The sequence below is a fragment of the Actinokineospora globicatena genome, assembly GCF_024171945.1.
GTDB classification, from domain to species: Bacteria; Actinomycetota; Actinomycetes; order Mycobacteriales; family Pseudonocardiaceae; genus Actinokineospora; species Actinokineospora globicatena.
Genome location: NZ_JAMTCR010000003.1, coordinates 653,673 through 711,343, shown reverse-complemented (window position 1 = coordinate 711,343; position 57,671 = coordinate 653,673). Strand labels below are relative to the sequence as shown.

The following is a 57,671-nucleotide window of genomic DNA, read 5'->3' as shown; positions in this document are numbered from 1 at the left end:
TGGATCGGCAGCGCCAGCAGCGCCCACTCGGCGCCGAACTCCAGTGTCCACAGCAGAGCGACGGCGGCCTGGGTGACCAGGCTGTGCATCGAGTTGTAGAGGACGTAGAACACCTTGGAGATCTGCTTGGTCCGGCTGCGGTGGAACGCGATCGCGCCCGGGATGTAGCCGATGAGGTCGATGTAGAGGAACAGCCCGGCGAACACCCACCAGTTGATGGCGCCGATGTTGTCCACCAGCAGGTACAGGCTCAGCCCGAGTGCGGCGAGGTACTCCAGCCGGATCAGCCGGTAGGTGGTCTTGGAGTCGAACAGGTTGGCCGCGTCCACGGTCTCTCCTCAGCGGGTCAGGTCGGGCTGGGCACCGGCGGCGACGGGGTCGAGGTCGGCGAGCGCCGCACCGCCTTCGAGCACCTCGGCGGCACCGAAGAGCCCGCCGAGCACCTGGACGATGGCGCGCTTGATCACCCGCTCGGCGATGGGGTCCATCAGCCCGGACAGGCTCTCGATGCCGAAGTCGTAGGTCACCTCGAAGCGGACCTCGGCCCGCCCGTCGTCGGTCGCGCCGACCGACCAGGAGCCGCGGAAGTCGTCGAAGTCGCCGTCGGTCTGGGTGAACTCGATGCGCAGCGCGTCGGCGTCGAACACCTCGGTCTCGTGCCAGCGCATCAGCCCGCGCCGGAAGTTGACCTCCCAGGACGTCCCGGTCGGGCCGACGGCGACCTGGCGGACGTCGTCGGCGAACTCGGCGTAGCGCTCGAACGCGGCGATGCCGGAGTAGGCGGTCGCGGGGTCGGTCGGCACCCGGACCAGCAGGTGGATGCTGCGCATCGCGGCCTTTCGGTTCAGCGGGCGGCCGCGCGGGCGGCCGTCTCGTAGGCGTCGAACAGGACGAGCAGGTCGGTGTCGGTGAGCACCGCCGGTGGGGTCAGCCGCAGCACGCTGGGGGAGTTGAGCGAGTGGTTGGCGATCACGCCCGCGGACAGCAGTTCGATGAGCAGGTCACCCGCCATACCCGGCACGGTGAACTCCACACCGATGAGCAGGCCGGGCCCGCGCACCGGCAACACCCGGCCGCCGAACACGGACGCGTTGATCTCGGTCAGCCGCGAGGTGATCAGCTCACCGAGTTCAGCCGCGCGAGCGATCAGGCCGTCCTCGGTGATCGCCGTGATCGCGCCCTGAGCGGCGGCCATCGCCAGCGGGTTGCCGGAGAAGGTGGACGTGTGGATGAACGGGTCCTTGTCGAACGGCGCGAACGCCGCCGGGGTCGCCACCAGCGCCGACACCGGGACCACGCCACCGGAGAGCCCCTTGCCGACCAGCAGCACGTCCGGGGTCACCCCGACCAGGTCGGCGCCCCACCAGCGGCCCAGCCTGCCCATCCCGGTCTGGATCTCGTCGAGCACGAACAACGCGCCGTGCTCGTCGCACAACCGCCGCACCTCGGGCAGGTAACTCGCGGGCGGCACGACCACCCCGGCCTCGCCCTGCACCGGCTCCACCACGACGCACGCCTCGCCCGGTCGCGCCCGCAACGCGATCTCCAGGGCGTCGGTGTCGCCGAACGGCACGTGCGTGACGTCGGGCAGCAGCGGGCGGAACGGCGCCTGGAACAGGTCGCGGGCGGTGAGGCTGAGCGCGCCGGTGGTCTTGCCGTGGTAGCCGTTGACCATCGAGATCAGGTGCCGTTTGCCCTGCGCCCTGGCCAGCTTGATGGCGGCTTCCACGACCTCCGCGCCCGATCCGGCGAAGAACACCCGCTCCAGCCCGGCCGGGGCGATCCCGACCAGCGCCTCGGCGGCCTTGGCCTGCTCCGGTTCGAGCAACAGCCGCGACGCGATGGGGTTGGTGTTGAGCTGGCGGGTGACCTCGGCGACCACGCGCGGGTGCCGGGCGCCCATCAGGAACACGCCGTAGCCGCCGCAGTTGAGCAGCGACCGGCCGGACGCGGTCCGCAGCCACGCGCCCTCGGCGGAGACCTCCACGTCGCCGCCGAACATCTCACCGAGCGCGGCCCGGCCCTTGCTCAGGTAGCGCCGGTACTTGTCCGCCAGGTCCGGCGGCGCGGTCGGTCCGTTGAGGACGGTCACTGGACCACCAGCGGCTCACCGGCGTAGTAGCCGAGCAGGCCGTCGATCATGCTGGTGCGTGACGGCGGGTGGAACGCGACGGCCTGGGCGGCCGCGGACAGGTAGGCCACGTCCGAGGACCCCACGAAAGCCATGCCGCCCAGCAGCTCCACCGCCTCGCCGACGGTCGTGCGCACCAGCTCCTGCACGGTGAACCGGGTCGCGAGCGAGGTGGCCAGGGTGTCGTTGTCGACCTCGCCGTCCATCACCCGCCGCGCCAAGCCCTCGACCAGCGCCGCCGCCGACTCGATCCGCACCGCCAACGCCGCCCGGTCCGCCGCCGCACCGCGCTTGGCGTCGAGCACCCGCTGCACCAGCGCGCTGGCGATCCCCGTGTACGTCGCGCACACGGTCATCTCGAACCAGATCAGCCCCACCTGCTGCAGCTCGCTCAGCTCGGCGAGCAGGTCGGCCGGGGGTTGCAGGATCTGCGCGTCGGTGACCTCGACGTCGGTCAGCCGCACCTCGTCGCTCTGCGCCCCGGCCAGCGCGAAGCTGCCCCAGAACGGAACGACCTCGATGCCGGGGGTGGTGGCGGGCAGCATCAGGAAGCCCATCTCCACCGAGCCGTCCTCCCGGCGCATGCCGACGCTGCCGGTGAACAGGTCCATCGACCGCGACAGGCTGCACGGCTTCTTCGACCCCGACACCAGGTAGCCGCCCGCCGTGGGCCGCGCCTCCATGGTCGGCGACAGGATGCCCTGCTCGGTGCGCCCTTCGGCGAACCCGGACGCCACCAGCCAGCGGTTGCGGGCGATCTGGCGCAGCAACGCGTCGTCGAGGTCGGTGCCCGCCCCGAACGTCTCGGCGACGCCGAACAGGGTGCCGACGGAGAAGTGGTGCATCGCGGTCGCCACCGCCATCGACGGCGCCACCGCGGCCAGCGCGCGCACGACCCTCGCCGCCTGCAACGCGGTGGCGTCCAGGCCACCGTAGGCCGCGGGGACGACCAGGTTGGTGCCGCCGTGCTCGCGGAACAGCTCGATCGCGGGGTTCTTCTCGCTCTCCAGCTCGGCCAGCGGGATCTCGGCGAGGGCGTCGAGCAGTCCGGGCAGCAGCTCCTCGCAGGTGAGCCGGTCAGCCTCCATGAACCGCATGGGTTTGCCTTCCTGTGCGGAATCGGGTGTACGCGTCGAAGACCGCCGCGCGGGGGTGGACACCGACGGCCACGCTCACCCCTTGGAGCCGGGTGGTGCGCAGCATCGGGTAGTTGGCCTCGCCGAACGCGCCGCCGGTGCGACCGGGGCCGCCGTGGGTGGGCAGGAACGGCAGGAAGCCGATGTGCGAGTCGTTGACCTTGAGCAGGCCGCACCGGGTGACGCTGGTGAGGAACCGCTCGATGACGTCGGGGTCGCGCGCCCACAGCGAGTTGCGCAGCCCGTAGGGGTTCGCGGTGACGTGCGCCAGCATCGCCGCCAGCACCTCGGCGTCGGTGCCCGGCTCGCACACCACCACCGGCAGCAGCGGGAAGAACGTCTCGTGCCGGACGGCGTCGATCTCGTCCGCCCGGTCGAGCCCGTCGATCCGCAGCACGGTGGGTTCAAGGAACAGGCCGGTGTCGGACGGTGTCCCGTCGGTCTCCAACCTGCGCGCGCCGTGCACCACGGTCGCGCCCTTGGCTAGAGCGTCGCGGACGAAGGTGAAGAACCGCTCCCCGCGCAGCACCGGGGAGAGCAGCACGCCCTCGTCCTCCGGCGCGCCGGGGCGGATCTCGGCGGCGGCGACCCGCAGCCGGTCGAACAGCTCGTCGGCCACGTCGGGGTGGACGAGGACCTGGTTGGGCACCATGCAGATCTGCCCGGACCCGAAGAAGCACTCGGCGAGCGCCTCGGTCGCCAGGGCCAGGTCGGCGTCGCGCCAGACCACCACGCAGTCGTTGCCCGCCAGCTCCAGGATGACCTTGGTGCCGTGCCGGGCGGCGTCCTGTTCGAGCTGGAACCCGGTCTCGACGCTCCCGGTGTAGAAGATGGTGTCGACGTCCGGGCTGGCCAGCCAGTGCTTGATCACCGGACTCGGCCGCGCGCACAGCACGTTCAGCGTGCCGGGGGGCGCGCCGAGCTCGTCGAGTACCGGCACGACCAGCTCCCGCAGTGCGTACATCACCCCGAGCGGGGCGCTGCGCGGTGCCCGGACGATGACGGCGTTGCCGGAGAGCAGGGCGGTGACACCGAACAGTGCACTGGCGGCCGGGGCGTTCTGGGGCGGATTGACCGCGACGACGCCGTCCGGGACGCGGCGCAGGGTGAGGGTGCGCGGACCGAGCTGGGTGGTGTGTTCCAGTTGGCTGGCGCAGAAGTTGACGGTGATCTCGCCGAACGCGTCGAACAGGCCCGCGACCTGCCACTCGGCCAGCGCCCGGGGCGTGCCCTCGGCGATGAGGACGTCGACGAACTCCTCGTGCCGGTCCTCCAGCCGCGCGCGGATGCCCGCCGCCAGCGCCAACCGGGTCGACAGTGGTGTCGCGGCCCAGATCGGGGCGGCGGCCGCGGCGGCTGCTGTCGCGGCGTGGACGGTCGCCTCGTCGGCGCCCGCGACCCGACCGACGACCACGTCGGTCGCCTCCGTCGGGTCCACCGCGCCCTGGTCGAGTCGGCGCTTGAGGGTCAGTGCCGAGAACACGTCGGCCAGCACCGCCGACGTCGACACCGTGTGGACGTAGCGGTCCGACGGCACCGCCGTGCCCGCGACATACGAGTCGTACGTCGTCACCGGTCGCACCATTCCCCCTTGGGTCAAACTCGGCGAATCGAGTGAATCGGGACGAAAAATAACAGCGCTCACCGATAAGTCGCTGACGTGACCCTGATTGCTGACCGGCGGCTGACACTAGCCCTTTCGCTGCTTTTCGCCGGATCGCCGCCGTGCCTAGCATGGGTCGCGGCCCGCCAGGGTCGACGGCGATTCCGCCACCGAATCCTTTCCGCGAGGGGAGCGGCCCATGACGTCCGCGATCACCATCGCCGACCTGACCGACCTCCCGGCCGTGGAACGCGGGGAGGCGCTGGAGGAGGTGCTCGCGCCCCGGTTCCGCGCCGCGCTGCTGATGACCGAGGACGACGACCTCCCGCCGGACCGCAGCTTCTTCGACCTCGGGCTGACCTCCCTGGGCCTGACGGACCTCAAGCAGGACATCGAAGGCCTGCTGGGCTGCGAGATCGACGCGACCGTCCTGTTCAACAGCCCGACGCTGGAGAGCCTCATCGGCTACCTCGCCGACCTCGCCGAGCGGGTGGCGGCCCAGTGACGACCCAGGACCTGGCCGACGTGGTGCGCCGCCAACAGGCGCTGATCGAGCGGTTGCGGCGGGAGCGGCACGAGCCGATCGCCATCGTGGGAATGGGACTCCGGTTCCCCGGCGACAACGACACCCCGGCCGCGCTCGCGGACTTCCTGGACGTCGGCGGAGTCGGCACCGGGCCATTCCCGACCGACCGCTGGAACGCTTCCGCTTTCGGCGTCGACGGCACCGAGAAAGGGAAGATCCATTCGGCCGGTGGCGGTTTCCTGACCGGCATCGACGAATTCGACGCCACCTTCTTCGCGATCTCGCCGAAAGAGGCGCGGTGTCTCGACCCCCAGCAGCGGCTCGTGCTGGAGACCGCGTGGACCGCGCTGGAGCACGCCAACATCGACCCGACCCGGCTGCGCCACGGCACGGGCGGCGTCTACTTCGGCGTCAGCTCGCTGGACTACGCGTTGGAGCTGTCCTCGGTCGCGGACGAGGACATGGACGGCTACCTCGCCGCTGGTGTCCTGCACGCCAGCGTGTCCGGCAGGCTTTCCTACACCCTGGGCCTGCGCGGTCCGTCCATCACGCTCGACACCGCGTGCTCCGCGTCCCTGGTCGCGTTGCACCTCGCGGTACAAGCGCTGCGCGGCGGCGAGTGCGAGATAGCCCTGGCTGGCGGAGTCAACGCCATTCACCACCCCCTCAGCACAGCGCTGCTCTCGGACATGCAGGCTCTAGCTGCCGACGGCCGGTGCAAGACGTTCGACGAGTCCGCCGACGGCTACGCGCGCAGCGAGGGCTGCGGTGTCCTGGTCCTCAAGAGACTCTCCGACGCCGAGCGTGACGGCGACAAGATCCTGGCTCTAGTACGGGGGAGTGCCGTCCGGCAAGACGGCGAGAGCGCCGGTCTTACCGCTCCCAACGGCACCGCGCAGGTAGCCCTGATCCGCGCCGCGCTCGCCAACGCGACCCTCACCCCCGCCGACATCTCTTACGTGGAGGCTCACGGCACCGGTACACCCTTGGGCGACCCGATCGAGCTGGCCGCCCTCGCGGAGGTCTTCAGCGACCACACGCGGGAGAACCCGCTGCGGGTCGCCTCGGTGAAGACCAACCTCGGCCACATGGAGACGGCGGCGGGCGTCGGCGGCGTGATCAAGACCGTCCTCCAGTTGCAGCGGGCCACGATCTACCCGCACCTCAACCTGGACCGCCCGTCGGGCCGGATCCCGTGGGACAGCTACCCGATCGAGATCCCGGCGAAGTCGGGCCCGTGGGAGGCGCCGGTCCGACGCGCGGTGGTCAACTCCTTCGGCTTCGCGGGCACCATCGCCTCCGTCGTGCTTGAGCAGGCACCAGTTCACGAGCCTGAACAGCGCGACCCCGGCACCGGCGGCGTGTTCACCCTCTCCGCGAAGTCGGCGACCGCCCTGGCCGACCAGATCACCCGCTACCGGGCCCTGCTCGACCAACGACCCGATCTCGCCGACCTCTGCTACACCACCAACGTCGGCCGCGCCCACTTCCGGCACCGCGTCTCGGGCGTCGTGCGCGACCACGCTGACCTCGCCGCCCTGTTGGACCGGGCCGCCACCACCGAGTCGGTCGCCGTCACCAACCGCAAGGTCGGGTTTCTGTTCACCGGTCAAGGCGCTCAGTACCCCGGCATGGCCGCCGCGCCCTACCGCGACCACCCTGCGTTCGCCGCCGCGCTGGACGAGTGCGACGCCGCGCTCACCCCGCTGGTCGGCCGCTCCATCAAGGACCTGGTCCTCGACGAGACCGCCACGGGACTGGACGAGACCCGCTTCACCCAGCCCGCGCTGTTCGCCGTCGAGTACGCCATGGCCCGGCTGTGGCTGTCGTGGGGCGTGCGGCCGACCATCCTTGTCGGCCACAGCGTGGGCGAGGTCGTCGCGGCCGCCATCGCGGGCCTGTTCGACTTGGCCGACGCCGCCAAACTCGTCGCGGCCAGGGGACGGCTCATGGGCGCGGTCAGTACCCCCGGCGGCATGGTGTCTGTGCCTCTACCCGCCGACGAACTCGCCGAACTCATCGCCGGTTACCCCGACCTCGCCGTGGCCGCGATCAACGCACCTGGCCAGTCAGTGCTATCCGGTGGTGAAGCTGCTCTTACCGCCGTCACCGCCGCCCTGGTCGAACGTGGCGTGGATGCCAAGAGGCTCACCGTCTCCCACGCGTTCCACTCACCGCTCATGACCGAGGTGGTCGACGAGTTCCGCGCCGCGATCGCCGACATCACCTTCCAGCGCCCCGAACTCACCCTGGTCTCCACCGTCACCGGCCAGGTCGCGAAGTGGCGGGATCTGGCGCAGGTCGACTACTGGGTGCGCCAGATCGGTGCCCCCGTCGACTACCTCGCCGCCATGCGCGCGGTCCACAAGCGCGGCAAGCACGTGTTCATCGAGGTCGGCCCCGGGTCGACCCTCACCTCGCTGGGCAAGCGCTGCGTCGAGCCCAAGGACCACGCCTGGCTCACCACCCTGCGCCGCACCGACCCCACAGCCGTCACCGCCGCCCTGGCCAAGGCCTACACCGCGGGTCTCACCCCGGCCTGGGCGCAGGTCCACGCGGGCACCCGCCGCGCGCTGGTCGACCTGCCCACCTACCCGTTCGAACGCAAGTCCCACTGGCTCCCCACCGGCACCCGCCACCCCGTCGAGCAGGCCCCCGCCGCCGCTCGCGCCGCCAAGGTCGAAGCCCCGTTCGACCCCACCCCGCTGGCCGACCCGGACACCCGGCAACCCGCCATCGAGGGCCTGATCCGCCGCGTCCTCGCGAGCGCCATGGACTTCACCCACCCCGACGAGATCAGCCCGGACGCCGAGTTCACCGACCTGGGCATCGACTCGCTGGTCGCCGCCGAACTGCGCGCCGCGCTCACCGCCGCCCTCCCGGTCCCGTGCCCGGCGGCCGCCGTGTTCGACCACCCCACCGCCCGCGGGCTGGCCAGGTTCCTCGCCGACCAGTTCACCCCGCCCGAGCAGAACGGATAGCGCCATGCAGCGGCCGGACCTGATCACCGAGATCACCGGGTACCAGGCGGCGACCCGACCCGACCAGGTGGCGATCACCTGCGCGGGCACCGACGTCACCTACCGGGACCTGCACCTGGGCAGCAACCGCACCGCCAACGCGCTGCGCGCCGCGAACCTCGCCCCCGGGGCCAGAGTGGCCTACCTGGGCAAGGAGTCCGTGCACTACTACGACATCGCGTTCGGCACCGCCAAGAGCGAGGCCGTCCTCGTTCCGGTCAACTGGCGGCTCACCCCGGCCGAGGTCGAGCACATCCTGCGCGACGCCCAGGTCGAACTCGTCTTCGCCGAACGCGAACTCGTCGAGATCGTCGAGCGGCTGCGCGCCGGGCTGCCCAAGCTCGCCACGATCGTCGAACTCGACACCGCGACCGAGCGCGGCGCCGGGTTCGAGCGGTGGCGCGGCGGCCAGTCCACGGTGTGCGCACTGCCCGACATCACCCCGGACACCCCGTTCGCGCAGGTCTACACGAGCGGCACCACCGGCCTGCCCAAGGGCGTCGTCCTGCCGCACCGCAGCTTCTTCACCCTGCGCGACGTGCTGGAGACCCACGCCGTCGACTGGTTCGACCTGCGCCCCGACGACGTCAGCCTCATCGGGCTGCCCGGCCTCAACACCGCGGGCCTGTCGTGGTCGATGCAGGGCTTCACCGCCGGGGTCACCAACGTCGCGATGCGGATGTTCGTCAGCCAGGAGGCCGTCGACCTGGTGCACCGGCTCGGCGTGACCACCACCTTCGTCGCGCCCACCATGCTCGCGATGATGTTCGCCGAGCCCAACGCCTCCCGGGCCGCGTTCGGGTCGCTGCGCCGCGTCGTCTACGGCGGCTCCCCGATCTCCGAGACCCTGCTGCTGCAGTGCCTGGACATGATCCCCGGCGAGCTGCTGCAGGCCTACTCGTCCACCGAGGCGGGCAACGTCGTCACTGTCCTGCCCGCCGTGGACCACGTCGTCGGCAGCCGGTTGCTCGCGTCGGCGGGCAAGCCGTCACCGGACGTCGAGGTGCGCGTGGTCGACGCCGACGGGAACCCGCTGCCCGACGGCGAACAGGGCCAGGTCTGCGTGCGCTCGCCCGCGCTGATGCTCGGCTACTTCAACCAACCCGAGGCCACCACCAAGGTGCTGCGCGACGGCTGGCTGCGCATGGGCGACGTCGGCTACCTCGACCGAGGCTACCTCTACCTGCTCGACCGGGTCGACGACACGATCATCGTGGCTGGCCAGAACGTGTACCCGGTGGAGGTCGAGAACGTCCTCGCCGCGCACCCCGCCGTCGCCGACGTGGCCGTGGTCGGTGTCCCGCACCCCCGGTGGGGCGAGTCGGTCCAGGCCTTCGTGGTGGTGCGACCGGGGGAGCGGGTGACCGCGCGGGACCTGCTGCTGTTCGTGCGCGGCAGCCTCGCCGACTTCAAGGTCCCCACCGGCTACGAGTTCGTCGACAGCCTCCCGCGCAACCCCATGGGCAAGGTCCTGCGGCGGTCCCTGCGCACGGCCCTCACCCCGGAGCGATCATGACCACGAGCACCGACGTCCCCGCGCTCGCCGCCATCCAGACCCACACCCAGGCCGAGAACCCGGCCGCGTTCCTCGCGCTCAACGACGGGACCGCCTACTTCACCGCGCCCGGGCTCGACGGCGTCATCGCGTACCGCCCGGTCGGCCGCTACCACGTCCAGTTCGGTGGCCCGTTCGCCGCCGACGCGGACTACCTGCCGCTGCTGCGGGCGTTCAGCGAGTACACCCACGCCGCGGGTGCCAAGGTCGTGGCCGTCCAACTCCAGCGCCACGACGCCGAGCGCTACGCCGCCGACGGGTACACCGTCAACCAGGTCGGCGCCTCCTACTCGGTCGACCTCGCCGAGTTCACCATGGCGGGCACCCGGTTCATGCGGCTGCGCAACAAGATCGCCCGGTCCGCGCGCGCCGGGCTCACCGTCCAAGAGGTCGACTTCGACCAGTGGGCTGACCGCGTCGCCGAGTTGGACCGCACCTGGCTGCGCGGCAAGGGCGAGGACACCAGGGAACTCGGGTTCCTCGTCGGCCAACGCGGCGGCCACCTCCAGCCCCACCGCCGCCTGTTCGCCGGAGTGCTCGACGGTGAACTCGCGGGCTACATCTCCTACTCCCCGGTCTACGGCACCCGCTCCGGCTGGCTGCACGACCTGAGCCGCCGCGTCCCCGGCGAGCTGCCCGGCATCATGGAGTCGATCAACGCCGCCGCCATCGACACCTTCCGCGGCGAGGGCGCGGGCTGGCTGCACTTCGGCTTCACCCCGTTCACCGGACTGGCCGACGCGCTCGAGCTGCCCACAGTCCACTTCGGATTCGCGCAGATCGTCAAGGTGCTCTTCGAGCACGGCGAGGCGCTCTACCCGGCGCGCACCCAGCTGGCCTACAAGCAGAAGTGGTACCCGCACCTGGTCACCCCCGAGTACCTCGCCTTTGACGGCGAGGCCGACCTCGCCGCCTTCGCCCACGTCTTCCGCGCCGCGGGCGCGTTCTAGAGGAGCCACGCAGATGACCGAAGAGGAAGTCGTCGCCCGGATCGGCGCCGCCTGCCAGAACGTGATGGGCGGGTTCATGGCGATCGCGGGCGCGCCGGACGACGTGGCCGTCGCCGAGCAGGCCAACGGCGCGCTGCGCGAGTTGGACGCCTTGATGCGGGCGGTGGCCGGTGTCTGAGCCGCTGGTCCGCCCGCGCTGGTTCACCCCCGGCCGCGAGGACGCCGAGACGCGGTTGTTCCTGTTCGCGCACGCGGGAAGCGGCGCCGCGGCCTTCCGCGGGTACGAGGACCTGGTGCCCGCCGGGGTCGCCGCGCAGGCGGTCACCCTCCCGGGGCGGCAGGGCAGGCGCGCGGAGGCACTGCCCACGGACTGGGCGGCCACTGTGGATGAGCTGCACGAGGCGGTGGTGGCCGAGCTCGACGGGCGGCCGTACGCGCTGTTCGGGCACTGCCTCGGCGCACAGCTGGCCTACCGGCTCGCGGTGCGCCTCGCTGAGGCGGGCGACGAGGAACCGGTGCTGCTAGGGGTGTCCGGGTGGGCGCCGACCGGCTTCTTCCGCGCCCCCGCCAACCACGCCGAGATCCCCAAGGCCGACATGGTCGCCTGGATCCGCGACCTCGGGGCCATCCCGGACGCCGTCGCCGCCGACCCGGACCTGCTCGACCTGGTGCTGCCGCCGGTGATCGCCGACTTCCGGCTCGCCGCCGACCACGTCGACGACGGCGCGGTGGTGGACGTCCCCCTGGTCACCTACGTCGGCAGGCAGGACACGCTGATGCTCGACCCGGACGCGATGCGCTGCTGGGCCGACCGCGCCGCGCACTACCTCGGCCACCGCGACTACGGCGGCGGCCACTTCTACCTCGACGCCCACAAGGCGGCGGTGATGTCGGACTTCACCGCCCACCTCGCCCGGCTCACCTGATCACTCGCGTAGCGCCATGTGGTTGGCCCGGGTGTGCAGCGCGGGGTGGTGGTTGAGGATCGCGCGCTCGTGGTCGCGCAGCGTCTGGGTGGGGAGCACGCCCAGCTCCTCGTCGAGCCGGTGGCGCATCGCCCGGTAGGTGGCCAGCGCCTCGGCCTGCCTGCCCGACCGGTACAGCGCCACCATCAGCTGCTCGCAGAACCGCTCGTTGAGCTGCGGGGACTCCACCAGCTCGCGCAGCGCGGGGATGATGTCGGCGTGCCTGCCGATGCGCAGTTCCACGTCGAAGAGCACCTCGAGCGCGACGGTCCTGGCCGCCTCCAAGTGGTGCGCCGCGGCCCGGGCCATCGGACCACCGGTGATCATCCCGAACGCGGTCCCGCGCCACAGCGACAGCGCCGAGCGCAGCAACTCCGCCGCCTCCGACGGGGCTATCGCGGCGATCGCGCGCGCCCTGGCCACCTGCCGGGTGAACGACAGCGAGTCCAGGTCGGTCTCGGTGACCACCAACCGATACCCGGTGGCCAGGCCAATGAGCCGCGGGGAACCCCCCGGCTCGGCGGTGGCCCGGTCCGAGCACCCGGTGATCCGCCTGCGCAACCGGCTCACGTGCGCGTGCAGGGCGTTCTCCCACTGCGCCGGTGGCGCGTCCCCCCACAACTCGGTCACCAGGGCCCGCACGGAGACCGGCTTGGCCTCCGCGGCCAGCAGCGCGCCGAGCAGACTGCGCTGCAACGAGCCGCGGATCTCCACCTGCTGCGGCCCCGACCAGCATTCCAGCGGCCCGAGTACGGCGAATCTCGTCATGGCTTCTTCCTTGTCAGCGACTGTGTCCGTGCTCTCCTAGGTGTAGTCGCGGCTATTGGGTGGCGTATGCGTGCCACACACCCGACTTCGCTGCGGATACCCCACCGCTGGGTAGGTCCACCGGACCTGCGACGAGCGGTCCACAGTCCGCTCACTGCCCGTGGAATGGCCGTTGCCACCAGCGGGAACGGTCCACCTGCCCGCTCGCGGCCGGGTGCGCCGCCGCGACACCGGCCGGGGAAACTGGGTGGAACCTACCGTTGTCAGAATTGCCGCGCATTCGGCCCGCGCGCGACGCGCATTTCCACGATCAGATTCGCGTCAGCGCTGGGTCAGCCCGCCCTGCGACGATCTCGCTCGACTTCCAGCGCCGACATTCCGGAGCGTATTCGTGAGCACCGCATTCACCGACAGCGGGTCGGACAATCCGTTCGAGCGGCCGGACGCCGACTACCTGGTCCTGGTCAACGCCGCTGGTCAGCACTCGCTGTGGCCCGCCGCGATCGCGGTGCCCGGTGGCTGGGACACCACCTTCGGGCCCGGTCCACGCGCGGCCTGCCTCGACCACGTCGAGGCGAACTGGACCGACCTGCGGCCGACCAGCCTCACCTGATCCGCGCACCCGGGGAGGACCGCGAGATGACCAGCACCACGACCACCGAGGACGTCCTGCCGCTCACACCGGTGCAGGAGGGCCTGCTGTTCCACGCGCGGTTCGACGAGACCGGGCCGGACGTCTACACGATGCAGCTCTCCGCGCGGCTCGACGGCCCACTCGACGTGGCGGTGCTGCGCGCGTCCTGCGCGGCGTTGCTGGCCAGGCACCAGAGCCTGCGGGCGTGCTTCCGGCAGGACCGCGAGGGCCGCACGGTGCAGGTCGTGCGCCGCCAGGTCGCGCTGCCGTGGCGCCAGGTGGACCTGTCGGACCTCACCGAGGACGACCAGCGGCGCAGGCTCGCGGAGTTGGCGGACGCGGCGCAGGGGGAGCGGTTCGACCTGGCCAAGGCGCCGCTGCTGCGGTTCCTGGTGGTGCGCCTGGCGCCCGAGTCGCACCGGTTCGTCGTGACCAACCACCACCTGGTCGTCGACGGTTGGTCGACCTCGGTCCTGCTGCGGGAGCTGTTCCACCTCTACTCGCACGGCGGCGACGGCTCGGCCCTGCCCACGCCGACCCCGTACCGCGAGTTCTACGGGTGGCTGGCGAGCCAGGACAAGGCCGCCGCCGAACAGGCCTGGGCGTCGGCGTTGCGCGACCTCCCCGGCCCGACCCTGTTGGCGCCCCCGGATTCGACGCGCAAGCCGCTGGTGGCCGACGAGATCGTCATCGACGTGCCCGGTGAGCTGCGCGATCGGCTCCGCGCGTTCGCGGGCAGCCGCGGCCTGACCGTCAACACCGTGTTCCAGTGCGCCGTGGGGATGGTGCTCGCGGGCGCCACCGGCCGCACGGGCGCGGTGTTCGGCGCGACCGTCTCCGGCCGACCGGCGCGGTTGCCGGGGATCGAGTCCATGGTGGGGCTGTTCATCAACACGGTCCCGGTCCGCGTCGCGCCGGGCCTCGGTGAGACGGTCGCCGAGCTGCTGGCGCGGGTGCAGGCCGAGCAGGCGTCGCTGGTCGCGCACCAGCACCTGGGGCTGGTCGACATCCAGCGCGTCGCGGGGCTGTCCGACCTGTTCGACACCCACCTGGTGTTCCAGAACGTGCCGACCGCCGAGGTCAGCGGGCTGCCGATGTCGGACGTCGCGGTGCGCGGCGGCACGAACTACGCGCTGAGCCTCACCGTGCGGACCGTGGGTGCGGCGATGGACCTGGAGGTCGAGTACCGGCCGGACCTGCTGGACGCGGGATACGCCGAGTCGCTCGCCCGACGCGTGGTGCGGGTGGTGGCCGCGCTGGTGGAGGCCCCGGACCAGCCGGTGCGGCTGGTCGACACGCTGTTGCCGGGGGAGCGGGAGCGGCTCGACTCGTGGCACGGTCCGGTGGCCTCCTCGGAGACGCTGCCGCTGGAGCTGTTCGCCCAGCACGTGACGGCGACCCCGGACGCCACGGCGGTCGTGTTCGGGGCTGAGCGGGTGGGGTTCGCGGAGCTGGACGCGCGAGCGGACCGGCTGGCGCGGCTGCTGGTGGAACGTGGTGTCGGGCGGGATGACCTGGTGGCGCTGCTGCTCCCGCGCTCGGTCGACCTGCTGGCCGGTGTGTTGGCCGCGTGGAAAGCCGGTGCCGCGTACTTGCCGGTCGACCCGACTTACCCGGCTGGGCGCGTGGCGGCGATGATCGAGGCGGCCGAGCCCGCGGCGGTGCTCACGTTGTCCTCTGAGGACAGAGTGCCCGACGCGATCGCGGTCGACTCGGACGCCACCGCTGATGTCCCGTTGCCGCAGCCGCCATCCGCCGATGACCTCGCGTACGTGCTCTACACCTCGGGTTCGACCGGCAGGCCGAAGGGCGTGGCGGTCTCCCAAGGCAGCCTCGCCAACCTCCTCGCCCACCACCACGCCGAGACGGTGACCGGCCACGGCAGGCGAGTGGGGCTGATCCAGTCGCTGTCGTTCGACGGGTCGTGGGACACCCTCGCCTGGCTGTTCGCCGGGCACGAGCTGCACGTCTTCGACGACGACCTGCGCCGCGACGTGGTCGGCCTGGTCGCCTACGCCCGCGAGCACGCCATCGACGTGCTGGAAGCGACCCCCGGCTACACCGACGAACTGCTCAACCAGGGCCTGCTCGACGGCGTCACCCGCCCCAGCGTCCTCTACGTCGGCGGCGAGGCGTTCCCGCCCGCGCTGTGGGAGCGGATGCGCGGCCAGGACATCGCGGTCCACAACATGTATGGCCCGACCGAGTGCACCGACATCTCCACCGTCGGCCGACCCGTGGACAGCGCGACACCCGTGATCGGCAGGCCGGTCCGCAACGCCCGCGTGTACGTGCTCGACTCGACCCTCAGACTGGTGCCGCCGGGGATGCCGGGGGAGCTGTATGTCGCTGGTCCGCTGCTGGCTCGCGGATACCACCGGGCATCGGCGTTGACGGCCGAGCGGTTCGTCGCCGACCCGTTCGGTGCCGGGACGCGGATGTACCGAACCGGCGACCGGGTGCGCTGGACCGCCGACGGGCAGCTGGAGTACCTGGGGCGCGTCGACCACCAGGTGAAGGTCCGCGGGTTCCGGGTCGAGCCCGGTGAGGTCGAGGCCGCGCTGCTCGACCACCCTGCTGTCGAGCGGGCCCTGGTCGTCCTGCGCGAGGACCGGCTGGTCGCGTACGTGACCGGTGACGCTGACTCCTTGCGCGCGTTCCTCGAACGCCGGTTGCCGGACTATCTCGTGCCCCAGGCGTTCGTGGTGCTGGACTCGTTCCCGCTCAACGCCAACGGCAAGGTCGACCGGGCCGCGCTCCCGGAGCCGGGCGGCACGGCGAGTTCGACGCCACGGTCCGCGCGCCAGGAGATCCTGTGCGGCCTGTTCGCCGACGTCCTCGGCCGTGACTCGGTCGGCGTGGACGACGACTTCTTCGCCATCGGCGGGCACTCGCTGCTGGCCACCCGGCTGGTCAGCCGGACGCGCGCGGTGTTCGGGGTCGAGCTGTCGCTGCGCACGCTGTTCAGCGCGCCGACGGTCCGGGCGCTCGACGGGTGCCTGGACCAGGCTGGGGGAGCCCGCGCGCCGCTGGTCCCGGCGGTGCGGCCGGAGCGGGCGCCGCTGTCGTTCGCGCAGAGCAGGCTGTGGTTCCTCAACCGGCTCGAAGGCCCGAGTGCCACCTACAACGTCTCCGGCGCGCTGCGGTTGCGTGGACTGCTCGACATCGACGCGCTGCGGGCGGCGTTCCGCGACCTCGTCGACCGGCACGAGGTCCTGCGCACTGTCTTCGCTGAGGTCGATGGGGAGCCCCACCAGCGGGTTCTTGACGAGGTGACCCTCGACTTGCCGGTGGTCCGTTGTCCGGCGGCTCGGGTCTCGGAAGTGTTACGGGCCGCCGCGGCTACGCCGTTCGACCTGGGTGCGGAGGAGGTGCCGATCCGGGTCGAGCTGTTCGAGACCGGGACGCGTGAGCACGTGCTGCTGGTCGTGGTGCACCACATCGCGTCCGACGGGTGGTCGCTGGCGCCGCTGCTGGCCGACCTGGGCGCGGCGTACAGCGCTCGGGCCACTGGGCGCGGGCCGGACTGGGCGCCGCTGCCGGTCGGGTACGTGGACTACGCGCTGTGGCAGACCGACCTGTTCGGGTCCGCCGACGACCCGGACAGCCTGCTCGCCCGTCAGCTCGCGTACTGGGGGCAGCGGCTCGCTGGGCTTCCGGACGTGATCGAGCTGCCTGTCGACCGGCCGCGGCCTGCGGTGGCGACCTATAGCGGCGACACGGTCCGGTTCCACGTTAACGCGGACTTGCACGCCAGGCTGGCGGAGGTCGCGCGGGCCAGTGGGGTCACCCTCTACATGGTGCTGCACGCCGCCGTTGTCGCCTTGCTGCACCGGATGGGGGCGGGCACCGATATCGCCATCGGCTCGCCGGTCGCGGGCCGCACAGACGAGGCACTGGACGACCTGGTCGGATTCTTCGTGAACACATTGGTGCTGCGGACCGACCTGTCCGGCGACCCGACGTTCACCGAGCTGCTGGCGCGGGTGCGGGAGACCGACTTGGCCGCGTACGCCAACCAGGACGTGTCGTTCGAGCGGGTTGTCGAGCACGTCAACCCGGCCCGGTCGTTGTCGCGGAACCCGCTGTTCCAGGTGTTGCTGATGCTGTCGAACACGCCGCCCGCCGCTGGGTTGCTGCACGGGCTGGCTGTCGAGGTCGAGCCGGTCGACACCGGGACGGCGAAGTTCGACATCACGTTGCGGGTCAACGAGTCCTTCGCGGAGGACGGGTCGGCGGGCGGGCTCGACTGGGACCTGGAGTTCGCGCTCGACTTGTTCGACCGGGAAACCGCTTCCGCACTGGCCCAACGGCTGGTGCAGGTTCTGTCCACTGTGGCCGCTGAGCCTGGGACGGTTCTCGGGGACATCGACGTGGTGTTGCCTGTCGAGCGTGATGTCGCGCCGTGGCGGGTGGTGGAGGCGTCTGGGGTTGCGCCGCTGGACGTCTTTGGCGAGCGGGTGGCTGCTACTCCGGATGCTGTGGCCGTGGTGTTCGGGGACGAGTCGGCGACGTTCGCTGAGGTCGACGCGCGGGCGAACCGGTTGGCGCGGCTGCTGATCGCGCGTGGGGTCGGGCCTGAGACGTTGGTCGGGCTGGCGGTGCCTCGGTCGGTCGACGCGGTGATCGCCTTGCTGGCGGTGTGGAAGGTGGGCGGCGGGTATGTGCCGATCGACCCGTCTTACCCGGCCGAGCGTGTGCGGTACTTGCTCGACGATTCGCGGCCGGTTGTTGTGCTGACTGCGGGGACTGCGCTCGATGGCGTGGCGTCGATCGGCCTGGATCACCCGTCGACCTTGGCCGAACTGGCTGGCTACGACGATTCCCCGGTGGCTCTCGTCGACCTCGACGCTCCGGCCTATGTGATCCACACGTCTGGGTCCACCGGTCGGCCGAAGGGGGTCGTGGTCACGCACGCGAGCCTGGCCAACCTGTTCGACCACCACTGCGCTGAGTTCATGCCCGCGGAGCGGCAGCGGGTCGCGTTGATCGCCTCGCTGTCGTTCGACGCGTCGTGGAACCTGGTGCTGTGGTTGTTGGCAGGACACGAACTGCACATCCTCAACGATGAGGTCCGGCGGGACTCCCTTGCTCTGGTGGGGTATGTGCGGTCCCGCGCGATTGACGTGCTGGAACTGACTCCGACGCATGCCGCGCAGGTGCTCGCGGATGGGTTGCTGGACGGGGATGTTCGGCCCTCGTTGTTGTTCTTGGGCGGGGAGGCGTCGCCGCAGAAGCTGTGGGACGACGTTCGTGCGTCCGGGGTTTCGGCGTACAACCTCTATGGGCCAACTGAGTGCACGGTGGTGACGGCGGTCGGCGCGTTGGCCGACCACTCGCGGCCGGTGATCGGTAGTCCACTGTGGAACACTCGGGCCTACGTGCTCGACGGACGGTTGCGCCCTGTGCCGCCTGGTGTGCCGGGGGAGTTGTACCTCGCTGGCACACCTCTGGGGCGCGGGTATCACGGACGTCCCGCGCTGACTGCCGAGCGGTTCGTGGCCGACCCGTTTGCTGCGGGCACTCGGATGTACCGCACCGGCGACTTGGCTCGGTGGACCCGAGCGGGCGCGCTGGAGTTCCTGGGCCGGGTCGACGACCAGGTCAAGATCCGCGGCTTCCGAGTCGAGCCCGCTGAGGTCGCCGCCGTGCTGACCGAGCATCCGCTGGTCTCACGGGCCGTGGTCGTCGAACACTTCTCCCGGCTCATCGCGTACACCGTCGGCACCGCTTCCCCCGCCGACCTGCTCGCGTACGCCACCGCCACCCTCCCCGACTACCTGGTCCCCGCCGCCTACATCCCCATTTCCGAACTCCCCCTAACCCCCAACGGCAAACTCGACCGCCGTGCCCTGCCCGCCCCCGACATCACCCCCACCCGCGCCCCCGCGACCCCACGCCAAACCACCCTCTGCGCCCTGGTAGCCGAAGTCCTCAACCTCCCCACCGTGGGCCTGGACGACAACTTCTTCACCCTCGGCGGCCACTCCCTCCTCGCCACCCGCTTCATCAGCCGAGTCCGCACCACCCTCGGCCTGGAACTCTCCCTCCGCACCCTCTTCCAATCCCCGACCGTCGCCGCCCTGGACGAACACCTGGCCACAGCCAAACCAGCCCGCCCCACCCTCCGCCCCCGCCCCGGAGCCCCCCGGTGACCCTCCCAGCCATGCTCATCAGCCCAGAGTCCATCGGCCGTTCCTCCAGCTTCTTGCCCAGCCCTACATTCAGCACCCCCGCGGGCGGTCGACCGCTCGACTTTGGGCGCGGCCTTCGCGGGCTGGTTGGGGTTTGTGGGGGTGTGCGGTGATTCCGTTGTCGTTCGCGCAGCGGCGGTTGTGGTTTCAGCAGCGGATGGAGGGGGCTAGCGCGACGTACAACATTTCGGGGGCGTTGCGGTTGTGGGGGCGGCTGGATGTGGGGGCGCTGGAGGCGGCGTTCGGGGATGTGCTGGGGCGGCATGAGGCGTTGCGGACGGTGTTCGGGGAGGTGGATGGGGAGCCGTTCCAGGATGTGTTGGCTTTGGACGATGTGACGCCGGGGTTTGAGGTGGTGGCGGCGCCGGGGGAGTTGGCCGCGGCGTTGTCGCGGGCGGCGGCGCATGAGTTCGATCTGGGTGCATCGACGCCGCCGATTCGGGTTGTGGTGTTCGTGGTGGGGCCCGAGGAGCACGTGTTGCTGTTGACGGTGCACCACATCGCGGCTGATGGGTGGTCGATCGCACCGTTGCTGCGAGATCTGGGGGTTGCGTTCGCGGCCCGGTGCGCGGGTGCCGAGCCGGACTGGGAACCGCTGCCGGTGCAGTACGTGGACTACACCCTGTGGCAGCGCGAACTGCTCGGCGACGCCGACGACCCAGGCAGCCTGCTGGCAGAGCAATTAGCCTACTGGACCAAGGAACTAACAGGCTTACCCGAGTGTCTCGAACTCCCGACCGACCGGCCACGGCCATCCGTCGCGACCTACGTCGGCGCGGACCTGACCGGCCACATCGAACCAGAACTCCACACCCGGATCGCGAACCTGGCGGCAGCACAAGGCGCGACAACGTTCATGGTCCTGCACGCCGCCATCGCCATGCTGCTCAGCAAACTAGGCGCCGGACCAGACATTCCCATCGGATCGCCCATCGCGGGCCGCACGGACGAGGCGCTCGACGACCTGGTCGGCTTCTTCGTCAACACCCTGGTCCTGCGGGCCGACCTCTCCGGCGACCCCACCTTCGCCGACCTGCTCACCCAGGTCCGCGACACCGACCTCACCGCGTTCGCCAACCAGGACGTCCCGTTCGAGCGGATCGTCGAGCAGCTCAACCCGCGACGATCGCCAGCCTACAACCCGCTATTCCAAGTGATGCTGGCACTGCAGAACACCCAGCGCGCCGCCGCCCTGCTCCCCGGCCTGGACGTCGAGGTCGAGCCAGTCGGCGTGGCCACCGCGAAAGTCGACCTCACCTTCGCCCTCGCCGAGTCGTTCACCGCCGGACGCCCCGCGGGCATCCAGTGCGAGATCCAGTACGCCACCGACCTGTTCGACCGGGACACCGTCGACCTGATCGGCCAACGCCTAGTCCGACTGCTCGACGCGGTAACCGCCAACCCCAGCCGCAAACTGTCCACAATAGACATGATCTTGCCGGGAGAACGCCAACCGCTTGCCATGACAACGCAGGCGACCGGCACCATGCCGCACTGGCTCCAGTGCCAGGCCGCCCAAACGCCCGACGCCCGCGCCCTGGTATGCGGCAACGCGACCCTGACCTACGGCGCCCTGGCGGACCGAGTCAACCGCCTGGCCCGACTGCTGATCAGCCAAGGAATCGTCCAAGAGGACCGCGTCGCGCTGCTCCTGCCCCGCTCACTTGACCTGGTCACCGCGCTGTTCGCGGTCATGACAGCGGGCGCCGCCTACGTCCCCATCGACCCCGAGTACCCGGCCGACCGAATCGCCTACCTCCTCACCGACACGGCCCCCAAGCTCCTGCTGACCACAACCCGCCTCATCCTCGCCACGTCCACCCCGGCGATCACACTGGACACAGTGGACCTCACCCTCCACGACCCTCACCCCATCACCGACGCCGACCGCCGCGCCCCCCTGCGCCAGCAGGACGCCGCCTACGTCATCCACACCTCCGGATCGACCGGCCAGCCAAAGGGAGTCGTGGTCTGCCACGACAACCTGGCCAACCTCCGCGCCCACCACCTCACCGACACGATCCCCGGAGCACAGCGCGCCGCGTTCACCGCCTCCCTCTCGTTCGACGCCTCCCTGGACGGCCTGCTCCTGCTCACCAGCGGCGTCGAACTGCACCTGCTCACCGACGACGTCCGTCGCGACGCCCAGGCCCTGGTCACCTACCTCCGCGCGAACCAGGTCGACCTGCTCGGCACCACACCCAGCTACGCCGAGGAACTCCTGGTCGCGGGCCTGCTCGACGGTGACGTCCGCCCCACGCGCGTGATCGTCGGCGGTGAGCCGGTCAGCCCCGCCCTGTGGGACCGGCTGGCTCAGGTCGGCGGGATGAACTTCTACGGCCCGACCGAGTGCACCGTGAACACCGCGACCGCGCGGATCGCCGACAATTCGCGACCGGTGATCGGCACCCCGGTACGCAGGACCCAGGCCCACGTCCTGGACTCCTGGCTCCAGCCGGTTCCCCCCGGTGTCGCGGGCGAGCTGTACCTGGCAGGCACGCCAGTGGCTCGCGGGTACCACGGCAAGCCTGGCCTGACCGCCGAGCGCTTCGTGGCTGATCCCTTCGCGCACGGGACCCGGATGTACCGGACCGGCGACCGCGCCCGCTGGCGACGCGATGGCCTGCTGGAGTACCTCGGCCGCACTGATGACCAGGTGAAAGTCCGCGGCTTCCGCATCGAGCCCGGCGAGGTCGCCGCCGCTCTCACCAGGGATCCCGCCGTCGACCGAGCCGCCGTCACCGTGAAGGACGGCAAGCTCATCGGCTACGTCGTCCCGGCACATGGCTCGGTCGACCTCCCAGCGTTGCGATCCAGCGTCGCCGATGCGCTGCCGAGCCACATGGTGCCCTCCGCGCTGGTCGAGCTCGCACAGTTGCCACTGACCCCCAACGGCAAGCTCGACCACAGGGCCCTCCCCGCACCGGAACACTCCGCGACGGGTCGTGCGCCGCGCACCGAACGGGAAGAGATCCTGTGCGGGCTGTTCGCAACGGTGCTCGGCGTGGCGTCCGTTGGCGTGGACGACAACTTCTTCGACCTCGGCGGCCACTCGTTGCTGGCCACCCGCCTCATCAGCCGCGTCCGCACCACCCTGGGCACCGAACTGCCCGTCCGGACCCTTTTCCAGGCACCCACCCCCGCCGAACTGGCGCTCGCACTCGACCGTGAAAGCGCGGCCCGCCCACCGCTGGAGCCGCAGGACCGCCCAGCGGTCATCCCGCTCTCCTTCGCCCAGCAACGTCTGTGGTTCCTGACCCGGCTCGAAGGCCCCAGCGCCACCTACAACATCCCCGGCGCCGTACGACTCCACGGCCACCTGGACCTCGCCGCACTCCGCGCCGCAGTATCCGATGTCGTCACCCGGCACGAGACGCTGCGGACGGTGTTCGTGGCGGACGCCGGTGTGCCCAGCCAGGTGGTTCTCGACGACCCAGCCCCCGACTTCCGTGTGGTCGACTGCGCGCCCGACGCCGCGGCCGAGCAGATCCGAGCGCACGCGGCGGAGGTGTTCGACCTCGCCGTGTCGCCGCTGCGGGTCGTGGTGCTCGCGATCGGGCCGGACGAGCACGTGTTGCTCGTCGTCGTGCACCACATCGCCGCCGACGGGTGGTCCATCGCACCGTTGCTCACCGACCTGACCACGGCGTACCGCGCGCGGCTCGGCGGTGGCTCGCCGGACTGGGCCCCGCTGCCGGTCCAGTACGTCGACTACACCCTCTGGCAGCGGCAGAACCTGGACGAGGCCAAGCAGACGGGGTTCTGGTCGGAGACGCTGGCTGGGGCGCCGGACTGCCTGGTGCTGCCGGTCGACCGCCAACGACCGGCCGTGTCGAGCTACCGCGGCGGCAACGTTGCGACCACTATCGACGCCGACCTGCACGCCCGCGTCGTCAGCCTCGCCAGAGCATCCGGCGCGACCGTGTTCATGGTGCTGCACGCCGCCCTGGCAACGTTGCTGACCAAGATGGGCGCCGGGACCGACCTGCCGATCGGCTCACCGGTCGCCGGGCGGGTCGACTCGGCCCTGGACGACCTGGTCGGGTTCTTCGTCAACACCCTGGTCCTGCGCACCGACCTGTCCGGAGACCCGGCCTTCAGCGATGCCCTGGTCCGAGTCCGCGACACCGACCTCGCCGCCTACGCCAACCAAGACCTTCCCTTCGAGCGCGTCGTGGAGCAGCTCAACCCAGAGAGGTCGCCAGCCTATAATCCGCTGTTCCAGGTGCTCTTGGTCCTGCAGAACACCCCGGCGACGACCGGCACCCTGCCAGGTCTGGAAGCCGTGGTGGAGCCGGTCGGGGTGGCCACCGCCAAGGTCGACCTCACCTTCGCCCTGGCCGAGACCTACGGCACCGACGGCGCGCCCGCCGGGATCCGGCTCGACCTGCAGTACGCGCTCGACCTGTTCGACCCCCAAACAGCGGATGCGTTGACCCGCCGCCTCATCCGGGTCCTGGACCAGGTCACCGCCGCGCCCGCGACAAAGCTGTCCGAAGTAGATGTTGCCGAACCGGGCGAGGGCACAGTCTTTTCACCCCAGCCGATCCTGGTCTCGGAGACCTTGGCCGACTTGTTCGCTGCCCGGGTTGCCGCGCGGCCCGACTCGATCGCCCTGGTGTGTGGGGCCGACCGGGTCACCTATGGCGAACTGGGCACCCGGGTGGACCAGATCGCCCAAGCGGTGATCGCGGCCGGTACCGGACCGGAAGACCTGGTGGCGTTGCTGCTGCCCCGGTCCATCGACCAGGTCGCCGCGTTGCTGGGTGTCGTGATGGCGGGCGCGGCTTATGTGCCGATCGACCCGACCTACCCCGACGAGCGAATCCGCTACGTCCTGAACGACTCCCAGCCCGCCCTGCTCATCACCGACCACCCACAGCCCTGGCCGGTAACGACAATCGTCCTCAACGACCTGCCGACGTCCACCGAGCGCAGGGTGAGGCCGCAGCTCAGCCCAGACCACCCCGCATACGTCATCTACACCTCCGGCTCGACCGGCAACCCCAAGGGCGTGGTGGTCACCCATCGGAACGTGGTGCGCCTGCTCGACGCCACCGACCACTGGTTCGGCTTCACCCCCGACGACGTGTGGACGCTATTCCACTCCTACGCCTTCGACTTCTCCGTGTGGGAGCTGTGGGGCGCGCTGCGGTACGGCGGCACGCTCGTCGTCGTCCCGTTCGACGTGAGCCGCGATCCCGCTGCCTTCCTGCGGTTGCTCACCGACGAGCGGGTGACCGTGCTCAACCAGACCCCATCCGCGTTCTACCAGCTCATCGCCGCAGACACCGGGTCCGAATTGGACCTTCGTTACGTCGTCTTCGGCGGCGAGGCACTCGAACCCGCGTTGCTGTCGCGGTGGCGAGAACGTCGCCCGGACGGGCCGGCGCTGGTGAACATGTACGGCATCACCGAGACGACCGTCCACGTCACGCACCTGCGGCTCGACGGCGGGCATGTCGGCAGCCCCATCGGCCTGCCCATCCCGGACCTGGGCGTGTACGTGCTGGACTCCTCGTTGCGGCCCACTCCCACCGGTGTCATCGGCGAGTTGTACGTCACCGGCGGCGGGCTGGCGCGCGGGTACCTGAACCAGCCAAAGCTGACGGCGCAACGGTTTGTGGCGTGCCCGTTCGAGCCGGGGGAACGCATGTACCGCACCGGCGACGCGGCGGTGCGCACCTGGGACGGCGGCCTCCGCTACATCGGGCGGCTCGACCAGCAGGTCAAGATCCGCGGGTTCCGGATCGAACTCGGCGAGGTCGAAGCGGCCATCGCGACCCACCCGGACGTGCGGCAGGTGGCCGTGATCCACCGAGACGACCGACTGGTCGCCTACGTGGTGGCCGACACCGACGCCGCTGCCCTCCAGCAGCACGTCTCGGGTCTGTTGCCCGATCACATGGTGCCCGTCTTCGTCTCGATCCCGGCGCTCCCGTTGACCACCAACGGAAAGCTCGACCAGCGGGCTCTCCCGGAGCCAGAGCGGGTTGCGTCGGGCCAGGCCCCACGTAACCCGCGAGAAGATGTCCTGTGCGGACTCTTCGCTGAGGTGCTCGGCATCGAGTCGGTCGGCATCGACGACAACTTCTTCGCACTCGGCGGGCACTCCCTGTTGGCGGCCAAGCTCATCGGCCGGATCCGGGAGACCCTGGGCATCGACGTCCCGATGCGGGCGCTGTTCCAGGCACCGACGGTCCTCGGTCTGGTCAGCGCGGAAACCTCCGCGACCATCGACCCGCTCGTCACGATCCGAGCCGACGGCGACCAACACCCCCTGTTCTGCTTCCACCCGATCTCCGGCGTCGCCTGGTGCTACTCCGCCCTGCAACGCCACCTGCCCGCCGACGTCCCCATCCACGGCCTCCAGGTCGACTTGGCCAGCCACCCGACGACCCTCGACGAGCTCACCAGCGGCTACCTGCGGCACATCCGCCGCGTCCAACCGGAGGGCCCATATCGCCTGCTCGGCTGGTCCTTGGGCGGCACCATCGCCCACGCCGTCGCCGCCGGACTGCGATCCGACGGCGCCGAGGTGGAACTGTTGGCGCTGCTCGATTCCTTCCCGGCGGAGGGTGCGGCGATGCCGGATGTCGAACGGGCACTGCTGATCACGATGGCCCGCGATCTAGGCCTTGACGAGAACGCAGACAACCTCCGAGCCGCGGTCGCCACCGGTTTCGGCCTACCGGAGGAGACGTTGACCCAACTCGCCGCTTCAACCGAGAACCTAGGCCGCGTCCTGCTCAACGCCCCGACCACGGTGTTCGACGGCGACGTCCTCTACGTCACCGCCACCCGAAGCGCCACAACCAGAGGCAGCGGCGCCCACCTCTGGGACCCGTTCACCCGCCAGGTCACCGAACACCCGGTGGACTGCGGCCACTTCGACATGATGCGCCCAGAACCCATCGCCCGAATCGGCCGGCTGGTCACGGCGCGACTGGAGGAACGATGACAGATGACGCGAGCTGAACCGAGTGCCGCGAGCGGGCGGCTGGCCATGGAACGGGTGGGGGAGTGATGGCACAGGTTGCGGCGCCGGAGCGGCAGGTGCTCAACGGGCGGGATTTCCTGTTGTTCTGGGCCGGGCAGACGGTCAGCAAGGCCGGGAGCGCGGTCACGACGGTCGCGCTGCCGCTGGTGGTGATCCAGGCCTTGGACGCGGACGCGTTCACCATGGGGTTGCTCGGGGTGGCGATCTGGCTGCCGTGGCTGCTGCTCGGCCTGCAAGCAGGCGCGGTGGCTGACCGGGTGCGCAAACGGCCGTTGATGATCGGCTGCGATGTGGCGGGCGCGCTGCTGTTCATCAGCGTCCCGGTGGCCGCGTGGTTCGGCGTGCTGACGATGGCGCACGTGCTGCTCGTCGCGTTCCTCACCGGCTGCGCGGCGGTGCTGTTCACCGCCGCCTACAGCGCCTACGTCCCGTTCCTCGTCGGCCGCGACCAGCTGCTCGGCGCCAACTCCCGGCTGCAGATCAGCGAACAGGGCGCCAACGTCGCCGGTCCCGGGATCGGCGGCGTGATAGCCCAGGTCACGGGCGCGGTTGCTGGCCTGTTCGTGGACGCGATGAGCTTCGTGGTCTCCGCGATCTGCCTGCGGTCCATCCGCGCCGTCGAACCTGAGGCTGAGCCGCGTCCCCAGCGACGGATCCGGGCGGACGTCGTGGAAGCGCTGCGATTCGTCCTGGTCGACCCCTACTTGCGCGTGCTGGCACTACATTCGGGCGCGGTCAACCTCTGCATGGCCGGACTCCAGGCCCTCTGGGTGTTGTTCCTGGTGCGCACCGCCGGTCTGGGCGGCTGGGTCGTCGGTGCGCTGACGGCCGCGATCGCGGTGGGCGGAGTTCTCGGTGCGACGTTGGCGCCCTGGTACAGCCGCACTCTCGGGTCCGCGCGCGCCCTGCGCCTGGGGAGCCCGGTCACCGCGTTGTTCGGCCTGCTGTTCCCGCTCGCCAACCCGGGCATCGGCATCGTGCTCGCGCTGGTCGGCGTGTTCATCTCCAGCGCGGGCATCGCCGCCAACAGCGTGATCGCGATCAGCTTCCGGCAGGCCTACTGCCCCCGGGAGATGCTCGGCCGGGTCGCGATGAGCATCCGCTTCGTCATCTTCGGGGTCAACCCGATCGGGGCCTTGCTCGGCGGTGTGCTCGGCACCGTGCTCGACGTCCGCACCGCGATCTGGGTGCTCGTCGTGGCGACCATCCTCGCGGGCTTCACCCTCTACATCGGACCGATGCGTACCGGCCGCGACCTGCCCGTCCCCAGCAAGGAGGAGATCTGATGAGCCTTGAGGTCCAGTTGGAGCCCGGTCGCACCCCGGTCGCGGCCGTCACCGGCCTGCCGGACATGGCCACCGCGGCGGACTGGCTGCGGTCGAACCGGCCCGCCGTCATGGACGCCGTGCGGACCAACGGATGCGTGCTGCTGCGTGGCTTGCCGATCGGCACCACCGGCGACTTCGCCGTCGCGCGGGACATCCTGCTGCCCAGCCCGGCGGGCTACAAGGAGAAGGCCACCCCTCGCTCCGACTACGGCCACGGCGTCTTCTCCTCCACCGACCTGCCCGCGTCCCAACCGATCCGGCTGCACAACGAGAACAGCTACACCCTCGAGTTCCCCGGATATCTGCTGTTCGGCTGTCTGGTCGCCCCCGACACCGGTGGTGCGACCACCGTCGGCGACATGCGCGCCGCGCTCCGGCTGCTGCCCGAAGATCTGGTGGCCCGGTTCGCGGACAAGGGGTGGCTGCTGGAGCGCAGCTACTCGGAGATGGCGGGTCTGCCGTGGCGCACGAGCTTCGCCACCGACCAGCGCGCCGAGGTCGAGCGCTACTGCCAGGACAACACCATCGGCTACGAGTGGACCGAGGACGACGTCCTGCGCACCCGCCAAGTGCGCGCCGCGGTCATCACCCACCCGGACACCGCCGAGGACGTCTGGTTCAACCACCTGGCGTTCTGGAACAAGTGGACGCTCGACGACGAGGTCCGCGACGTCCTGCTGGAGGCCTTCGGCGCCGACGGCATGCCGTTCGCCACCTCGGTCGGTGACGGTACGGACCTCACCCGCGCCGAGGCCGACACGATCAACGCCGTCTACGACGAGGTGACCCGCCGCGAGACCTGGCAGGTGGGCGACATCATGCTGGTCGACAACATCCTCAACGCCCACGGCCGCGAGGCGTTCACCGGCGACCGCAAGATCGTCGTCAGCATGGGCCACCCCATCCCGCTCACCGACTGCAAACCCCGCACGCAGCCCGTCGCGTGAGCCGAACAGCGGAAGGCCGGGTAGTCCACAACGGACTGCCCGGCCTTCCGCGACGAGGAACTAGTCGCCTGCGGCGACGGTGAACTTGTACTCACGGAGCGGGGTGCTCTCCCAGGTGGTCAGGATCGCCGAGACGATGAGCGTCTTCTCGCCCGCGCTGGTCGGCGTGAGTTCGATGGTCGCGCTCCCGTCCGGCCCGGCACTGGGGTAGTAGTACCGGTCCTCGAAGTTCACGATGAAGTCCGTGGCGCCGTCGACCGACAGCCGGAATGTGCCCGGCTTGCCCGGAGCGCCGGACACCGCGTTCTCCGGGTACTCGGCACTGGTCACCTCGGGTGCTGACGATGTCACGTAGAACTGCTCATAGGCGGTACCCGTGCGCTGACCCGAGGTCGTCGTGCTGAACGCGGTGACCTCGTACCAGCCCGCCACACCAGGGGCGACAGTGGCGGTCGCGGTGCCGTTGACCGCGGGCAGCGTGATCTCCTGGCCGTACGACGACGGCGTGTTGTACTGGTAGGTGAACGACGCGATGTCCGAGCGCGCCGCGGTGAAGGTGATCGTGCGCTCGGCGCCGGGGATGCCCTCGACCGGGGTGACGTCGATCTCGGGCTCGGCCTGGTTGACGAACACGGTGGCCTTGACGGTGCCGGACTTGCGCCCGGCGCCATCGGTGGTCCACAACGTGAGGTCGTGGAACACCGGCTGCACCGTGGCGACGGTGATGGTCACCGGCGCGGTCCCGTCAGCGTCCAACGGGACGGTCGTCACCGGGCCGTTGTCGAGCTGGTAGCTCGCCGCCACCGCGCCCGGCTGGTTGGCCGTGAGGGTGAATGTCGTAGCCGCGCCCGCGTCGACCCTGGCTTGGCGGTCCAGGCGCGGTCCGGTCTCGCGCACCATGAACTGGTAGGTGCGGACCGGGGACCGCTGTCCCGCCCTGTCGGTGCTGGAGACGGAAACGGAGTGGTACCCCCACGACTGCGGGGTGACAGTGATCTTCGCCTGACCACCGGGGCGGTCCGCGGCGATGTCACCCCACAGGCCACCGGTCCCCTCGTAGTGGAAGGCCACGACGTCGTCGACTCCGTTGGCGGTGAAGACGAACTCACCGGGGACGTTCGTGCCCCCCGACGAGTTCCAACCCTCCGGATACACGTCGGAGGACACCGTTGGCGCGACCGCCGGTGCCGCGTTGTCGTAGGTGAACTCGCACGTCGGGGTCCACGCGGAGACGGCGAAACCGTCTTCGGTGCGCACCGCGGCCGCGATCTTCGAATTGTTGACCAGCAACGCCTGCGGGACCGAGACCTGGGAGGCCCAGGAGCCCTGCTGCACGACCTCGGTGCGCTGCCCCGGCTTGGCGGCGGGCCAGAACGCCCACCGCGTCTGCAGGCCCGCGTGGCCGTCCTTGTCGACCACCCGAGCGCGGGCCTCGACTGTCGAACCGGACACGTACGCGGGGCAGGTCTGCCCGGCGTAGGTGACCTCGAAGGGCACGTCAGGCGTGTGGTTGTACTGCAACCCCAACGTCGCCCACTGCGGACTGACGGTCCGTCCGAACGCGACGTTGCCCTCCTGGTCGCCCGCGATGCGGATCGCCAGGGTGACTGTGTTGTCACCGCGGGTCAGTGCGTGCTGCACCGCGTCCGTGGCGTCCCACGACAGGTACCGGCCCACGCATTCGGTGCTCTTGGGACCAGGGAGGATGTTGCGCTCGATGGGCTGGTCGGCCCAGGTCGGGCTGTGGTCCTCCGGCGTCGTCTCCCACACCTCGGTCATCCGCCGCTTCGAGCAGTCGGCGGCGGCCACCTCCGGGACGAACGCCTTGACCGAGTACAGCGTGGCGTCGCGGAACGCCGCGACGTCGTAGGTCAGGTACGCCTTGCCGGTGTGCTTGCGGCCCTGGTCGTCCTTCCAGGACCCGATCCGGACGTCACCAGAGGTGATGGCGCGGTTCGGGTCGCGCGAGTCAGTTCCCACCCAGGCAATGGGTTTGATGCCGGTGGACGGCAACGTCGGCGCTGCCTGCGCCGGGCCCACCGCCACCAAGGTCCCGGCCACGGCCGTGACCACTACTACGCCGAGGCGCGCCAAACGCCCCAACGTGATGTTGGATGTCATGTTTCCCCTCAGTTCAGTATCGCGAGGCACATCCTGGCGCATCCGAACACCCCGTTCCAAGGCGGATAACCAGGGTGTTTCCCCCCGGATCAGCGCATGTGGCGTCACCTGTTAACTTCCCGGCCGTGGCGAACGGACAACACGGCGTGGAACTGGTGGAACGCGTGGTCGAGTCGGTGCGGTTGGACCCCGGACGGTCGCTGTACGACTACGTTGCGGTGCCGTGGGTGACCAACGGCACGCCCACCCCGATGCCTGCGGACCGCCTGGCGGGCCTGGCTTTCCCCTCAGGTCGTCCGCTGTCCCCGAGCCTGCGCGCGTGGCTGGAGTTCGACACCTCGTTGCTGCGGCGCCACGGCTGGTTCACCGAGGCGGGCGAGTTGGCCCCCAGGCCGCTGAGCCGGTTGGTGGGCGAGGAACTGAGCGAACCGTGGGCCGAGGACTTCGCCGTGTTCGACACCAGGTTCCCGGAGTGCTTCCTGCTGCCCGGCGGCTCGGACTCCCGCAGGCTGCTGGCGGTCGGCGAGCCGGACAGCACGGGGGAGTACCCGGTGCTGGCGCTCGACCTCGACGACCTGCCCTTCCTCGGCCTGATGTACCCCGGTATCGACGTCTACCTGGCGGACACCGCGGGCGTCATCCAGATCGACTTCGACGAGTACACGGCGCTGTCCGGAGATCGCGTCTACGGTCGGAGAATGTCCGAGCACTCGGCGCGCCATTTCGCGGGCGACGTCTGTTTCGAGTTCCCTTTCGACTGATCCGAACCGCCTGACCGTGGCCGGTTAGACTCCCTTGTCGCTGGGTGGTTTGGGGGCTTTGCGCCTCCGTGTTCTGGGGGAGTCCGATGGCAGTCCTTGTCCATTGCGCATGGGTGCTGGTGATCGCGCCTGCGGTCCTGGCAGTGGTCTCCGCGCTGGTCCACGACCGGTTCCGCCCCTCGACGGCCGCGTGGGCATTGGCGTGGAGCGCGGTGGTCTGCGCGGCCGCGGCGGTGGTCACGTTGCTCGTCGCCATCACGCGGGCGGTGGTTGCCATACCGGAGGTCGCGGACTGGTTGGGATGGCCGACCGGGTGGCCCCAGGGTGACAAGGGGCTGCTGGCCGTGGCGATGCTCCTGTTGGCATGGGTGGTCATCTCCGCCGTCCAGGTGTCGAACTACCGCCAAGAGGTGGCCCAAGTCGCGCAGTCGCTGCACGCGCTCCTCGCGACTCTGCCCTGGGGAGGTGAGGAGCACGTGCCGCTCTCGGACGGGGCGACGGTGGTGCTGGCGCTCGTCGTGGACCCCAGGGTGGACGTGATCTTCGCGGCCCGGTCGCACCCGAAGGTAGCGACGACGACCGGCCTGCGGGAACTCATCGACGACACCGAGTTCCGGGCGCTCGCGGCCCACGAGGACCACCACGTACGCGGCCACCACGAGCGGGTCATCGCACTCGTGTCCTGCGCGGCCCGCGTGCTGCCGTTCCTGACCAGGGTGGTCCACCAGGTCCTCTACCTGGTCGAACGCGCCGCGGACGAGGTCGGGGCCGCGGAGGTGAGGAACCGCCCACTTGTCGCCGCCTCCATCCGCAAGGTCATCGACGCCATGGCGAACATCGGCCAGCTCCTCCCGCGCCCGACGTCCGAGCGGGACGTGTCCCGCCGCTGCGCCGCCCTGCTCGCGAATCCCCGCACCGCTCGATGGCCCGCTGTGGCACCGGCGCTCGTGGCCGCGTCCTCGGTCGCGTTCACGGTCTACGGCGTGGTCGACCTGATCGGGCTCGTCCCCGGTTAATCGAGTTGCGTGCGGCGGGCGTCTTCGTTACATCTACTGCTTCGACCGACGAGAAGGGAGGGCTGAGCCATGTACGCCACGCACATCGCGCTCACGTCCACCCAGGACGGCCTGTGAGCTGATCCCGGGTGGGCAGGGCGCCTCTTCATGGAGTTGCCTTGTCTTCGCACCAGCACGACCTGATCCTGCGCCCGATCACCGGGCTCGACGAGTTGGACCTGTTCACCAGCGTGCCCTACGGCCTCAACGCCGAGATCCCGCGCGACTTCACCGAAGGGCGGCGCAAGCCGGAGTGGCTGTGGGTCGCCCTGCGCGGCGACCAGCTGGTCGCCCGCGCCGGGTGGTGGTCGCGGCCGGGGGACGAACACCCCCTGCTGATGGACGTCTTCGACATCCTCGGCGACACCGACGACGCCATCCGCCTGGTGGAGACCGCGTTGGCCCGGGTGGTCCCGGCTGACGCGACACCGCCGGAGTACGGGCGGTTCCTGCCACCGGACTGGCGTGAGCAGGACGACGTCCGGGTCTCGGTCGAGCGGCGGGTCCGCGCGCTCGAGAGCCTCGGCGCGCACCTGCTCGTCGAACGGCTGCGGCTGGAATGGCGCCCCGGCACGCCGATCCCGGAGCTCAGCGGTCGCCTCACCTTCCGGACCGTGGCCGACCCGGAAGAGCTCATCGACCTGATGACGCTCGTCCTGGACGGCACCCTGGACGCCCACAGCCGCCAGGACCTGGCCGTGAAGTCCGCGCGCGAGATCGCCCGGGACGAGTACAGCGGCGAGTTCGAGCGCTACAACAGTCCGCGCGAGTGGTGGAAGATCGCGACCTTGCCCGACGGCGAACCGGTCGGCTTCGTCCTCCCCGCGCACAACGGGTACAACCCGGTCATCAGCTACATCGGCGTGGTGCCCGCGCATCGCGGGCACGGCTACATCCACGACCTGCTGGCGATGGGTACGAGCGTGCTCGCGGCCGAGGACGTGCCCCGCATCCGTGCTTCCACCGATGTGGACAACACGCCGATGGCCGCCGCCTTCGCGAAGGCGGGCTATGTCACCTTCCAACGCCAGATCGACATGACCTGGCACTAGCCGTGCCTGCCGCGATCGGGTCCACCGCTGGGCCCGATCGCGGCTATGGCTGGGTCTTGAGGGAGATGACCATCGTCAGCCCGTAAGGCCGAGGTAGCGGAGCGGCGCATCACCGCCGTGGCGTCCTGGTAGGACTCGGCCGACTTCACCGAGGCGGAAAGGGTCGCGCTCGCTCTCGTGGAGGCCGTCCTCGCCCCCAACCCCCACGGCGAACGGGTCTCCGACGACCAGTACGCGCGGGCAGCCGCCCAGTACGACGAGAAGGCCCTCGCCACGCTTGCGGTGGTGATCGGCTAGGTCGGCTTCCCTCACCCCGCTCGCGCTCATCGGCAAGTCGCTACCCCGCGGGCACAACCTGGAACTAGCCAGGTCCGAGGACCTGCGGCGACCGCCCTCGCGGCTGGTCCTCGATGGAACCCACCACCATTCCGGCGATCAGCGCGCGAGAGTGAGGTCGCTCGGTCTGGGACAGGTCGATGTCGATCGAGTACTGCTCCTGCGCCGGTCGTGCCTTCCGGGGAAGTACATCAGGACCCACCGACAAAAACCGTCAGGCCGTCGCGGCGTCGTAGGTCTCGCGGGCGGTGGCGATGGCGTCGAGGTTGCGCTCGGCCCAGGAGGTCAGCGATTGGAGGGCGTCGTAGAGCTCGCGGGCCATCTCGGTGGCGGTGTACTCGACCTTCGGCGGGACGGTCGGGTACACGGTCCGGGTGAGCAGGCCGTCGCGTTCGAGGTTGCGCAGCGTCAGGGTGAGCATGCGCCTGCTGATGCCCGCGATGGAGCGCTCGAGCTCGGTGAAGCGCACCGGGCCGTCCATGGCGGGGAGCAGGACACCGATGCTCCACTTGCCGCTGATCCGCTCCAGCACCTGCAGCACGGTGCACGTCGCCTGGTGGGACACATCGGTGTTCCTCTGGGACATGAAAGTGCCTCCTTCCGCGCGCGCCCATGGTCACACATCATCTCCCCAGTAACAAATGGTGCTCCAAGGGGGATCGGTGATGGTGACTTCCGTGCTGCCTGGGTCCAGGTGGCTCGCGTTGGGCGTGCTGTGCGCCGGCGCGTTGATGGTCGTGCTCGACGCGAGCGTGGTGGCCGTGGCGCTGCCGACGATCCAGGACGACCTCGGGTTCACGGCCGCGGGCCTGGCGTGGGTCGTGAACTCGTACCTGATCGCGTTCGGCGGTCTGCTGCTGTTGTCGGGGCGGCTGGGTGATCTGCTCGGGCGCAAGCGGGTCTTCCTGGCCGGGCTCGTGGTCTTCACCGTCGCGTCGCTGGCGTGCGGACTCGCGACCAGCCCCGGACTGCTCGTCGCCGCGCGGTTCGTGCAGGGGGTCGGGGGTGCCGCGGCGTCGGCGGTGGTGCTGGGGATGGTCGTCACGATGTTCCCCGAGCCCGCCGAGCGGACCAGGGCCATCGGCGTCTACAGCTTCGTCCAGGCGGCGGGGGCGTCCATCGGGGTGATCGCGGGCGGGGCGCTCACCCAGGGTGTCGGGTGGCCGTGGATCTTCCTGGTGAACGTCCCGATCGGGGTGGTCACGGTGGTGCTCGCGATCCGGTGGGTAGCGGACGATCCGGGCCACGGCCACGGCCAGGGTCTCGACGTCCTCGGCGCGGCGCTGGTGACGGCGGGGTTGTCCTTGCTGGTGTTCACAATCAGCCACAGCGGGGGCTGGTTGCTCGGCACGGCGTCCGTTGCGCTACTCGGGCTGTTCGTACTTCGCCAGGCCAAGGCCGCGCATCCGTTGCTACGGCTGGAGATCTTCCGCTCCCGCTGGTTGACCGGCGCGAACGTGGTGATGCTGCTGCTGGTCGCGGGCCTGTTCGGCTTCCAGTTCCTCGGCGCCCTCTACCTCCGTCGGGTACTGGACTACAGCGCCGTGGAGACGAGCCTGGCGTTCCTCCCAGGACCGGTGCTCATCGGCGTGGTGTCGCTGATCCTGGCGCCCCGGGTCAACCCACGGGCCGCACTCACCGTCGGACTACTGCTGGTCACGGCTGCGTTGCTCCTGCTGGCCCGGGCGCCGGTCGATGGGCGGTACCTGGTGGACGTCCTGCCGGTGATGGTCTTGATGGGCGTCGGCGCGGGCTTGACCATGCCCGCCGTGATGGGGCTCGCCATGGCCGACATTCCGCCGCAAGGCGCGGGCCTTGCCTCCGGCCTGCTGAACACCACCCAACAGGTCGGCGGCGCGATCGGCCTCGCCGTCCTGTCCACCCTCGCCGCGTCCCACTCAGGCGAGGCACACGCTCTCCTGACCGGCTACCACCTCGCCTTCCTTGTCGCCGCAGCATTCGTAGCCGCCGCGACCGTGATCGCCCTACTGATCCCGAGGGGCCCGTCGAAGCGCGATGGCGGCGCACACGGTCGCTAGCAACCAGATCACCGGACCCGACGTACCGCCAACTGGGTCCACGTAGCCCGGGAACACCAAGACCACCAGGAAGGCCACGTCGACCACGCCCAATACCGCGCCGTTGAGCCAGAAACCGAGCGTGCTGTTGACGCGGTTCATGGTCAGTGCGACGAAGATGGCCTGTGCGCCCAAGACGGCCGCGCAGATGAAGAACATGAGGCTCTCGGCGGCGACCTCACCCTCAGGTGCCCCGTTTCCCAGCACCATGGAGATGCCCAGCCCCATGTGCAACAAGCCCCACACCACGTACAGCCCGGCGGCGCTCACTGTCCACCGATTGACTCGCGACATCTCGACCCCCACAGACGAGTTCCCGCTCGACGATCCCACACCAACCGCCCGCGCCGCCCGGGAAACGGCCACATCAGCCGACGGGATGGGCCCCCGGGACGACGAGGCGGCCGTTGCCGTCGATGGTCGGGTACGGGGCGCGGTCGACCGGGTAGTCGTAGAAGTCGTCGCCGCGGGTGGTGGGGAACTCGAGGATGTCGTCGAGGAAGGTGTCGCGGTCCTGGCCGGGGTGGTGGTGGTCGCGCCACTCGGTGAGGGTGTTGGGGTGCTCGCCGACCGGGACCGTGGGTTGGGGGAGGCCGACGAGCGGACCGGTGCCGCCGGGGTGCGCCTCCTCCGGTCGGTTGAGCAACGTGGCGTGGGAGCCGTCGTTGTTGCTCTGGTAGACCTCCCACGACGGGAAACGGGTCACCTTGCCGTTGACGTCCGCCGGACTGTGACCGCCGTGCGGGTCGATCACCACGTCGCCGCGTACCGAGATGTTGGCGTCCTGCGCGATCTGGGGCGCCAACGGGTTGGCCGCGTCCACCCGCAGCCGTACCCGACCCGCGCCGTCCTGCTCGACGCCCACCGACGGGTCGCCCACCTCGACGGTGCCGTTGCTCGCGTGCGAAGCGTTCTGCCGCACGACAACCAGCCCGTTCTCGTAGTCGACGTAGAACGACACCCGACTCTGGTCCGGTCGGGCGGACGCGTCGAACCCCCGGTTGTCGCCCTTGTCGAAGAACGTGCCGTCCAGCTTGGGGTTGAGCACCTCGTCGCCGCCGATGAACGCCGAGCCGTGCACCACGCCCGCCCCGGGCACGGGGGTGATCCGGATGACCACCACGCGCGCGTTCGGGTCGCGGTTGGCCGCGTCGCCGCCCTGCAGGTCCAGCGCCTCGGCCATCAGCTTGTCGTTGGCCGACACCGGGTCCCGGCCGTAGACGGACCGGAACAGGGCGTCCCGGCGCAGGTCCGCGTCACCGGGCTGGTCGACCGGACCCGCGTCCGGGCGGACGATGCCGGGCATGATCCGGATGGTCTCGGCCTCGGCGCGCAGCACCAGCTCGTACGCCCGGATCCGCGCCTCCAGGATGGAGTTGAGCCCGAGCGCCTCGTGCAGGATCGGCCGGGTCGCGTCGAGCACGATCTCCTTGGCCTTCTTCTTGAGGTCGACCCCGGTGACCTTCTTGATGGCCCAGTTCGCGACGCCCGCGCCGGACAGCGCCGAGATGGCGAGATCGGCGACCGACAACGCCTTGTCCAGCGCGTTCCCGAGCCGGTTCGCCGTGTCCACCAGGCTGTTGGCCTGCTCTTGCACCGTGCGCAGCGCCTGGGCGACCGCGTGGAACGACACCGCCGACGCCGCGAACTGGGCCGCCTGCTCGTTTCGCTTGTGGCTCGCGTCCCGCAACGTGGCCACGGCGGCGTCGGCGGCTTCCCCGGTCCACCCGTGGGTGAGCGCGGCGGCGAGTTTGGCCAGTTCGTCGCCGGTCGCGCTGGTGGAGGCCTGCGCGGCCTCGCACAGGCGGGCGCGGACGTCGAGGTCCTCAGGGTGGCCGCTGAGCACGCGGTCGGCGAGGTCGCGGATGTCGTCGATGCCGAAGTACTTGAAGACGTTCACCTCAGCGCAGCCCGCCGATGATCCGCCCGAGCGCCCGCGCCGTGGCTGTGTCGTCCCCGCGGTAGGTCGCGGCGGTCTCGCGCAGCTTCGCGGCGAACCCGGCCAGCTCGGTCTCGGAGGCCGCCAGGTCCTCGAACCGCGTCTGCGCCCAGTCGAAGTGCGCCTGCTGGTAGACCGCCGTCGCCTGCACATCACCGACCCGCGGTGGGGCCGCACACGCGCCTTGGAGCTGGACGGCCAGTTCCTCGGTCCGCTTGGACAGCGCGTCGATCGCGGCCGCGCCCTCGGTGAGCTTGCCGAGGTCCGCGTCGAATCCAGTCACGACTTGGCCTTCCGGTGGTGGCGGGGACGGGCTGCATCCTCGCGCCATCCGTACCCTGTACGGAAGTCCGTTCACTCGTTCGGTGGCTGTCGGGTCGCGGTGCCGCCTTGGCGTGGCATCTTCGTGGCGGAGGTGGTGGCGCTGCAGGCGGTGATCCTGGCGGGCGGGCAGGGCAGTCGACTGCGGCCCTGCACCGACGCGCGACCGAAGTGCCTGGTGGAGGTCCGGGGCGTTCCGATCGTCCGGCACCAGGTGGAGTGGCTGACCTCGTCCGGGGTGGATCACGTGGTGGTGGCCGCCGGACACCGGGGCACCGACGTGGCGCGGTACGTGGCATCCCTGCGGCTGCGGGCCCGGGTCGACGTTCTGGTGGAACCACGCCCCCTAGGCCGTGGGGGCGCACTCAGTCACGCCGCCCGCTGCCTACCACGCCCCGCCGAACCCTGGATCGCGACATACGGCGACATCTGGACCTGGTTCCCGCTCCCCGAGATGGCCGTGCACCACCGGCTCCACGGCCGAACCGTCACCATGGCCGTGACCCGCTCCCCGTACTCCCGCCACGCGGTCGAGTACGGTTCGACCGGCCAGGTAACCAGACTCGGCACAGGCCACTGGGCCAACGCAGGCGTCTACATCTTCGCCCCCCGCCTAGCCAAAATGCTGCCCACCCTCGGCGACCACAACCAAACCCTGACCCACTTAGCCACCACCGGCGACATCATGGGCTACCCCATCAACAGCCCTTGGTGGGCGATCAACACCCCAGCCGACTTAGCCCGGATCAACGCCGAACTACGAGAACCCTCCACATCGGAACGCTCGTAGGATCGCGGGATGACCGGAACCACAGCCGCCGAAGTGCTGGTCGAACTCGCGGCGCTCGCGGACCCCAAGGTCCGCGCCGTGAACGAACGCCACGGTGATGACCACGGCGTGAACCTGAGCAAGCTCCGCGCCGTGGCCAAACGCCTCAAGACCGACCACGACCTCGCCCGGGACCTGTGGGCGACCGACGACACCGCCGCGCGACTGCTGGCGCTGCTCGTCTGCCGCCCGAAGCTGTTCGAGCTCGCCGAACTGGACACGATGCTCCGCGAGTCCCGCGCTCCCAAGGTCCACGACTGGCTGGTCAACTACGTCGTCAAGAAATCCACCCACGCGGAACGGTCGCGCCTCACCTGGTCCACCGACCCGGATCCGGTCGTCGCGAGCGCGGGCTGGGCCCTGACGACCGACCGCGTCGCCAAGTCCCCCGACGGCCTGGACCTGCCCGCACTGCTCGACACCATCGAAGCCGACATGAAGACCGCACCCGACCGCCTCCAGTGGGCCATGAACCACTGCCTGGCCCAGATCGGCATCACCCACCCCGCTCACCGCCCCCGAGCGCTGGCCATCGGCGAACGCCTCGAGGTCCTCAAGAACTACCCGACCCCAGCGGGCTGCACCTCCCCGTACGCCCCCATCTGGATCACCGAGGTGGTCAGCCGCCAGAGCGCCGGCTAGCCGCCCTCTCCTGGAGATGGCGTGCACCATGACCATGGAGTCCCTGCCGGGCCGGTCGGTCAGACTCAGGCCTGTCGTCGGGTGCGACACCCGCGGGCGTCGCACCCGACGGGTGTTTAGCTGTTGGCGGTGCGGGCGGCGGTTTCCAGGGACTTGGTCAGGTGGCGGAGCCAGCGGTTGGCGGTGGTGGGATCGTTCTGGTCCAGCGGTTCGTTGACGCCGGGGAGGACCTTCACCGCATAGCCGGTGTAGGTGCCGGGGGCGTAGATCTGGTGGCGGTACCACGGGCGGTTCGGTAGGCCCTCGGTTCGGGTGAGGGCGCGTTCCTGTGCCAGTACCGACTTGTTGAGCCGGGAAAGCCTGTCACCGCCGAAGTCGTGGTCTCGTAGCAGCCTGTCCCGAGTGGACTCCAGACGCTCGGTGGCGCGGAGCCAGTCCTGGGCGGCCTTGGTCGCCGCGCGCACGTCCACGCCGCGTTTGCCCGCTGCCTCGAGGTAGACGAGGGTCTCGCGGGCGTAGTCGGAGTAGTTGAGCGGGATCACGTCGGCTTGGGCCAGGCGGAGGCCGACCAGGCCGGTGGTCTTGGCGGCGGTGGACTGGTAGCGCGCGCCGGGGTCGAGGAAGCGGTGGGTGAACTGGGGGTCGTCGATGGTGCTGTGGTAGTTGCCGTTGGGGGAGTCGAAGCCGATGTCGGCGGACGCGATGCCCAGGCGGTCGAGGAAGGCGGTGTAGTCGGAGCCGCTGCCGAGGCGGGTCGGGGTGGTGGCGCCCTGGGCGGCCCAGTTGTCGTAAACCGTGCCCCCAGCGGGATCGGGGACGGACTTGGTGACCGCGGTGATCACGTCGTCGAGCGCGGGAACCGACGCGGTGCCGAAGGAACGCCCCGCGGTGCCGTCCATGTTCAGATAGGCGACCGCGCCCCGCCGCAGTTCGGGCGCCAGCTGCTCCACCCACTCGGTCGACCCGAGCAGGCCGTACTCCTCGCCGTCCCAGCCCGCGATCACGATGGTCCGCTCCGGCCGCCAGCCCGTCTTGAGCAGCCGGGAGATCCCGTAGGCGATCTGCAGTGCCGAGGTCCAGCCGCTGGTGTTGTCGGTGCTGCCGTACACCCAGGCGTCCCGGTGGGCGCCGATGATGACCTTCTCCTCCGGGTGCGTGCGGCCCTTGATCTCGGTGATCACGTTGTCCACCGGCACCTGTTTGTAGTCGATGTCGAGGTCGAGGTGCGCCTCGGTCGGGCCGGGGCCGACGCGGTACGGGAAGTCCAGGCCGCCCTGCCAGGTCGCGGGCACCGCCGGGCCGTCCAACGCGCGCAGCAGGTGCTGGGCGTCGCCGTAGGAGATCGGGGTCGTCGGGATGCGCGGCAGGTTGTCCGCGTCCGCCGGGTCGATCCGGTCGGTGCCCGGCACGGACGGCTCGCCCGGGGTCAGCGGGTCGCCGGGGTACTGGAAGATGTACTGGACGCTGCCGCGCTGGATCGAGTCGGCGGGCCGCCACGGGCCGTCGGGGTACACCGGGCCGCGGCCGAACCCGTCGTCCTTGGGGTCGGAGTAGATGATCAGCCCCTTGGCGCCGTGCTCCTGGGCGACCTTGGACTTCACACCCCGGAAGCTGCCGCCGTAGCGCGCCAGCACGATCTTGCCCCGGACGTCGACGCCCAACTCGGCGAGCCGCTGGTAGTCCTCGGGCAGCCCGTAGTTGGCGTAGACCACCAGACCGGTGACATCGCCCGCGGGCGAGTACGCGTTGTAGCCGACCACTGCCTCATCGAGGTGCTGCTGGCCGGGGTACGGCTTCTCCTTGACGCTCAGCACGCGCTTGGTCGGCGCGGTGATCTCAACTTTGATGTCTCTGGGTACGGACGTGTACACCGAGTAGCGGGCGTGACGGGTGGGGAGCCCCCACTGCCTGAGCTTGCTCACCGAGTACTCGCCGGAGGCCCGGTTGCCCTCTGTGCCGATGAGTTGCGGGCGCGCCGACAACGTTGTGTTCAGCTCGAGCGCCTGCGCTGGGTCGATGGCGGCCAGGAAGTCCTTCTCCACCCGCCGTTGTGCGGCGGAGTGGGCGGCGGTGAACCCGAGCAGGGATCCGTCCTGCGCGGCAGCGGGAACCGTGGCCAGGGAGGTCAGAAGACCCACGACGGCCGTGCCCGCGACAACCTTCGAACTGCGCTGCGTGATACTTCGCATCCGCCCAGTCAGCCGGCTTCACGGAGCGCGCGGTACCCACTGATCGTCCGGTGTCCCACTGGATGGACCCGCGGGAGCGGTCAGGACTCCGTGGTCTCGCCGCGGGCCTGGCGGCGCTGCTGCTCGGCGCGTTCGCGGCAACGGCGCAGGAACTCCTCGTCAGCCGCGGTGTCCGTGGCGGCGAAGCGGCCTGGCCGGTCGTACTCGGGGAAGCGCGGAGCGCTGCGTTCGTACGCCGTCGGGCGGTAGGCCGTCGTCGACTGGGGACGGCCCGCGATGAGCCAGAGCAGCGACCCGATGAGGGGCAGGACCAGCACCAGCACCAGCCAGCCGAACTTCGGCAGGTTGCGCGGTGCGCCGTCGGGCGTGGTGATCACGTCCACCAGGCAGAAGATCCACAACGCCAGGGTCGCCAACCCGAAGACGCCGCCGAAGTACCACATGTCGCCTACCCCCAGTAGTTCGTACCGGTACGTCTCCGGCCTCGCACGGCCACCCCGGTCGGCGGATTCTAACCACAGCCCCATTTCGAGCGGCGGCGAACCTGTCCCTCTTGCCGCCGAAACCGCCTCTTCCGCTGTCCGAACGGGCAGGACCGGGGCAGTGGTCCGGGGCGATCCTGGCGGACGCGCGGATGGTGCGAGGAACAAGGAGCCAAGTGCATGGCTGGAGACATCAACCTCAACGAGCAGTTAGTCACGACCGCGGATGGTCACCACGCGGTCGCACACGAGTACGGAGAGCTGGTGGTCGCCGCGGTGCCGGAGGGTACGGCGACCCTGGCGGCGGTGGACGAGGAGAGCCTGGACGAGCTCGCGGCGATCGGCCTGGCGGCGCTGCGGTTGCGCGAGTCGACGGAGTACGCCGAGGCCAAGTCGCAGCGGCCGCTCGACGGCGCCAGCTGGGATGACGGCGACGCGCCCGACGCCGATGACGACGCCGACGCGTCCGCAGTGGACAGTGGCGCGCCGCTCTCGGCCCGGCTGACCGGTCGGGTCGCGGTCGGCATCGTGATCGTGGACGGGCCGACGGCCGACCTCCAGTTCAGCGCGGCCGAACGCACGAAGGTCGTCGCCGAGGTCCAGAACGGGTTGGGCTGGCTGGGCGCGCAGAGCAGCCCCGGTGGCGTCACGTGGGTCTACGACGTGCGCACGCCGTCGATCACCGCCCAGCCCGACCCCAGCGCCACCGACGCCGCCAAGGAACCCCTCTGGCGCGACCCGGCGCTCAAGGCGATCGGGTTCGACACCGCCGCCCAGTACGCGGAGAAGTTGCGGGACACCAAGAACTCCACCTGGGCCTACGTCGCGTTCTTCACCAAGTACCCGGTGCGCCACTTCGCCTACGCCTCCATCGGCGGGCCCCGGCTCGTGATGCAGTACAGCAACGACGGCTGGGGCGTCGACAACATCGACCGGGTGTTCGCCCACGAGACCGGCCACATCTTCGGCGCCCCGGACGAGTACGCCTCCAGCGGGTGTGACTGCGGGGGTTCCTGGGGCCCGTGGGGCAAGCCCAACGCCAACTGCGAGACCTGCGCCCCGAGCGGCGGCGAGCCGTGCATCATGAAGTCCAACAGCTGGACCATGTGCGCGCACACCCCGTGGCACCTCGGGTTCCCGCAGGGCCAGCGCTACTCGGGCGTGTTCACCGCGGGCACCGGCGGGCACGGGTTGTGGGTCAACGCGGACTGGTCGCACTTCGTCGCCAAGTGGCAGGAGTGGAGCGCGGCGGGGCTGCGCCTGGACGAACTGGAGATCAGCAAGCCCGGCGGCAACCTCCGCTACTCCGGCGTGTTCACCGCGGGCGCGGGCGGCCACGGGTTGTGGGCCCTGGTCGACTGGGACAGCTTCGTGGCGAAGTGGCAGGAGTGGAGCGCGCAGGGCCTGCGGTTGGTGGACCTGGACATCACCGAGATCGACGGGAAACCGCGCTACTCCGGGGTGTTCCGCGCGGGCGCCGGTGGTTATGGCCTGTGGGTCAACGCCGAGTGGTCCAACTTCGTTGCCAAGTGGCAGGAGTGGAGCGCGGCCGGGCTGCGCTTGGACGACTTGACGGTCACCACGATCAACGGCCAACTCCGCTACTCCGGCGTCTTCAGCGCGGGCACCGGCGGCTACGGGTTGTGGGCCCTCGCCGACTGGGACAGCTTCGTCGCGAAGTGGCAGGAGTGGAGCGCCCAGGGCCTGCGGCTGGTCGACCTGGACATCACCGAGGTCAACGGCCAGCGCCGCTACTCGGGCGTCTTCCGCACGGGCGTGGGCGGTTACGGGTTGTGGGTCAACACGGACTGGACCAGCTTCCTGGAGAAGTGGCAAGAATGGAGCGCGGGCGGCCTCCGCCTCGTCGACTTCGACATCACCCTCACCGGCATCGAACCCTTCGCCGTCACCGAGGCCGACACCGGCCACCTGATCGAAGCCGCCGCCGAGCCCCACACCCCCCACCCCGCAGGCCTCGGCTTCACCTCACTCTCCCTGACCCCCACCCCCGGCGACCTGATCCACAACGCCCTCGACACCGGCACCACCGACCCCTCTCCCGGCATCGGCCACCTCATCACCCCCTCCCACGCAGGCCAAGGCGAACGCTCCCCCCTGGACGACCTGATCCTCCCCATAACCACCACCGGCTTCGGCGCCATGACCACCCAGTAACCCTTCGGCCCACCCAATCCCGCCGTGCCCTCCCGCACGGCGGGATTTCCCTACTAGCCCCAAAGGCTCAACTGCCTTGATCAGCACCGGCGGAGGCGGCCTTCATCGAACTCTCGAGCCAGTCCATCGCGGCGTCGCTGGTTGATCACGGACTGTCGTGACGCCGCAGCGTCACTGAGCCTCGACCTTGTCTTGGAAGGTCCTCACTGTTTCGACTATCTCCTTCGGGAGATGCTCGGGTGCCCCCAGCGGGAAGATTCGTATCCACTCCTGTGTGGGATCGCCCTTCCACCTCAGGTAGAGCGCGACCGCTCCGGGTTTGGCTTTGTCGACTTTGAATCCGGAAAGATCCGAGGCGGCCGCGCCTTCTGTCTTTCCGCGGATCGACAGCACCAGGCGAGGGGGATCGTCAAGAAAACCGATCTGCATAGGGCGGTAAGCCTTGACCGCAAGGCCCAGGAAGGCTGCGGGACCGACAATGGTGAACATCCAGACCTGGGTAGACTGCCAACCGCCGAAGGTCGCGGCATCCAGCCAGATGAAGCCAGTCAGGAACACGGCCATCGCGAGCAGATACCACGGGCGGCGGCGGTTGTAACGCAACTCCTCCGCCTGGAGCAGAGTCCCTGCGTTGCTGCGGACGGCGAACACGACGTAGTTGGTGGCGGAGCCGGGGGCGGTCAGGTGCTCGCGCAGCCGATCGTGCCGGAACTCGTGTGCGCCGCCGATGCGGCGGAGCATCCCCCTGTCCGCCATCTGATCGAGGAAAGCCATCGTCCGCAGCGGGAGCCTGCCCGTGACCGCCAAGATCAGCTTCGCCATCCCCCACCGCCCCCACGGACTCGACGACAGGATGACGGCTGACCACGCGGCCGCGGCCCACAGCAGGTTCCACTGTCCGGCCAGTGCTGTGACGGCGGCGACCACCGAGGTGGCAGCAGTGCAGGCCAGAGCTGTGGCGTCGCGGTCGGCCGCCAAGGTCCGGCGAGGAGGGTCAGAAGCGGCGGCCTCGTTGGGCGGGCCCAGCGCGGCTCTTCCGACACCGAGTGCCACCAGGATAGCGGCGGCGGTGGCCATCGCCGCTGCACCGCCTTGTCTGCTGACCGCGAAGTAGGTCGCTGCGGCCAGTAGAGCGACGATGGCCACCGCGGTCCAGCCAGGCCTTGCCGCCGTGCTCGTTTTGAGCTGTTCCAGCCTCGCCGCCAACCCGCGGATCCCCGGACGACCCGATGGTCTCTCAATCGGATGCGGTCGCAGGATGACCGCGATCAACTCGACGATCAACCCTATGGCCGCGCCGAAAGCCAGACCCTCGCCTGCTGAGGCCGTGTCGCCCGCCCGTGCTGGGTGCAGCAGGACCTGTGAGGTCCAGATTGTGCCGATCGGCATGATGAGCAACAGCACCAACGTCGTCGAAACCGACGCCCGGGCATCCTTGAGCCGCCACCACTCGATCGCGGGATGTCCTGTGCCGCGCAGGTGGTCGGTCAGGAAACACAGCCACCGACGCGATTTGTGAGCGGGCCAGCGAACAGGGGGGCGTGCCCGGTCCCGGCCCGGTGGGAGTGCCAGGATCGGTGGCCGGTCGGCGACCATCTCGGTAACCGCCTTGTCCAGCAAGTGGCGTTCCGCGGTGTCCCGGTCGGCGAGGTCGAGAAGCGGCGTGGGGTCGGTCATGGTTCGGACATAGCCGGTGTGGACCGCCCAGACCATCAGGGGAGTCGACAGGGCCAACGCCAACGGGGACCCTGGTGTGACGGAGTCGAGCACGTCGTCCCACAGCCGGGTTCGTGAGGGTTCGACGCTGTTACGCAAGTAGGTGTTGATGGCGGCCGCCGTGAGCGGTCTGGCGCGCAGCACCATCGCCCCGCGGAGCCCTGGTGTGGAGTCGTAAGCGGGGGGACGGGAGGTCAAGACGATCGGGGCCCCTTGGTCGAAGGCCACGTTGAGACGCGTGATGGCGACGGCTTGCCGGGCGGCGGGCATCTCGTCGAGACCGTCGAGGACCGGGATGATCCGCCCCTTGGCGAGAAGGGCGGCCACCTCGTGCTCGGACGCGCTGGCCGCGGCGCCGGGCAGGAGAGCGCGAACCCCCTGGACGATCCAGGTGTGCGCGTGGTCGCGGTCGGGGTCCCAGTCGGCCAGCGGGAGCAGGACGGGCGCGACGTGGTCGGCGCTCTCCTCTCGCAGGTGCGGCATGAGCAGCGCGGCCATGGTGGTCTTGCCTGTCCCCGCCTGCCCCAGCAGGACAAGGCCGCGGTACGGGCCTGCGAGCACGGTGCGTGCGAGCTCGCCCATCGACGTGCTGATGTCTGTGGTACCGGTGTGGTGCGCGCTGTCCACGTCCCAGCGGACCTCGAGGGTGGAACCCGCCCAGCCTTCGACGATGGCTCGTTGCCTGCTCAGCGCGTCGGCGTGCGCGGCGAGCTCCCGTACCGCCACGTCAAGCGGATCAGCGGATGGAGCGGTGATGTGCACACCGCCGCTGATGTCCCGTGCCTGCACCGCGACGCCCTGGTTGCCCGATATGGAGAATCGGTACTGGTCGGCCACCGACAAATCATGAGGGGTCCGCCCATGGTGATCAACGAACCTCGGTCTGACAACTCGTGGACAGACATCACCCGGGTGCGGAGGGGATGTCAAGCCAGGACAGCGCCAGTGGGTTCTCGCCGGGGTCTCGTTTGGCGGACGACGTGGTGTCGGACGGCCATTCCGCGTCGCGCCATGCCTTGTACACCAGTTCGTCGGGAGTGGGGAGCCCGTGGACATCGCGCAACGCCACTACACAGCGCGCCGCCATCGCGGTGTACTCCACCGTCAGCGCGGGCAGCGGCAGGGAGGAGGTCCAGTTCGGTGGGTCGATCCCTGTCGGCGGCACCCACCCGGCCGCGGCCATCGGGCTGGGATCCGCAGGCGCCCCCGCCTCGGCATGCAACTCGTGGTCGCTGCCTGCGAACTGCACGAACACCTGCGGGTCGGCCCTTGAGAAGACGACCAGGAGTACCCGGTCCGACACGTCCCGCAGCGCTTCGGTGAGGCCACCGCCGAACGCCTCCCAGCCCGGCACCTCGCTCACCGGCCTTCCGGGGTGCGGAACCGGACCATCACGGACCTCGACCACAGCGTGACGGTGACCTGGGCGGGCCCCATCTCCCAGGTCGCGTCGGTCTGCCCGCGATCGCGCCTGATCGACGGACGCCCCAACCGAGCCACCCCCGCACGCACCACCAGCGTGAAGAGATCGCCGAGCAAGGCCCTCGTCGCCGGTGTCTCCTCCGCGACCGTGTCCACGATCCGGAAACGCACGAACGCCACGGTGTCGATGCCGGACATCGACACCTCCGGCGGCGTGAAAGCCGGGTTCACTAGATATCCCAACCCGTCCTCGACCTCGACAGCCCACCCGAGGCGGTCGACCGCCATCCGCTGCGCGTCGACGCGAGATGCTGGCCACGAGACACCGGCCCAGAAGTCGACGACCTCCCAAACCCCAGCGGGCGACATCGCGCGATAGCCCACCTCAGCGCACCCGACCGGGCGAGGGAACTGATCCCGCGCCCGCTCGGCGATGGCCCACCGAAACACAGGCCACGGGCGAACACGAGCGCGGTGATCTCATCGCGACCCACCCTAGCTCGTCCACCCAACCGGACCGGACTGTCCTGTCACGAGGAACTCCCACGACTACCCTTGGGCAAGCCGGGCGGGGAGTGGAATATGAGCGAGGTCCCGTGAATCCGATTTCGCGCATGATGGTCGCCGCCGTTGACTGGTCCGGGCTGCGGACCTGTTCGGGATCCGGCGAGGGTCTGCCCACGGCGTTTGACGCGCTCCACGCGGCGGCGACACCCGAGTCGGCTGATGCCGCGTACTGGATGATCGATAACGAGGTGGTCGTCCAGGGGTCGCTGTTCGAGGCCGCGGAGCCCGCGCTCGCGGTGCTCCTGTCGCTCAGCGGGGAGTTCAAGGACGGGCCCCGCTTGCGGGCGTTGGTCGAGTTGGTGCAGCAGATCGTGTGCGGTGTGCCCGCTGACCTCGAGGACAGGTCCGGCAACACCGAGCTCGGTGATCGTTGCAGGCGTCAAGCCCGGGAGGGGCTCACCCAGTTCTATGGGTGGCTCTTGGACGAGGACCCGTCTGTTCGGGAGTGTGCCCTGCTCATCATCGATGCGGTCGATCCCGACCGCGCGCGAAAGCAGTCGGTGCTGGCCGTCGTCGGCGCGACCGAACAGGAACCGAACATCCGGCGCACCCTCCAACTGATCACCAACCGCGACTGATCCCGGAGAGAGGCCGTGGTGCGCGACAACACGCTGTTGATCCAGTGGGCTGACCTGACCGATCCTGCGGAGATCCCCTGGTGGGTAGGGGCGCAGGTTCGGCATAAGCGCAGGCCGGTGACGTTGGTGTGGGCGCCGGTGGGGCGGCTGTTGGAGCGTGAGTTCGCGGCGCGGTTCGATGTGGTCCGCTGGCTGGCGGCGGGGGAGGACGTCGACGACGCGATCGTCGCGTTCTTCCCCGATCGGCCGGGTCTGCGGCGCCGTGCCGGGATCGATGATCGTGTCGTGCACCAGGTGCTCGTGGTGCCCGAGGAACTGCGCGCGGAGACGGACCTAGCGGTCGTTGTCGCGGAGCTTCGTCGCCTGGTGGGTTCCTGCCTCGAGTTGATGGGGGAGCGCACCGGCGCCGGGAGTCCGTTCGCGCCTGAGTTCCGTCGTGCGGTGGTGGCTGAGCCGGAGCCGTCCGCGGACCGGTTGGCTGTGGTCGCGCCCGAACGAGGACTCTTCCTGCACCCAAGCCTCAGGCACCGTCCCTATGCGACGCGGCACTTCGACGGGTTCGCGTTCCACGGGATCATTGCCGGGTGGAACCAGTACGGTTCGCGGGACGGGGTAACCCAGTGCGTGGGCGCGGGGTTCTGGCCCCGGGTGGACGACTTCAGCCCGGTGTCCCTCCCGGTGACCTTGTCCGAACTCGCCGCCGACACCCGGAGTTCGGTGGTCGCCGTGTCGAGGGAAGGCACGGCAGACGCGGCCGCCATGATCGAGAGCCTCGCGGACGACATACCGCTGGTCCCCCGCTTGAGAGGGTTCGACTCACCTGCCGGCTGGGCGTCGGCCACCATCACATGGCCGATCGACAGACCCAGAGGCTGAGGGACCTCGGCCTCCTCGAGCGCGGGTTGATCGCCGGAGACGTGCCGACGCCGCTGGTCTTGGACGTTGCGTCGAGGCTTTCCTTGACCACTCGCCGTAGTCCTGCGTTGGCTTAGATTGCCCGGTCGTCACCTGAATGGGCGACTGGCTAGTCTCTGTGCGTGACTGTGCACCCCGAAGTTGACTGGTCCGTGTTGGAGCATGCCTATGGCGCTGCTGAGGACACGCCGGGGTTGATCGGGGCGTTGCGGGGTGAGGGGTGGCAGGCGGCGCTGGACAACCTCTATGCGTCGATCTTGCATCAGGGGACTGTCTACAACGCGACGGTGCCTGCGGTTCCGTTGTTGGTTGATGTCGCGTTGGATGCCTCGGCTCCCGGTCGGCTGGGGGCGATCGGGTTCCTGGAGTCCTATGGCGAATCCATCTGGGAGGGGGCCAGCGAGTCGTCGCACTACCTGCCTGATGACACTGACATGGATGACTTCGACGAGAGCGCCAGGGCGGCGTTGGCGGATGCCGCGCGGCGACTGGTACCGCTGCTTGCCGACGAGGACGGTGATGTGCGCGCGGCGACTTACCGGTTCACCATGTTCCTGGCGGGGGAGCCGGTCGCCGCGGAGGTGGTGCCGGTGTTGCGCGCGCGGTTCGGCGTGGAGGACACGACCGCGGGCTCGGCCGCGTTGGTGGCGTCGCTCATCAGGCATGGCAAGTTCAGGCGGGCGGACTTCAAGGCCGTGATCGCCCGTGGGGATGAGGCCGTCGTCTTCGTGGCGGCGTGGAGTTCGATCGCGGAGGGCCTGGAACTGCCCGGGGCGCTTGATCACGTGGTGCGGCTGTGGTTGACGCAGGCGGGCAAGTACGCGGGGAGCGGGCCGGAGGAGTCGCTCGTCATCCTCGCCAGTCACGCCGGTGCGGGGGCGATCCCGGTGCTGCACGGGTTGGTGGGGTCGGTGGACGTCGAAGCCCTCGCCGAAGCGTGGGTGGAGGTCGCGTTGAGGTCCCGGGGGGCGGGGGACGAGGTCGTCGACGGGCTGCTCCAGCTCACGCCCCGGGACGCCAGTGTGGTGTCTGCGCTGGACCAGGTGTTGCCCGCCGTGCCGCACCGGGCAGCGGAGATCTGCGATGTGGTCGCCGAGTTGGCTGATAGTGGCGACCCGGTGGTGCTGGCGTCCGTCGCCACCACGCTCTTCGGGTGCCGTGACCCGCGCTGGGCCGCACCTGCGAGGGCCGCGACCCTGAGCCCGATCGAACCGACCGTGAACCGCCGGTCCAACCGGACCGCCTTCGCCTATGCATTGGTGGGCTTCCGGGCAGCTCCAGACGACGTGAACTGGGCAGCGGATGACGTGTTCGAGGTGGTCGTCGCGGCGTTGAACACGTGGCGGTCGGCGGCGTGGATCGAGGTCCTGTCCGCGCTGCCCGCCACCCAGGACATGGTGCGCGCGGTAGTGCCGCTCGCACCGGAGTTGCCGCACCAAGTGGGTAAATTGTTGGCTCTGGCCAAGGCGAGCAACCCGGCGTTGGACATCCCGCCGCTGCGGGCCGTCGCCGAGCGCAACGCCTGGGTCGTCACGGTCGACGCGCTGTCCGATCCGGACGCCGACCTGGACGCGGCGTTCCGCGAGGCTTGGGAGGCCGTCGGCGCCGACGAGGACCTGATCGAGGCGTGGGCCACCCGCCCGACGCCCGCCCTGCGCGAGGCTTGTCTCGGACAGCTCACCGGCACCGCTGATACGTCGTTCCCGGGACGCTTCGCCCAGCTCGCGGCGGCGAGGGTGGTCGGGGACCCCGAGATCACCTGGCCGACCGTGCTGGCGGTCCTCAACGAGGGGGAGAATCCGCTCCCGCAGGCCGTCGAGCTCGCTCTGACCGTGCCCGGGCGGCGCGCGGAGGTGGTCGCGGTGCTCCGGGACATCGTCGCCAACGGCCGTCAGACCTGGTCCGGGACCGACCACTTCTCCACCGCGGCAGCCGTCGACGCCCTGATCGACCTGGGCGAGATCGATGCGGCTGACGCCGGGAACCACCTGGTCAGCGCCCTCATGGACGCGATCGCCGACTACAGCGCGGGCCGGGTCGCTCCCGTCGTGGGCCGTGCTCTCGTCAAGCTCACCGCCGACCAGCCGGAGCTCCGGGAACACCTCCGGGCGGAGTTGGCGCCGATCGTGGCCGGTGACCAGCGGATCCCCACCGCGGGCGGCACCATCGCCGACGACGTGGAGATCGTCAACGCCGTGCGTGCGGCCCTCTAGGCGGCGGTTGCGGGACGGGTGCGGATCAAGGGCGAGGTCGGTGCGGGCGGGGACAAGCGGGGGTTCCGGGGTCGACGATTGCTGTGACCGGCAGCACCGACCCGAAGGAGCCCCCGATGACCGAGAACGAGATGTCGACCCTCCGCGACGTGGCCGACCAGTCCATCCTCTTCCACAACGGCCTGTGGGGCGGCCCGATGGGCTTCCGCTGGTCCGACACCGACGGCGGCGCCGCGGGCACCGTCCCCCAGTGGCAGTCCGAGTCCCTCGACATCCTCATCCGCCGCGGCTTCGCCCAGATCGACCCCGCCCCCGGCGGCGGCCGCCTCGCCAAGGTCATCCTCACCCCGACCGGCGCCAACCACATCGACCTCCCCATGGCCGCCTGACCCGCGCCTGGCCCTCTCCGCATACGCCAGTCCTGGATCCCTTCCCGTTGCTCCCGGACTGTGCCGCTTCCCGGTCCTGGCCCTCGCCGTAGCCGCCTAGACCGGACCCGGGGCTCGCGGCGCTACCGCTCCACAGCCCCGTAGGTCGCGCACAGACCTCGCACCGCCGCTCTAGGCACCACTCCGCGCTAAGTCTCGGCCCGATCGCGCAGCGAGCCACACCCGCCGCCGCGCCACCGCCCGAACTCGAGTCGTCGACTCCCGCCCGGGTTCCATCCCGCGCAGACATGACTTACTCAGCGCCTCCGGCCACCCCGCACTCCGCGTCATGCGCCATACCGGACCCGGTTGCGCAAGGGTCCCGCCAGTGCGTGGCGCACTGCCCCTTGGCCAGCACAAGATCGCCATGAACGGCACCCCGCCGCCCCTCGTGCGACCCCGCCGAACCCCCTCAGCCCTACCCCCTGCGGATCGCGCCCGCGCGCGGTCCTCCCCCGCCCAGCCCCCACCCTCTCCGGGGGGCGGCCCTGGTCCAGTCTACAAGGACCCCCCGACAGTCGATCTTGAATCGACCCCCGCGAAGATCCACATGTGGATAACTTCTGTCACCCAGAAGAGGGAAATTAGGCGGCGGGGCCGAACTGGGGCCACTCGATGGCGGGGCAGCGGTCCTGGACGAAGCGGAGGCCTGCGGAGGTTGCGCGTTGGCCTGCGGCTGGGTCGAGGACGTCCAATTGGAACCAGACCGCGCGGGCGCCGATGGTGATGGCCTGGTCGGCGAAGGGGCCCGCGTCGGCGGAGCGGCGGAAGACGTCGACGCAGTCGACGGGGAAGGGGATGTCGGCGAGGGAGGCGTATCCGGGTTCGCCCCAGACGGTCTCGGCGTTGGGGTGGACGGGCACGATGCGCTTGCCGTGGCGCTGGAGGAAGCGGGCGACGCCGTGGGCCGGGCGGGCCGGGTTGTCGGCGAGGCCGATGATCGCCCAGGTGTGGCAGTGGGCGAGGATCCAGCGGATGTCGTCGGGTTCGGCGGCGGTCATGCGCACCAGCCTCTCATGCTGATAGCTTCGCCCCGTGAGTGATCATGTGGTGACCGTGCTGGGGGCGACCGGCAAGACCGGCCGACACGTGGTGGCGCAGGCCGTTGACCAGGGTTGGGCGGTCCGGGCCGCGGGCAGGCGACCGGCCGTCGCGGGGGAGTTCGTCCCGTTCGATTGGGATGACGAGTCCACCTGGCACCCCGCGTTCGCCGGTGCCGACGCCGCGTACGTCGTGATCCCGTTCAACCACGCCGGTGCCCCCGAGAAGGCGCCGGACGTCATCCGCGCCGCCGTCGCCGCAGGGGTCCCCCGGATCGCGTTGCTGTCCACGATCGACGTCGACCACGCCCCCGACGACGACCCCACCAAGGTCGCCGAGCAGACCCTCCTGTCGCTGCCGGTCGAGGCCGCGCTCATCCGCCCGACCTGGTTCCTGGACAACTTCACCGTCGGCTCCTTCCGCGGCATGCTTGAGACCGGCGAACTCCGGCTCCCCGCGGGCGAGGCGCCGTTCCCGTTCGTCGACACCCGTGACATCGCCGCCGTGGCCGTGGCCGCGCTCGCCCCGAACGGTCCCACTGGCCCACTTCCGGTCACTGGTCCTGAATCCGTCACCCACCACGCTGTCGCCGAGGCCTTCGAAGCCGCCCTGGGACGCCCGTTCCGTTACATCCCAGTCGAACCGGCCGAGTTCATCGCCCTCCTCGAATCGCGCGGCTTCACCTACTCCTACGGCGACTTCCTGGCCGACGCCCTCGGCAAGGTCGCTGACGGCAGCTTCGTCATCCCCGTGGCCGACACCGTCGAGGTCCACTGTGGACGCCGCGCGTACACCCCGGCCGAGTTCGCCCAACACCATGCCGAAACCCAGTCCTGACAAGGTGATTCCCAGGCTCCGGTTCGCCACGGCGTACTGGAGCGGGATCACCGTCATGTGGCTGCTCTTGGCCGCGATGTACTATTACTACGGGTGGGGATACCGGTCTGACGGGGCAAGCGTTTGGGCTGCCGCCATGGCCGTCATCTTCCTGGTCTTCGCCATCTGGACCGCCATCCTGATCGTCGACGTCGGACCGGTGTACATCCGCGGCGGCAAACTCGAGTTCCGTGAGAAGCTTCGGCGCCGCTCCCTGCACCGCGACGACATCGAGTCCTGGAAGTGGACCCGCTATCAGCAAGTCCGCTGCAACCCCCGTCGCTACGTGACCCTCACCCTCACCAATGGCCGCACGCTCTCTCTTCGCCACCGGTACTTCGGCTCAACCACCCCCGCTGGCCGTCATGCCAACGCCACGCTGCGAGCCTTCTTCGCGCCGAAGTCTCAGTGAAATCTCGCGCTTGCGAGTCGCCGTGTGCGGAGCCGAGAGTCGGGCGCTATCGGGAGTTCGCCCCGAGGCTTTCCAGGGCCGCGGCCAGTCGGTCGCGGGCAGCGGTCTGGGTGGCGATGCGGTGGTTGAGGATGGCGAGTCTGTCTTGGGCTATTTGGATTCCGGCGGGTGAGGGGTGGGCGGTTACGTCGCCGTCTAGGCAGGGGGTGAAGGCTTGGATGTCGTCCAGGGTTAGGCCTGCTGCTAGGAGGTGGCGGATGTTGTGGACCCGGGTGACGGTCGCGGTGGTGTAGTCGCGGTAGCCGTTGGGTTTTCGGGTTGAGGTGACAGGCCGGCGGCTTCGTAGTGGCGTAGGGCGCGTGGGGTCGCGCCCGTTGCCTCGGCAAGGTCCCCGATGCGCATTGGCCAGTCATATCACAGCGCCGCCGTCCACCGGGAGGATGACGCCGGTGATGAAGGAGGCGGTAGCGCTGGAGAGTTGGACGATGACCCAGGCGACCTCGTCTGGGGTGGCGATCCTTCCCAGTGGCGTGTGGGCGATCTGCCACGCGCGCACCTCACGCAACTGGGTGGGCGAAAGTCCCTGGTGTTCCCCGATCGGAGTCTCGACTGCGCCCGGGACGACCGCCATCACGCGGATGCCGCGCGGCGCTAGTTCCGCCGCCCAGCTCCGGGTCAACGAGTCCAACGCGGCTTTGGTTGCGGCGTAGACGGAGTTGTTCGGCCACGCCCGTTGACCGATGGCAGTGCTCACGTTCACGATCACCCCGCCGTCGACCATGACCGGCGCGGCGGCCTGGGTCAGCAAGATCGGCGCGGTGACGTTGGTGGCGAACTGGGCATCAACCGACCCGGGCTGGATGTCGCCCAGCGCGCCCCCCTGGACGATTCCGGCGTTGTTGACCAACACATCCAGCCGTCCGTGCATCTCGACAACGGCGTCCACGATCCGTTGCGGTTCACCATCGGCGGTGATGTCGGCGGGCAACGCGTGCGCGCCGGTCACCGAATCGAGCACGTGTGCGCGCCTGCCGACGATCACCACCTGGGCACCCAACGCCAGGAACATCTGTGCGGTGGACTTGCCGATGCCGGTGCCAGCGCCCGTGATCAGGACAACCTTGTTCCTCATGCGGCCATCGTCGAAGCCTGCCGCCAGTGGCAAGGTCAAGCGAGGAGGGGCTGGGGTCCACAAAGGTCCCCAGCCCCCACCTGATGGCCTGTTAGGTCACCGCACCTCGTTTCCAGTCCCAGCCGCCTGCGCCGCTGAGCCAGACGCGTTGCGGGACGCTGGCCGAGTTGCCCGAAGCCGCCGTGCCGGGGAACGTCCAGAGCCCGGTCGTGGCGTTCCCGTAGTCGTACAGGGCCAGGACGTCCGCCTTCCGGTCGCCGGTGAAGTCGCCCGCCGTGATCTTGGAGTTGGCCCAGGTGAAGCCGCCCGTGCCGCTGAGCCAGGTCATGCGCGGCACGCTCGCTGAGTCACCCGCGGCACCTGTGCCCGGGAAGATCCACAAGCCCGAGGTCGACGCGCCGTAGTCGTAGAACGCCGCGACGTCCGACCTGCCGTCGCCGGTGAAGTCACCGGCCGCGATCTTCGTGTTCGACCAGGTGAACCCGCCCGCGCCGCTGAGCCACACGCGGTAAGGGGCGGACGCCGAGTCGCCGGACCCGGGCGTTCCGGGGAAGATCCAGATCCCCGACGTCGAGGCACCGTAGTCGTACAGCGCGGCCACGTCCGCCTTGCCGTCGCCGGTGAAGTCGCCGGTCGCGATCTTGGTGTTCGCCCAGGTGAAGCCGCCTGCGCCGCTGAGCCAGGTGCGGCGCGGCACGCTCGCCGAGTCGCCCGTGGCGCTGGTCCCGGGGAAGATCCACAAGCCGGTCGTCGACGCGCCGTAGTCGTAGAACGCCGTCACGTCGGCCTTGCCGTCACCCGTGAAGTCGCCCGCCGAGATCTTGCTGTTCGCCCAGGTGAAGCCGCCCGCGCCGCTGAGCCACGCCCGGTAGGGGACCGATGCCGAGTCGCCCCGTGCGGTCGTGCCGGGGAGGACCCAGAGGCCCGTCGTCGAGTTGCCGTAGTCGTACAGCACGAGCACGTCGGTCTTGCCGTCGCCGTTGAAGTCACCCGCGGTGATCTTGGAGTTGGCTGCCGTGAAGGCGCCGGCCCCGCTGAGCCACACGCGGTAAGGCTGCGAGGCCGAGTCGCCACCTGCCGCGGTGCCGGGGAACACCCACAGGCCCGCAGTCGAGTTGCCGTAGTCGTACAGGGACAGCACATCCGCCTTGCCGTCACCGTTGAAGTCGCCCGTCACGCTGCCGCTGTCCGGCGTGGTGGGCGGCTGGGGCGGGGCCTCGACGGTGAGGGTCAGGCCATAGCGCTGGAGGATCTCGTTGACCGGCTGGAAGTACGTGACCCCGCCGGACGAGCAGTTGCCCGACCCGCCGGAGGTGACGCCCTGGGCCTGGTCGCCCGTCAGCCACGAGCCGCCCGAGTCACCCGGCTCGGCGCAGGCGTTGGTCCTGGTGAGGCCCTGGACGGAACCGTTGGGGTAGTTGACGGTCTCGTTCTTGGCCAGGATGGTGCCGCACCGCCAACCGGTGGTGGAACCGGAGCGGCACACCGACGCGCCGATCGCGGCCTCGGCGGACCCGCGGACGGTGACCGAACCGCCCGAGTAGTTGTTCACCAGCGGCTGGGGCGTCCAGTTCGCGTTCGTGCGCACCCAGGCCATGTCGTCGCCGGGGAACGCCGACTGCTGCACGGTGCCC

Annotated in this window: 44 protein-coding genes and 1 pseudogene (2 of these 45 cut by a window edge); 24 read left to right on the top strand and 21 right to left on the bottom strand. The window is 70.0% G+C overall.

The genetic code is table 11. The annotated features are described in order from the left end of the window. The 5 genes in view from LV79_RS16545 to LV79_RS16525 are tightly spaced (at most 14 nt apart) and all read right to left on the bottom strand, a layout consistent with a single transcriptional unit that may run on beyond the window. Nucleotides 1-329, bottom strand: partial view of a hypothetical protein gene (locus LV79_RS16545; protein ID WP_253837612.1) — the 5' portion only. It extends 160 nt beyond the left edge of the window; 329 of the gene's 489 nt are visible here — the first part of the coding sequence; the start codon lies at nt 327-329; its stop codon lies beyond the left edge, outside the window. 9 nt (nt 330-338) lie between these two features. Beyond that, a complete protein-coding gene (locus tag LV79_RS16540) occupies nt 339-830 on the bottom strand; it encodes a type II toxin-antitoxin system RatA family toxin (protein WP_253837610.1) in 492 nt (163 codons plus the stop codon). Nucleotides 831-844: 14 nt separating this feature from the next. Continuing rightward, the gene (locus LV79_RS16535) at nt 845-2,092 is read right to left on the bottom strand and encodes an aspartate aminotransferase family protein (RefSeq protein WP_253837608.1); all 1,248 of its coding nucleotides are present in this window, start codon (nt 2,090-2,092) and stop codon (nt 845-847) included. Beyond that, nucleotides 2,089-3,228 (bottom strand): acyl-CoA dehydrogenase family protein, encoded by a 1,140-nt coding sequence (locus LV79_RS16530; protein WP_253837606.1) that lies wholly within the window; start codon nt 3,226-3,228, stop codon nt 2,089-2,091. The genes LV79_RS16535 and LV79_RS16530 overlap by 4 nt, the downstream gene beginning before the upstream one ends. Beyond that, a complete protein-coding gene (locus LV79_RS16525) occupies nt 3,209-4,840 on the bottom strand; it encodes an aldehyde dehydrogenase family protein (protein WP_253837605.1) in 1,632 nt (543 codons plus the stop codon). The genes LV79_RS16530 and LV79_RS16525 overlap by 20 nt, the downstream gene beginning before the upstream one ends. 229 nt (nt 4,841-5,069) lie before the next feature. Here LV79_RS16525 and LV79_RS16520 point away from each other — a divergent pair, with 229 nt between their 5' ends. From LV79_RS16520 to LV79_RS16495, 6 genes are read left to right on the top strand one after another with little or no spacing between them, the layout of a single operon-like run. Then, complete coding sequence (locus LV79_RS16520) at nt 5,070-5,375, top strand: acyl carrier protein (protein ID WP_253837603.1); 306 nt, start codon at nt 5,070-5,072, stop codon at nt 5,373-5,375. Next, nucleotides 5,372-8,377, top strand: coding sequence for a type I polyketide synthase (locus tag LV79_RS16515; RefSeq protein WP_253837600.1), 3,006 nt, complete (start codon nt 5,372-5,374; stop codon nt 8,375-8,377). The genes LV79_RS16520 and LV79_RS16515 overlap by 4 nt, the downstream gene beginning before the upstream one ends. A 4-nt stretch (nt 8,378-8,381) precedes the next feature. Next, nucleotides 8,382-9,932, top strand: a complete 1,551-nt coding sequence (locus LV79_RS16510; protein WP_253837593.1) for a long-chain-fatty-acid--CoA ligase — start codon at nt 8,382-8,384, stop codon at nt 9,930-9,932. Then, nucleotides 9,929-10,921 (top strand): bifunctional lysylphosphatidylglycerol flippase/synthetase MprF, encoded by a 993-nt coding sequence (locus tag LV79_RS16505; RefSeq protein WP_253837590.1) that lies wholly within the window; start codon nt 9,929-9,931, stop codon nt 10,919-10,921. The genes LV79_RS16510 and LV79_RS16505 overlap by 4 nt, the downstream gene beginning before the upstream one ends. A gap of 13 nt (nt 10,922-10,934) precedes the next feature. Then, on the top strand, nt 10,935-11,099 hold the full coding sequence (locus tag LV79_RS16500; protein WP_253837588.1) for a hypothetical protein: 165 nt from the start codon (nt 10,935-10,937) through the stop codon (nt 11,097-11,099). Then, nucleotides 11,092-11,847 carry a thioesterase II family protein gene (locus LV79_RS16495; RefSeq protein WP_253837586.1) on the top strand — a complete coding sequence of 252 codons (756 nt, stop codon included), beginning with the start codon at nt 11,092-11,094 and terminating at the stop codon, nt 11,845-11,847. The genes LV79_RS16500 and LV79_RS16495 overlap by 8 nt, the downstream gene beginning before the upstream one ends. Here the strand turns inward: LV79_RS16495 and LV79_RS16490 are convergent, their stop codons facing one another. Then, on the bottom strand, nt 11,848-12,654 hold the full coding sequence (locus LV79_RS16490) for an AfsR/SARP family transcriptional regulator (RefSeq protein WP_253837583.1): 807 nt from the start codon (nt 12,652-12,654) through the stop codon (nt 11,848-11,850). It abuts the gene before it with no gap. A gap of 391 nt (nt 12,655-13,045) precedes the next feature. On the opposite strand from LV79_RS16490, the gene LV79_RS16485 reads away from it, so the two are divergent. The 5 genes from LV79_RS16485 (at nt 13,046) to LV79_RS16460 (ending at nt 28,757) form a co-directional block, all read left to right on the top strand. After that, entirely contained in the window at nt 13,046-13,267 is a 222-nt protein-coding gene (locus LV79_RS16485) for an MbtH family protein (protein ID WP_253837581.1), read from the top strand. Between the two features lie 26 nt (nt 13,268-13,293). After that, entirely contained in the window at nt 13,294-19,443 is a 6,150-nt protein-coding gene (locus tag LV79_RS16480; protein ID WP_285470065.1) for a non-ribosomal peptide synthetase, read from the top strand. 148 nt (nt 19,444-19,591) lie between these two features. After that, nucleotides 19,592-26,443, top strand: a complete 6,852-nt coding sequence (locus LV79_RS16470) for a non-ribosomal peptide synthetase (protein ID WP_253837579.1) — start codon at nt 19,592-19,594, stop codon at nt 26,441-26,443. Between the two features lie 65 nt (nt 26,444-26,508). Beyond that, on the top strand, nt 26,509-27,768 hold the full coding sequence (locus LV79_RS16465) for an MFS transporter (protein ID WP_253837577.1): 1,260 nt from the start codon (nt 26,509-26,511) through the stop codon (nt 27,766-27,768). Beyond that, the gene (locus tag LV79_RS16460) at nt 27,768-28,757 is read left to right on the top strand and encodes a TauD/TfdA family dioxygenase (protein WP_253837575.1); all 990 of its coding nucleotides are present in this window, start codon (nt 27,768-27,770) and stop codon (nt 28,755-28,757) included. The genes LV79_RS16465 and LV79_RS16460 overlap by 1 nt, the downstream gene beginning before the upstream one ends. Before the next feature lie 60 nt (nt 28,758-28,817). On the opposite strand, the gene LV79_RS16455 is transcribed toward LV79_RS16460, so the two are convergent. Beyond that, entirely contained in the window at nt 28,818-30,878 is a 2,061-nt protein-coding gene (locus LV79_RS16455; RefSeq protein WP_253837573.1) for a CBM96 family carbohydrate-binding protein, read from the bottom strand. A 125-nt stretch (nt 30,879-31,003) separates the two neighbouring features. Between LV79_RS16455 and LV79_RS16450 the strand changes: the two genes are divergently transcribed. From LV79_RS16450 to LV79_RS16440, 3 genes are all read left to right on the top strand, one after another. Beyond that, entirely contained in the window at nt 31,004-31,639 is a 636-nt protein-coding gene (locus tag LV79_RS16450) for a hypothetical protein (protein WP_253837571.1), read from the top strand. Between the two features lie 86 nt (nt 31,640-31,725). After that, a complete protein-coding gene (locus LV79_RS16445) occupies nt 31,726-32,655 on the top strand; it encodes a M48 family metalloprotease (RefSeq protein ID WP_253837561.1) in 930 nt (309 codons plus the stop codon). Between the two features lie 158 nt (nt 32,656-32,813). Beyond that, nucleotides 32,814-33,746, top strand: a complete 933-nt coding sequence (locus tag LV79_RS16440; protein WP_253837559.1) for a GNAT family N-acetyltransferase — start codon at nt 32,814-32,816, stop codon at nt 33,744-33,746. 550 nt (nt 33,747-34,296) lie between these two features. Here the strand turns inward: LV79_RS16440 and LV79_RS16435 are convergent. Beyond that, nucleotides 34,297-34,668 (bottom strand): winged helix-turn-helix transcriptional regulator, encoded by a 372-nt coding sequence (locus LV79_RS16435; protein ID WP_253837557.1) that lies wholly within the window; start codon nt 34,666-34,668, stop codon nt 34,297-34,299. 79 nt (nt 34,669-34,747) lie between these two features. Here LV79_RS16435 and LV79_RS16430 point away from each other — a divergent pair, with 79 nt between their 5' ends. Further along, nucleotides 34,748-36,121: a DHA2 family efflux MFS transporter permease subunit gene (locus LV79_RS16430; protein ID WP_253837555.1), complete on the top strand. Its 1,374-nt coding sequence runs from the start codon at nt 34,748-34,750 to the stop codon at nt 36,119-36,121. On the opposite strand, the gene LV79_RS16425 is transcribed toward LV79_RS16430, so the two are convergent. From LV79_RS16425 to LV79_RS34515, 3 genes are all read right to left on the bottom strand, one after another. Further along, entirely contained in the window at nt 36,068-36,454 is a 387-nt protein-coding gene (locus LV79_RS16425) for a hypothetical protein (RefSeq protein ID WP_253837553.1), read from the bottom strand. The two genes, LV79_RS16430 and LV79_RS16425, sit on opposite strands and share 54 nt — an antisense overlap. Nucleotides 36,455-36,527: 73 nt before the next feature. Next, nucleotides 36,528-38,060: a hypothetical protein gene (locus LV79_RS16420; RefSeq protein WP_253837551.1), complete on the bottom strand. Its 1,533-nt coding sequence runs from the start codon at nt 38,058-38,060 to the stop codon at nt 36,528-36,530. Between the two features lies 1 nt (nt 38,061). Then, nucleotides 38,062-38,382, bottom strand: coding sequence for a hypothetical protein (locus LV79_RS34515; RefSeq protein ID WP_253837549.1), 321 nt, complete (start codon nt 38,380-38,382; stop codon nt 38,062-38,064). A gap of 123 nt (nt 38,383-38,505) precedes the next feature. Here LV79_RS34515 and LV79_RS34510 point away from each other — a divergent pair, with 123 nt between their 5' ends. Next, the gene (locus LV79_RS34510) at nt 38,506-39,210 is read left to right on the top strand and encodes a nucleotidyltransferase family protein (protein ID WP_253837547.1); all 705 of its coding nucleotides are present in this window, start codon (nt 38,506-38,508) and stop codon (nt 39,208-39,210) included. A 9-nt stretch (nt 39,211-39,219) separates the two neighbouring features. Beyond that, a complete protein-coding gene (locus LV79_RS16405) occupies nt 39,220-39,891 on the top strand; it encodes a DNA alkylation repair protein (protein ID WP_253837545.1) in 672 nt (223 codons plus the stop codon). 116 nt (nt 39,892-40,007) lie between these two features. Here LV79_RS16405 and LV79_RS16400 read toward each other — a convergent pair whose 3' ends face one another. Continuing rightward, the gene (locus LV79_RS16400; RefSeq protein ID WP_253837543.1) at nt 40,008-42,080 is read right to left on the bottom strand and encodes a M28 family peptidase; all 2,073 of its coding nucleotides are present in this window, start codon (nt 42,078-42,080) and stop codon (nt 40,008-40,010) included. A gap of 80 nt (nt 42,081-42,160) precedes the next feature. Continuing rightward, entirely contained in the window at nt 42,161-42,523 is a 363-nt protein-coding gene (locus LV79_RS16395; protein WP_253837534.1) for a PLDc N-terminal domain-containing protein, read from the bottom strand. Between the two features lie 219 nt (nt 42,524-42,742). On the opposite strand from LV79_RS16395, the gene LV79_RS16390 reads away from it, so the two are divergent. After that, entirely contained in the window at nt 42,743-44,737 is a 1,995-nt protein-coding gene (locus LV79_RS16390) for a hypothetical protein (protein WP_253837532.1), read from the top strand. Between the two features lie 171 nt (nt 44,738-44,908). Here the strand turns inward: LV79_RS16390 and LV79_RS16385 are convergent, their stop codons facing one another. The 3 genes from LV79_RS16385 to LV79_RS16375 form a co-directional block, all read right to left on the bottom strand. Continuing rightward, nucleotides 44,909-47,290 carry an NACHT domain-containing protein gene (locus LV79_RS16385; RefSeq protein ID WP_253837529.1) on the bottom strand — a complete coding sequence of 794 codons (2,382 nt, stop codon included), beginning with the start codon at nt 47,288-47,290 and terminating at the stop codon, nt 44,909-44,911. A gap of 67 nt (nt 47,291-47,357) precedes the next feature. After that, the gene (locus tag LV79_RS16380; protein WP_253837527.1) at nt 47,358-47,816 is read right to left on the bottom strand and encodes a TY-Chap domain-containing protein; all 459 of its coding nucleotides are present in this window, start codon (nt 47,814-47,816) and stop codon (nt 47,358-47,360) included. Further along, a complete protein-coding gene (locus LV79_RS16375; protein WP_253837525.1) occupies nt 47,813-48,244 on the bottom strand; it encodes a DUF6301 family protein in 432 nt (143 codons plus the stop codon). Before LV79_RS16375 ends, LV79_RS16380 begins: the two co-directional genes overlap by 4 nt. 227 nt (nt 48,245-48,471) lie before the next feature. Here LV79_RS16375 and LV79_RS16370 point away from each other — a divergent pair, with 227 nt between their 5' ends. The 4 genes from LV79_RS16370 to LV79_RS16355 all read left to right on the top strand — a co-directional run bounded on the left by LV79_RS16370 (nt 48,472) and on the right by LV79_RS16355 (nt 52,537). Then, complete coding sequence (locus LV79_RS16370) at nt 48,472-49,020, top strand: hypothetical protein (protein ID WP_253837522.1); 549 nt, start codon at nt 48,472-48,474, stop codon at nt 49,018-49,020. 18 nt (nt 49,021-49,038) lie between these two features. Next, complete coding sequence (locus tag LV79_RS16365; protein ID WP_253837520.1) at nt 49,039-49,896, top strand: hypothetical protein; 858 nt, start codon at nt 49,039-49,041, stop codon at nt 49,894-49,896. Nucleotides 49,897-50,057: 161 nt separating this feature from the next. After that, nucleotides 50,058-52,148: a hypothetical protein gene (locus LV79_RS16360; RefSeq protein ID WP_253837517.1), complete on the top strand. Its 2,091-nt coding sequence runs from the start codon at nt 50,058-50,060 to the stop codon at nt 52,146-52,148. A gap of 116 nt (nt 52,149-52,264) precedes the next feature. Beyond that, nucleotides 52,265-52,537: a hypothetical protein gene (locus LV79_RS16355; RefSeq protein ID WP_253837515.1), complete on the top strand. Its 273-nt coding sequence runs from the start codon at nt 52,265-52,267 to the stop codon at nt 52,535-52,537. 623 nt (nt 52,538-53,160) lie between these two features. Here LV79_RS16355 and LV79_RS16350 read toward each other — a convergent pair. Continuing rightward, nucleotides 53,161-53,577: a CoA-binding protein gene (locus LV79_RS16350; protein WP_253837507.1), complete on the bottom strand. Its 417-nt coding sequence runs from the start codon at nt 53,575-53,577 to the stop codon at nt 53,161-53,163. Between the two features lie 34 nt (nt 53,578-53,611). Here LV79_RS16350 and LV79_RS16345 point away from each other — a divergent pair, with 34 nt between their 5' ends. Together LV79_RS16345 and LV79_RS16340 are read left to right on the top strand one after the other, a co-directional pair. Beyond that, nucleotides 53,612-54,454: an SDR family oxidoreductase gene (locus LV79_RS16345; protein WP_253837505.1), complete on the top strand. Its 843-nt coding sequence runs from the start codon at nt 53,612-53,614 to the stop codon at nt 54,452-54,454. 136 nt (nt 54,455-54,590) lie between these two features. Then, entirely contained in the window at nt 54,591-54,905 is a 315-nt protein-coding gene (locus LV79_RS16340) for a hypothetical protein (protein ID WP_253837503.1), read from the top strand. Nucleotides 54,906-54,951: 46 nt separating this feature from the next. Here the strand turns inward: LV79_RS16340 and LV79_RS33950 are convergent. The 4 genes and pseudogenes from LV79_RS33950 to LV79_RS16325 all read right to left on the bottom strand — a co-directional run. Next, nucleotides 54,952-55,170 (bottom strand): annotated as a pseudogene (locus LV79_RS33950) (MerR family DNA-binding protein); the annotation flags it as partial. After that, nucleotides 55,149-55,307 carry a MerR family DNA-binding transcriptional regulator gene (locus LV79_RS33945; RefSeq protein WP_372495346.1) on the bottom strand — a complete coding sequence of 53 codons (159 nt, stop codon included), beginning with the start codon at nt 55,305-55,307 and terminating at the stop codon, nt 55,149-55,151. The pseudogene LV79_RS33950 and the gene LV79_RS33945, both read right to left, overlap by 22 nt. A gap of 7 nt (nt 55,308-55,314) precedes the next feature. Then, nucleotides 55,315-56,037 (bottom strand): SDR family NAD(P)-dependent oxidoreductase, encoded by a 723-nt coding sequence (locus tag LV79_RS16330; RefSeq protein ID WP_253837501.1) that lies wholly within the window; start codon nt 56,035-56,037, stop codon nt 55,315-55,317. A 91-nt stretch (nt 56,038-56,128) separates the two neighbouring features. Continuing rightward, nucleotides 56,129-57,671, bottom strand: partial view of an FG-GAP-like repeat-containing protein gene (locus LV79_RS16325; protein WP_253837499.1) — the 3' portion only. It continues 680 nt past the right edge of the window; 1,543 of the gene's 2,223 nt are visible here — the last part of the coding sequence; its start codon lies off the right edge, out of view; the stop codon is at nt 56,129-56,131.

What these genes read in the sequence shown, in the direction of transcription:
- LV79_RS16540 (WP_253837610.1), bottom strand. Translation starts at nt 830, where the DNA reads ATGCGCAGCATCCACCTGCTGGTCCGGGTGCCGACCGACCCCGCGACC.
- LV79_RS16530 (WP_253837606.1), bottom strand. Translation starts at nt 3,228, where the DNA reads ATGCGGTTCATGGAGGCTGACCGGCTCACCTGCGAGGAGCTGCTGCCC.
- LV79_RS16520 (WP_253837603.1), top strand. Translation starts at nt 5,070, where the DNA reads ATGACGTCCGCGATCACCATCGCCGACCTGACCGACCTCCCGGCCGTG.
- LV79_RS16510 (WP_253837593.1), top strand. Translation starts at nt 8,382, where the DNA reads ATGCAGCGGCCGGACCTGATCACCGAGATCACCGGGTACCAGGCGGCG.
- LV79_RS16505 (WP_253837590.1), top strand. Translation starts at nt 9,929, where the DNA reads ATGACCACGAGCACCGACGTCCCCGCGCTCGCCGCCATCCAGACCCAC.
- LV79_RS16500 (WP_253837588.1), top strand. Translation starts at nt 10,935, where the DNA reads ATGACCGAAGAGGAAGTCGTCGCCCGGATCGGCGCCGCCTGCCAGAAC.
- LV79_RS16490 (WP_253837583.1), bottom strand. Translation starts at nt 12,654, where the DNA reads ATGACGAGATTCGCCGTACTCGGGCCGCTGGAATGCTGGTCGGGGCCG.
- LV79_RS16480 (WP_285470065.1), top strand. Translation starts at nt 13,294, where the DNA reads ATGACCAGCACCACGACCACCGAGGACGTCCTGCCGCTCACACCGGTG.
- LV79_RS16465 (WP_253837577.1), top strand. Translation starts at nt 26,509, where the DNA reads ATGGCACAGGTTGCGGCGCCGGAGCGGCAGGTGCTCAACGGGCGGGAT.
- LV79_RS16460 (WP_253837575.1), top strand. Translation starts at nt 27,768, where the DNA reads ATGAGCCTTGAGGTCCAGTTGGAGCCCGGTCGCACCCCGGTCGCGGCC.
- LV79_RS16455 (WP_253837573.1), bottom strand. Translation starts at nt 30,878, where the DNA reads ATGACATCCAACATCACGTTGGGGCGTTTGGCGCGCCTCGGCGTAGTA.
- LV79_RS16445 (WP_253837561.1), top strand. Translation starts at nt 31,726, where the DNA reads ATGGCAGTCCTTGTCCATTGCGCATGGGTGCTGGTGATCGCGCCTGCG.
- LV79_RS16435 (WP_253837557.1), bottom strand. Translation starts at nt 34,668, where the DNA reads ATGTCCCAGAGGAACACCGATGTGTCCCACCAGGCGACGTGCACCGTG.
- LV79_RS16430 (WP_253837555.1), top strand. Translation starts at nt 34,748, where the DNA reads ATGGTGACTTCCGTGCTGCCTGGGTCCAGGTGGCTCGCGTTGGGCGTG.
- LV79_RS16425 (WP_253837553.1), bottom strand. Translation starts at nt 36,454, where the DNA reads ATGTCGCGAGTCAATCGGTGGACAGTGAGCGCCGCCGGGCTGTACGTG.
- LV79_RS16405 (WP_253837545.1), top strand. Translation starts at nt 39,220, where the DNA reads ATGACCGGAACCACAGCCGCCGAAGTGCTGGTCGAACTCGCGGCGCTC.
- LV79_RS16400 (WP_253837543.1), bottom strand. Translation starts at nt 42,080, where the DNA reads ATGCGAAGTATCACGCAGCGCAGTTCGAAGGTTGTCGCGGGCACGGCC.
- LV79_RS16395 (WP_253837534.1), bottom strand. Translation starts at nt 42,523, where the DNA reads ATGTGGTACTTCGGCGGCGTCTTCGGGTTGGCGACCCTGGCGTTGTGG.
- LV79_RS16390 (WP_253837532.1), top strand. Translation starts at nt 42,743, where the DNA reads ATGGCTGGAGACATCAACCTCAACGAGCAGTTAGTCACGACCGCGGAT.
- LV79_RS16375 (WP_253837525.1), bottom strand. Translation starts at nt 48,244, where the DNA reads ATGTCGCCCGCTGGGGTTTGGGAGGTCGTCGACTTCTGGGCCGGTGTC.
- LV79_RS16355 (WP_253837515.1), top strand. Translation starts at nt 52,265, where the DNA reads ATGACCGAGAACGAGATGTCGACCCTCCGCGACGTGGCCGACCAGTCC.
- LV79_RS16350 (WP_253837507.1), bottom strand. Translation starts at nt 53,577, where the DNA reads ATGACCGCCGCCGAACCCGACGACATCCGCTGGATCCTCGCCCACTGC.
- LV79_RS16340 (WP_253837503.1), top strand. Translation starts at nt 54,591, where the DNA reads ATGGCCGTCATCTTCCTGGTCTTCGCCATCTGGACCGCCATCCTGATC.
- LV79_RS33945 (WP_372495346.1), bottom strand. Translation starts at nt 55,307, where the DNA reads ATGCGCATCGGGGACCTTGCCGAGGCAACGGGCGCGACCCCACGCGCC.
- LV79_RS16330 (WP_253837501.1), bottom strand. Translation starts at nt 56,037, where the DNA reads ATGAGGAACAAGGTTGTCCTGATCACGGGCGCTGGCACCGGCATCGGC.